38 protein-coding genes (1 of these 38 only partly in view) are annotated in these 41,615 nt (G+C 59.1%); 14 read left to right on the top strand and 24 right to left on the bottom strand.

The genetic code is table 11. The annotated features are described in order from the left end of the window. Window positions 1-307: 307 nt before the first annotated feature. Window positions 308-1,525 carry a glucose-1-phosphate adenylyltransferase gene (gene glgC, locus HMPREF1206_RS05725; protein WP_042388575.1) on the bottom strand — a complete coding sequence of 406 codons (1,218 nt, stop codon included), beginning with the start codon at window positions 1,523-1,525 and terminating at the stop codon, window positions 308-310. Window positions 1,526-1,637: 112 nt separating this feature from the next. Between glgC and glgA the strand changes: the two genes are divergently transcribed. The 3 genes from glgA to budA all read left to right on the top strand — a co-directional run bounded on the left by glgA (window position 1,638) and on the right by budA (window position 5,441). Further along, on the top strand, window positions 1,638-2,834 hold the full coding sequence (gene glgA, locus HMPREF1206_RS05720; protein WP_042388572.1) for a glycogen synthase: 1,197 nt from the start codon (window positions 1,638-1,640) through the stop codon (window positions 2,832-2,834). A gap of 202 nt (window positions 2,835-3,036) precedes the next feature. Next, a complete protein-coding gene (locus HMPREF1206_RS05715) occupies window positions 3,037-4,560 on the top strand; it encodes a cellulase family glycosylhydrolase (protein WP_016422404.1) in 1,524 nt (507 codons plus the stop codon). Between the two features lie 131 nt (window positions 4,561-4,691). Continuing rightward, entirely contained in the window at window positions 4,692-5,441 is a 750-nt protein-coding gene (gene budA, locus HMPREF1206_RS05710) for an acetolactate decarboxylase (RefSeq protein WP_016422403.1), read from the top strand. A 3-nt stretch (window positions 5,442-5,444) separates the two neighbouring features. Here the strand turns inward: budA and HMPREF1206_RS05705 are convergent, their stop codons facing one another. The 6 genes from HMPREF1206_RS05705 to HMPREF1206_RS05685 all read right to left on the bottom strand — a co-directional run bounded on the left by HMPREF1206_RS05705 (window position 5,445) and on the right by HMPREF1206_RS05685 (window position 10,812). Next, window positions 5,445-6,320, bottom strand: a complete 876-nt coding sequence (locus HMPREF1206_RS05705) for a methyltransferase domain-containing protein (RefSeq protein ID WP_016422402.1) — start codon at window positions 6,318-6,320, stop codon at window positions 5,445-5,447. Window positions 6,321-6,633: 313 nt separating this feature from the next. Then, window positions 6,634-6,801: a DUF3117 domain-containing protein gene (locus HMPREF1206_RS10965; RefSeq protein ID WP_005509573.1), complete on the bottom strand. Its 168-nt coding sequence runs from the start codon at window positions 6,799-6,801 to the stop codon at window positions 6,634-6,636. A 223-nt stretch (window positions 6,802-7,024) separates the two neighbouring features. Then, window positions 7,025-7,837 carry a dihydropteroate synthase gene (folP, locus tag HMPREF1206_RS05700; RefSeq protein ID WP_042389233.1) on the bottom strand — a complete coding sequence of 271 codons (813 nt, stop codon included), beginning with the start codon at window positions 7,835-7,837 and terminating at the stop codon, window positions 7,025-7,027. A gap of 45 nt (window positions 7,838-7,882) precedes the next feature. Further along, window positions 7,883-8,710 carry a TIGR00730 family Rossman fold protein gene (locus HMPREF1206_RS05695; RefSeq protein WP_016422400.1) on the bottom strand — a complete coding sequence of 276 codons (828 nt, stop codon included), beginning with the start codon at window positions 8,708-8,710 and terminating at the stop codon, window positions 7,883-7,885. 69 nt (window positions 8,711-8,779) lie between these two features. Next, on the bottom strand, window positions 8,780-9,916 hold the full coding sequence (gene dapE / locus HMPREF1206_RS05690) for a succinyl-diaminopimelate desuccinylase (RefSeq protein ID WP_016422399.1): 1,137 nt from the start codon (window positions 9,914-9,916) through the stop codon (window positions 8,780-8,782). 5 nt (window positions 9,917-9,921) lie between these two features. Further along, complete coding sequence (locus HMPREF1206_RS05685; protein WP_224784005.1) at window positions 9,922-10,812, bottom strand: hypothetical protein; 891 nt, start codon at window positions 10,810-10,812, stop codon at window positions 9,922-9,924. An 83-nt stretch (window positions 10,813-10,895) separates the two neighbouring features. Between HMPREF1206_RS05685 and HMPREF1206_RS05680 the strand changes: the two genes are divergently transcribed. The 3 genes from HMPREF1206_RS05680 (at window position 10,896) to dapD (ending at window position 14,504) form a co-directional block, all read left to right on the top strand. After that, complete coding sequence (locus HMPREF1206_RS05680; protein ID WP_016422397.1) at window positions 10,896-11,888, top strand: hypothetical protein; 993 nt, start codon at window positions 10,896-10,898, stop codon at window positions 11,886-11,888. Between the two features lie 124 nt (window positions 11,889-12,012). Beyond that, window positions 12,013-13,416, top strand: coding sequence for an amino acid permease (locus HMPREF1206_RS05675; protein WP_172620259.1), 1,404 nt, complete (start codon window positions 12,013-12,015; stop codon window positions 13,414-13,416). Between the two features lie 116 nt (window positions 13,417-13,532). Beyond that, on the top strand, window positions 13,533-14,504 hold the full coding sequence (dapD, locus tag HMPREF1206_RS05670; RefSeq protein WP_016422395.1) for a 2,3,4,5-tetrahydropyridine-2,6-dicarboxylate N-succinyltransferase: 972 nt from the start codon (window positions 13,533-13,535) through the stop codon (window positions 14,502-14,504). Here dapD and HMPREF1206_RS05665 read toward each other — a convergent pair. The 7 genes from HMPREF1206_RS05665 to typA form a co-directional block, all read right to left on the bottom strand. Further along, window positions 14,497-15,441, bottom strand: a complete 945-nt coding sequence (locus tag HMPREF1206_RS05665; RefSeq protein ID WP_016422394.1) for a pseudouridine synthase — start codon at window positions 15,439-15,441, stop codon at window positions 14,497-14,499. The genes dapD and HMPREF1206_RS05665 overlap by 8 nt on opposite strands. A 90-nt stretch (window positions 15,442-15,531) precedes the next feature. After that, window positions 15,532-16,659: a succinyldiaminopimelate transaminase gene (dapC, locus tag HMPREF1206_RS05660; RefSeq protein WP_016422393.1), complete on the bottom strand. Its 1,128-nt coding sequence runs from the start codon at window positions 16,657-16,659 to the stop codon at window positions 15,532-15,534. Window positions 16,660-16,712: 53 nt separating this feature from the next. Beyond that, the gene (fdxA, locus tag HMPREF1206_RS05655; protein ID WP_005509435.1) at window positions 16,713-17,036 is read right to left on the bottom strand and encodes a ferredoxin; all 324 of its coding nucleotides are present in this window, start codon (window positions 17,034-17,036) and stop codon (window positions 16,713-16,715) included. Window positions 17,037-17,268: 232 nt separating this feature from the next. Beyond that, on the bottom strand, window positions 17,269-17,790 hold the full coding sequence (locus HMPREF1206_RS05650; protein ID WP_016422392.1) for a hypothetical protein: 522 nt from the start codon (window positions 17,788-17,790) through the stop codon (window positions 17,269-17,271). Continuing rightward, window positions 17,783-18,736, bottom strand: a complete 954-nt coding sequence (gene mshB, locus HMPREF1206_RS05645; protein WP_016422391.1) for an N-acetyl-1-D-myo-inositol-2-amino-2-deoxy-alpha-D-glucopyranoside deacetylase — start codon at window positions 18,734-18,736, stop codon at window positions 17,783-17,785. The genes HMPREF1206_RS05650 and mshB overlap by 8 nt, the downstream gene beginning before the upstream one ends. Before the next feature lie 8 nt (window positions 18,737-18,744). After that, the gene (locus HMPREF1206_RS05640) at window positions 18,745-20,895 is read right to left on the bottom strand and encodes an ABC transporter family substrate-binding protein (RefSeq protein WP_042389230.1); all 2,151 of its coding nucleotides are present in this window, start codon (window positions 20,893-20,895) and stop codon (window positions 18,745-18,747) included. Window positions 20,896-20,977: 82 nt separating this feature from the next. Then, window positions 20,978-22,891 carry a translational GTPase TypA gene (typA, locus tag HMPREF1206_RS05635; RefSeq protein ID WP_016422389.1) on the bottom strand — a complete coding sequence of 638 codons (1,914 nt, stop codon included), beginning with the start codon at window positions 22,889-22,891 and terminating at the stop codon, window positions 20,978-20,980. 636 nt (window positions 22,892-23,527) lie between these two features. Here typA and HMPREF1206_RS05630 point away from each other — a divergent pair. From HMPREF1206_RS05630 to HMPREF1206_RS05610, 5 genes are all read left to right on the top strand, one after another. After that, window positions 23,528-24,220, top strand: a complete 693-nt coding sequence (locus HMPREF1206_RS05630) for a hypothetical protein (RefSeq protein WP_016422388.1) — start codon at window positions 23,528-23,530, stop codon at window positions 24,218-24,220. A gap of 96 nt (window positions 24,221-24,316) precedes the next feature. Then, window positions 24,317-24,961 carry a DUF402 domain-containing protein gene (locus HMPREF1206_RS05625; RefSeq protein WP_016422387.1) on the top strand — a complete coding sequence of 215 codons (645 nt, stop codon included), beginning with the start codon at window positions 24,317-24,319 and terminating at the stop codon, window positions 24,959-24,961. Window positions 24,962-24,991: 30 nt separating this feature from the next. Beyond that, complete coding sequence (locus HMPREF1206_RS05620) at window positions 24,992-25,603, top strand: suppressor of fused domain protein (RefSeq protein WP_016422386.1); 612 nt, start codon at window positions 24,992-24,994, stop codon at window positions 25,601-25,603. Window positions 25,604-25,710: 107 nt separating this feature from the next. Beyond that, on the top strand, window positions 25,711-26,208 hold the full coding sequence (locus HMPREF1206_RS05615; RefSeq protein ID WP_016422385.1) for a hypothetical protein: 498 nt from the start codon (window positions 25,711-25,713) through the stop codon (window positions 26,206-26,208). A gap of 82 nt (window positions 26,209-26,290) precedes the next feature. After that, window positions 26,291-27,523 carry an amidohydrolase gene (locus HMPREF1206_RS05610; protein ID WP_042388568.1) on the top strand — a complete coding sequence of 411 codons (1,233 nt, stop codon included), beginning with the start codon at window positions 26,291-26,293 and terminating at the stop codon, window positions 27,521-27,523. A gap of 455 nt (window positions 27,524-27,978) precedes the next feature. Here HMPREF1206_RS05610 and HMPREF1206_RS05605 read toward each other — a convergent pair whose 3' ends face one another. The 6 genes from HMPREF1206_RS05605 to HMPREF1206_RS05580 all read right to left on the bottom strand — a co-directional run bounded on the left by HMPREF1206_RS05605 (window position 27,979) and on the right by HMPREF1206_RS05580 (window position 33,699). Continuing rightward, window positions 27,979-29,163, bottom strand: coding sequence for an acyl-CoA dehydrogenase family protein (locus HMPREF1206_RS05605; protein ID WP_016422383.1), 1,185 nt, complete (start codon window positions 29,161-29,163; stop codon window positions 27,979-27,981). A 107-nt stretch (window positions 29,164-29,270) separates the two neighbouring features. After that, window positions 29,271-30,116 (bottom strand): YdcF family protein, encoded by an 846-nt coding sequence (locus HMPREF1206_RS05600; protein ID WP_016422382.1) that lies wholly within the window; start codon window positions 30,114-30,116, stop codon window positions 29,271-29,273. Continuing rightward, window positions 30,116-30,631 (bottom strand): hypothetical protein, encoded by a 516-nt coding sequence (locus tag HMPREF1206_RS05595; protein ID WP_016422381.1) that lies wholly within the window; start codon window positions 30,629-30,631, stop codon window positions 30,116-30,118. Before HMPREF1206_RS05595 ends, HMPREF1206_RS05600 begins: the two co-directional genes overlap by 1 nt. Before the next feature lie 19 nt (window positions 30,632-30,650). After that, window positions 30,651-31,421: an energy-coupling factor transporter transmembrane protein EcfT gene (locus tag HMPREF1206_RS05590; RefSeq protein ID WP_042389227.1), complete on the bottom strand. Its 771-nt coding sequence runs from the start codon at window positions 31,419-31,421 to the stop codon at window positions 30,651-30,653. Between the two features lie 44 nt (window positions 31,422-31,465). Beyond that, the gene (locus HMPREF1206_RS05585; protein WP_016422379.1) at window positions 31,466-33,082 is read right to left on the bottom strand and encodes an ABC transporter ATP-binding protein; all 1,617 of its coding nucleotides are present in this window, start codon (window positions 33,080-33,082) and stop codon (window positions 31,466-31,468) included. Between the two features lie 8 nt (window positions 33,083-33,090). Then, window positions 33,091-33,699 (bottom strand): ECF transporter S component, encoded by a 609-nt coding sequence (locus tag HMPREF1206_RS05580; RefSeq protein ID WP_005509517.1) that lies wholly within the window; start codon window positions 33,697-33,699, stop codon window positions 33,091-33,093. Between the two features lie 156 nt (window positions 33,700-33,855). Here HMPREF1206_RS05580 and HMPREF1206_RS05575 point away from each other — a divergent pair, with 156 nt between their 5' ends. Continuing rightward, on the top strand, window positions 33,856-35,907 hold the full coding sequence (locus HMPREF1206_RS05575; protein ID WP_016422378.1) for a hypothetical protein: 2,052 nt from the start codon (window positions 33,856-33,858) through the stop codon (window positions 35,905-35,907). Window positions 35,908-35,996: 89 nt separating this feature from the next. Next, window positions 35,997-36,194 carry a hypothetical protein gene (locus HMPREF1206_RS05570; RefSeq protein ID WP_016422377.1) on the top strand — a complete coding sequence of 66 codons (198 nt, stop codon included), beginning with the start codon at window positions 35,997-35,999 and terminating at the stop codon, window positions 36,192-36,194. 155 nt (window positions 36,195-36,349) lie between these two features. Here HMPREF1206_RS05570 and HMPREF1206_RS05565 read toward each other — a convergent pair whose 3' ends face one another. The 3 genes from HMPREF1206_RS05565 to HMPREF1206_RS05555 form a co-directional block, all read right to left on the bottom strand. After that, complete coding sequence (locus HMPREF1206_RS05565) at window positions 36,350-37,693, bottom strand: alpha-amylase family protein (RefSeq protein WP_016422376.1); 1,344 nt, start codon at window positions 37,691-37,693, stop codon at window positions 36,350-36,352. Window positions 37,694-37,697: 4 nt separating this feature from the next. After that, a complete protein-coding gene (locus tag HMPREF1206_RS05560) occupies window positions 37,698-39,110 on the bottom strand; it encodes a M20 family metallopeptidase (protein ID WP_016422375.1) in 1,413 nt (470 codons plus the stop codon). Window positions 39,111-39,244: 134 nt separating this feature from the next. Next, window positions 39,245-40,627 carry a M18 family aminopeptidase gene (locus HMPREF1206_RS05555; protein WP_016422374.1) on the bottom strand — a complete coding sequence of 461 codons (1,383 nt, stop codon included), beginning with the start codon at window positions 40,625-40,627 and terminating at the stop codon, window positions 39,245-39,247. A gap of 266 nt (window positions 40,628-40,893) precedes the next feature. On the opposite strand from HMPREF1206_RS05555, the gene HMPREF1206_RS05550 reads away from it, so the two are divergent. After that, complete coding sequence (locus HMPREF1206_RS05550; protein WP_005509390.1) at window positions 40,894-41,091, top strand: hypothetical protein; 198 nt, start codon at window positions 40,894-40,896, stop codon at window positions 41,089-41,091. 2 nt (window positions 41,092-41,093) lie between these two features. On the opposite strand, the gene HMPREF1206_RS05545 is transcribed toward HMPREF1206_RS05550, so the two are convergent. After that, window positions 41,094-41,615, bottom strand: partial view of a glycosyltransferase family 87 protein gene (locus tag HMPREF1206_RS05545; RefSeq protein ID WP_042388561.1) — the final stretch only. The gene runs 954 nt beyond the window's last position; 522 of the gene's 1,476 nt are visible here — the last part of the coding sequence; its start codon lies off the right edge, out of view; the stop codon is at window positions 41,094-41,096.

The following is a 41,615-nucleotide window of genomic DNA, read 5'->3' as shown; positions in this document are numbered from 1 at the left end:
GGTTTGATGGCACTGTATTTCGTTCGGCGGGTTTGCTTCACTACTTCTCCTGGTCGAAAGTGGTGATGCATTCACCGCCTGAACCTACCCCCGAAAAATGGCGTGAAAGTGTCATAAACTCGCACAGTTTCACATTTGCAGCCCATGCCCGTATTCACATGCGAAGCCCTTAGCCACACGTGCAGCCCGCAATTTTTAGGGCTGCCAGTTTTTGGACTAGGTAGCAACTAGGTAGCAAAAAGGGTTAGAAGAAAAAGGCACGTACCCCACGGTACGTGCCTTTTGCAGCCGGTCGAACTCAGACAGTCTAGATAACCTGGTTCTTACCAACGGCCACAACGCCACCAGCGCTGACCTTGAAGCGCTCTGCGTCCTTCTCCGGATCGACACCGATAATGGCGCCGTCGGAAACTACAACGTTCTTGTCCAAAATCGCATGGCGAACCACTGCTCCGCGGCCGACGCGAACGCCTGGGAAGAGAACCGAGCCCTCCACCGTCGCGCCATCCTCGACCACAACGTTGGTGCTAATCACCGAGTTGCGGACCGTACCACCGGAGACAATCGAACCAGCACCGACCATCGAAGCCTGAGCAATACCGCCCTGGACAAACTTGGCCGGAGGCAGGTTCTCCTCCGAGAAGGTGTGGATTGGCCACTTCTTGTTGTAGAGGTTAAACACCGGGTGGACGGAAATCAGGTCCATGTTGGCCTCGTAGAAGGCATCGATGGTACCGACATCACGCCAGTAGCCCTTGTCACGTTCGGTCTCACCCGGAACGTAGCTGTCCTTGAAGTCCCAGACGAAAGCTTCACCCTCCTCTACCAGCATCGGAATGATGTTTCCGCCCATGTCATGGTCGGAGTTTTCATCTTCCGAGTCACGCTTAATAGCGTCGATAAGCGCGGAGGTAGTGAAGATGTAGTTACCCATCGACGCGAACGTCGAGTTCGGGTCATCCGGGGTGCCGGGCGGATCTGCCGGCTTCTCCAGGAACTCGGTGATTCGGTTGTTGTCATCGGCATCGATGACACCGAATGCGCTGGCCTCAGAACGCGGGACGCGGATACCAGCGACGGTCACGCCAGCGCCAGACTCGATGTGGGCCTCCAGCATCTGCTGCGGATCCATGCGATAGACGTGGTCGGCACCGAAGACGATGACGTACTCCGGATCCTCGTCGTAAACCAAGTTCAGCGACTGCAGGATCGCGTCCGCCGAACCGGTGAACCAGCGCTTACCCAGACGCTGCTGAGCCGGCACCGGGGTGACGTACTGGCCGGTGATGCCGGACAGCTGCCACGCCTGCGAAATGTGACGGTCGAGCGAGTGGGACTTGTACTGGGTCAGCACACAGATCTTCAGGAAACCTGCGTTGACCAGGTTCGACAGCACGAAGTCGATAAGCCGATAGCTACCGCCGAAAGGCACGGCGGGCTTAGCGCGATCTTCCGTCAGCGGGAAGAGACGCTTGCCTTCGCCACCGGCAAGGACAATGGACAAAACATGTGGTTGACTCCTCACACCAACCAACCTATATGCGATTTACGTTCCTCGCTGCCAGTCTCCCCTCCCCACTACCCACACCCAGACATATCAAGCGACGGAAATTGTCAAATCTGGTTACGCTGGAACTATGCGTGTTGCCATGATGACCAAGGAATACCCTCCGGAGATTTACGGCGGAGCAGGTGTTCACGTAACTGAACTGACTCGTTTCATGCGCGGCCTCGACGGCGTTGACGTCGATGTGCACTGCATGGGTGCTCCTCGCGATGAGGCGGATGTATATGTCCACGGCGTTGACCCGGAGCTGAAGGATGCCAACGCCTCGATTAAGACGCTGTCCACGGGGTTGCGCATGGCAAATGCCGCCGCGGCAACCGACATTGATGTCGTCCACTCTCACACCTGGTACTCAGGCCTGGGCGGTCACCTCACTGGTCTGCTCAAGGGCATTCCGCATGTGGCCACCGCGCACTCACTGGAGCCGCACCGCCCGTGGAAGCGCGAGCAGCTCGGCGGCGGTTACGACGTTTCCAGCTGGTCCGAGCGCAATGCTATGGAGTACGCAGACGCTGTCATTGCTGTTTCCGCACGCATGAAGGACGCCATCCTGGACGCCTACCCGCGTATTTCCCCCGACAAGGTTCACGTTGTCCTGAACGGTATCGACACCGAGCTGTGGCACCCGCGCCCGACGTGGGAAGAGTCCAAGGAACAGAACGGCTGGTCCGTCCTGGAGGAGCTCGGCGTTGACCCGTCTCGCCCAATGGTTGCGTTCGTCGGCCGCATCACCCGTCAGAAGGGTGTCGCTCACTTGGTCAAGGCCGCATCGCTTTTCGACGACGGTGTGCAGCTCGTTCTGTGCGCCGGCGCTCCGGACACCCCGGAAATCGCGAAGGAGACTGAGCAGCTCGTCCATGACCTCCAGGAGAAGCGCGATGGCATTTTCTGGGTGCAGGACATGCTGCCGAAGGAGAAGATCCAGGAGATCCTGACAGCCGCGGATTCGTTCGTCTGCCCGTCCATTTACGAGCCGCTGGGCATCGTTAACCTTGAGGCTATGGCCTGTGGCACCGCCGTTGTCGCCTCTGATGTCGGCGGCATTCCGGAGGTTGTCGTCGATGGCGAAACCGGCACTTTGGTTCACTACGACGAGTCTGATCCGGAGGGCTTCGAGCGTGGAATCGCTGCCGCGGTTAACAACATGGTCGCCGACCGCGACCGCGCTACCAAGATTGGCCAGGCGGGTAAGAAGCGTGCTGAAGATGTGTTTAGCTGGGAGAATATCGCTGAGCAGACCGTTGAGGTCTATAAGTCTTTGATGTAGCTGGCTGTCTGCAAGACGCCACGGCTGCGCGGTGGACGGAGTCTCCTCATAAGGCCCATCGCTTCCGAAGCGGAAGCGGTGGGCCTTTCTTAGCCTTTTTACTAACCCCGTTCAGGACATTTACTTATGCCCTTGCCCACTTTTCTAAACCTAATTTGAGTTTTGGCTGAATTTATCATTAAAGGTCAATAGCATAATTAGTATGAGATTCACTAAGAAGGTGGCAGCAGTTGGTGCCGCCATTGCCATAGCGCTAGCGGGTGCAGTACCGCATCAGGCGCTCGCTACAGAAGTAGCACCATTCCCTAGTACCGCTACCATCACCGAGCGTGGTCCCCTAGGGCAGTCCGGTCGCTGGTTTACCGACGGTGATGGCCGAGCTTTCCTCACTCAGGGGTCGAACATCGTCTACAAGCACGATCCCTACACCCCAGAGGCCGGGGGCTTTAACGAGGACGATGCTGACTGGCTCGTGCAGCAGGGCTTCGACTCCATGCGAGTCGGCATTATCTGGAAAGCAGTAGAGCCAGAGCCCGGCGAGTACGACGACGAATACCTGGATTCCATTGCCCGCACCATCTCTATGCTCGCTGAGCGTGGAATCGCGGTCTTGGTCGATGCCCACCAGGACATGTACAACGAAAAGTTTGAGGGCGAATTTGCCCCGGATTGGGCTGTCATTGACGACGGCGTTCCCAGCCTCCTGAAGGTTGGCTTCCCGACTAACCAGGCCCTCAATATCGGCCTCATTAGGGCATACGACAACTTCCTGAATAACCGTGAAGGGCCAGGCGGCGTTGGGCTACAGGAGCGTTACGCAGCCATGTGGGGCCATGTCGCCGAACGCCTCGGTGATATGCCGGGACTGATGGGCTACGACATCATAAATGAACCGTGGCCAGGCTCGGCATACCCACTGTGTTACCTGGCTCTCGGTGACTGCGGCCCGGCTAAGGCAAAGCTCGATGAACTGCACCAGAAGGCTGCCGATCAGATCGTTGCCAAGGACCGGGACGCTATTGTCCACTACGAGCCCTACTCCATGTGGAACACCGGATTGAACACCAATCCGGCAGCCCCGAAGGTTCCTGAAACCGCTGGTACGGCCCTCAGCTGGCATGTCTACTGCACCACGAATGCCCTGTTCAACACCTATACGGGCTGTGACTTCTTCGATGGTCGTACCTTCGACAATGCGGAAATCGTCGCGTCCGGTAACGGCTCGGCCACACTGCTGTCCGAGTTCGGTGCCACCGACGATGCAGATACCCTCAATGGCGTAATTTCGCTTGCCCGCCGCCACATGGTCGGCTGGCAGTACTGGTCCTACTGCGGATGCAACGATCCGACGACACAGAACCAGAAGGAACAGGGCATGGTCTTCGATCCGACGGTTCCAGGACCTGTAGGTGCCGATGCCTTCAACCGCGACAAGATGACCATCCTCGCCGCTCCACACCTGCGGGCGGTCGCTGGCACTCCACAGGCTACTGACTGGAACCGCGACACCCGGGTCTACCAGGCCAGCTGGAACAATAGCCGCGTCGATGGCACCGGAGTTTTCGCACCTGGTTCCACCAGCGAGCTCGTTGTGCCCTCAATCAACTTCCCGAATGGGTTCACAGTGAATGTCGAGGGTGGCCACGCCACTGTCGCTGCCGATGGCCAGACGGTTCATATCGTCTCCACTGCTGACCACGTGTCAGTCACCATCCAGCCGAAGTAGAACCAACCGCTCGATTCACCAAATCACGCCCTGTGGATTTTTCCGCAGGGCGTTCTTCGTGCCGCAGGGTCCTCCAAAACCCCTCCGACCGACAATTCGCCCAAGCTTGGGCTACAAATATCGGGAATATAATGGCTTCCATGACCACTCACGAGAATTTTCCAACGGTCCGACACACAATCTTCCAAAACTCCCTGATGTCCGCACTGCTCGATGGCATCTACGACGGCGAGATGACCATTGGCGAAATCCTTGGTCATGGAAACTTCGGCATCGGCACCTTCGACGGCCTCGATGGCGAAATGGTAATCCTCGACGGTGTCTGCTGGCAGGTGCGTCACGACGGCTCCGCGACCCGGGCCACTATGGATCAGTGCAGCCCCTACACGGTGGTGACCAACTTCGTTCCCCACACGGTGATGGATGCGCCGGAAAACCTGACTCGCAAGGAAATTAGCCCCATCATCGATTCCCTGGTACCGAGCCAAAACTTTATGTACGCACTGCGGATTACCGGCGAATTTGAGTGGGTGAAGACCCGAACCGTCGTAAAGCAGGAAAAGCCGTACCAGAAGATGGTTGATGCGACGGAAGAAGACGCGTCGGTTGATTTTGAGAACCTGCGGGGCACGATTGCGGGCTTCCGCACGCCGGTCTATGAGAAAGGAATTTCGGTGCCCGGCTGTCACGTGCACTTCCTCGCGGAAGGCGGCACCGGCGGCGGGCATGTGCTGGACTTTAAGCTGCGGTCGGGCACTATCGAGTTGTGCCCGGGCACTGACCTGCAGCTTCGCCTTCCGCTAACGGCGGAATTCTCGGATGCTGACTTGGATCCGGAAGACCTGGATGAACAGATTCACAAAACCGAGGTCAAGGAGTAGGCACTAGTCTCCCGGGCGACCAAGACGGGTGACGTAGGCACGGGCGGTGACGTGCATCTCTGCAGGTAGCGCCGCAATGCGTTCCTGCAGCACCTCTGGGTGAATATGGCGTGCCGACGGGCTCATGCCGATCTGCGCGGCAATTGCACTCTGGTTGAGGTTCATACCGAACTCCACCAGCTCCGGGTCGCCAACAGGCACGAGGTGTCCCTCTGCCTGGGAAATCATGCGCTCGACCTTGCCGCGCTCGACATCGATGATGCCCAGCGGCTCACGCAGTTCGCCCAGGTGGCCGGTGGTGGCCGTCAGCACCACAACCTGGCCGCCCGGCTTGAGCACGCGAGCGAACTCCTCTGCGTTGCGAGGTGCGAAGACAACCGTGAGCGCATCGATGGAACTATCACGCAGCGGCAACCGTGCCCACGCATCGGCCACGACCGCACCGAGTCGTGGATGGCTCTTGGCCAGGTGCTTGGCGGCCGGAACAGACACATCAATGCCTACGCCACGGGAATTGGGAATACTGTCCAGCGTGTGTGCGAGGTAGTAACCAGTGCCCGCACCGACTTCGCAGATGACTGGGCTGGCGGCCTCGGACACGTTGGCGTCGTCAAGCACGTCCTGGACGTTGCCTGTAACTGCCTCAACGAATGGAGCATAGTGGCCACCAGAGAGGAACTCCTCGCGGGCGGTAATCATCTTGGCGTCATCGCCGGTGTAGCGCAGGCCAGCCCCACCGGCGAGCGTAACGTAACCCTGGCGGGCGACATCATAGCTATGTCCGGATTCGGACTTCAGAGTCATTCGTTCGGCATCACCAAACTTCAAATCAGTGCCATCGATGGGGTCAGCAAGCACATCAATGATGTCAGCTAGCACGTCGGTCACTCCTCAAACTGAGCTAGAAAAATAATTTTCACTATCTTAGCCCGTGTCGAGCTCAGCCAAGTAACTCCAATGCGAGTTACTGACTACGTTTATGACAAAAATTGCCCGAAAACTGGATTGAAAGTGTCATAAACTCGCACAGTTTCACATTTGCAGCCCGTACTTTTTGTTCATAAACCCTCATTCGAGCCGTTATCACCTGAAGAAGAAAAGGCGACCTACACCACCTGTGTAGGTCGCCGCTGGGTCAAAACCGGACAGGCCCGGCCACTACCCGGCCTCTACCCGATACCCCACTACTCTGCTACTCCACTACTGCCACGAGCTCTGCGCCGAGCTCCTTGGCTTCCTCCGGGGACAGTTCCACCACCAGGCGCCCACCACCATCTGCGGGGACGCGCATTACAATCTTCTTGCCCTCTTTAACTGCCTCCAGCGGACCATCACCGGTACGCGGCTTCATTGCTGCCATGTGAACTCCTTCGTTCTAAGACAATGTCGATGCAGGAGACGACCAGCCACCCCAGCTCGGCTGTGGTAGCCAGGAGATTGACAATCCCGGTTCAAGACCTCGGTCTAAGACCCCGGCTCAAGATCCCGGTTTAGAATCCCTGTCGGCATTTTCGACTACTTCTCTTCATCATAGTCCTTTGTTTCACGCAGCGGCATGGGTGAAGCGCCTCAAACTACGCCCCTTACACCAGCCCACGCACCGGATGCAGTGGCGCAAAATCACCGGAAATAGCCAGAGTCATACGGCAAACATCAAGAGTTTCGGACACCTGATGCGAACGGAACACCGCAACACCGGCAGCTGCCGCATGGGCGGTCGCAGCCAAGGTGCCGGGCACACGCTGCTCGACCGGGCGGTCCAAAGTCTCACCGACGAAGTCCTTATTCGACAGCGCCATGAGCACCGGCCAGCCTGTAGCCACGAGCTCATTGCAGCGCCGCAGAAGCTCGAGGCCGTGGTAGGTGTTCTTGCCAAAGTCGTGGGTGGGATCGATGAGGATGCGGTCCTCCGGCACGCCAGCGTCCACTGCCCTCTGGGCGAGCTTGCCGGTTTCTGAGATGACATCGTCCACGACGTCGTCGTAACGCACGCGAACCGGATTGGTGCGTGGCAGTGCTCCACCGGTGTGCGAGCAGACGTAACCCATCCCGTGGGCGCCAGCGACTTCCAGCAGCTCCGGGTCATGGCCTGCCCAAGTGTCGTTGATGAGGTTGGCGCCAGCTTTGATGGCGGCTTCCCCGACTTCGGCGCGCCAGGTGTCGACGCTTATGTGCAGGTCAGGATAGCGCTCGCGAACCTTCGCGATGGTCGGCACCACGCGCTCAATTTCCTCAGCAACAGTTACTTCCGCACCGATACCGGCCTTGACGCCGCCGATGTCAACAATGCCCGCGCCTACCGCAACAACTTCGTCGACGCGAGCAAGCGCGGCCTCCTCCGCAGCCGTTGCGCCACGGTCATAGAAGGAATCCGGGGTGCGATTGACGATGGCCATCACCGTCGGCACCGCGGAGTCCTGATAAAAACTCTGCACAGCGTCTTACCTCTCGCTGAAGCGACGGACTCGGCGGAGCTTTTCGGGAACGTCAGAGGTTGGCTCACACTCTTCCATCAATTTTTCGTGCGCGGCCTCGATGTACTCGACTGCTTCTTCAATGGAGTCGGTGACCAGAAAAAGGTCCATATCTGTCGGAGAAATCAGCTCCATGGCCACCAGTTTCTCGCGCATCCAATCAACCAGCCCCGACCAGAACTCAGTGCCCAGCAGCACGATTGGGTAATTTTCCACCTTCTCGGTCTGCACCATCACCAGTGACTCAAAGAGTTCATCGAGCGTGCCGAATCCACCCGGCAGACAAATAAACGCCTGCGAGTACTTCAGGAACATGGTCTTGCGCACGAAGAAGTAGCGGAAGTTCATGCCCAGGTCGACCCAGTCATTCAAGTGCTGCTCGTGCGGCAGCTCAATGCCCAGCCCAATGGACAGGCCGTCGGCGTCGTAGCAGCCGCGGTTGGCGGCTTCCATGATGCCCGGGCCGCCGCCAGTGATGGTCGCGTAACCCGCCTCCGCCAGCGCCTTGCCCAGGTCGAAGCCCCACTGGTAGTACGGGCTGTCCTCTGGCAAACGTGCCGAACCATACACCGTCACCGCCGGCGGAATCTCCGCCAACGCACCAAAGCCGTCAACGAACTCCGACTGAATGCGTAGCACACGCCAGGTGTCGTTGTGCAGCCAGTCCGTGTTCGGATTGTGTGACAACAGCCTGCGGTCGGTCGTAGACGCCTGCGGTTCGCCCGCCTGTCGAATCGCGATTGGGCCGCGGAGTGCACGGCGCTTAGCTGGGGACGGAGTACGTACAGGTTTCATAACCTCACAATGTATGCCAGCAATGACATACGCGCACCCGCTCAGCGAGGGCAGGGTGTGACTCTAGGCTCACTCAGCCACCGGCGCGGTGGTCAAGTACCGCCGCAGGTCCTCCCACAGTGCCGTAATGCACTCGACCGGAATCTGCTCGTCCTTCTTGTGGCAGTACGCCGGGTCACCCGGGCCAAAGTTCACCGCAGGAATGCCGAGCGCCGAAAAACGCGCCACATCGGTCCACCCAAACTTGGGCTTTACGACGTCGCCTGCGACTGCAACCAACTCCTTCGCAGCAGCCGCATGCAGTCCCGGCAGTGCCCCAGGGCTCGCATCCTCGACATCGACGGTGAGATCCTCGGCCGCAAACTCGTCGAGTCCCAGCACCTCGCGGAAGTGTGCCATGGCCTCATCGGCGCTGCGGTTGGGCGCGAATCGGAAGTTGACTCGCAGCACCGCCTCGTCGGGAAGCGTGTTGGTGGCAACCCCGGCCTCCAGCCAGACGACGTTGAGCCCTTCGCGGTAGGCCAAACCGTCGATATCCACAGTCTGCGGTTCATAGGCGGCAATGCGTGACAGCACCGGTGCTAACTTGTGCACGGCGTTGTCGCCTAGCCATGCCCTGGCCGAGTGTGCACGTGTGCCGTGCGCGGTCAGACGCAGGCGAATAGAGCCCTGGCAGCCGGCTTCGATGACATTGCCGCTGGGCTCGCCCAGCAAAGCGACATCGCCAGCCAGGAGCTCCGGATGCGACTCACTCAAGTGCCGCAACCCGTTGAACTCCGCGGCGATTTCTTCGCATTCGTACATGATGAGCGTCAGATCGCGCTGCAACTCCTGGCTTGCCGCCAGCGTCGCAAAAGCATGCAGGTAGACCGCGTCACCGCTTTTCATATCCACAGTTCCACACCCAAACAGTGTGTCTCGCCCCTGCGCGTCTACCCCACGCGTCGAGGGCACATTGTCCGCAGTTGGCACCGTATCCAGGTGCCCTGCCAAAATCACGCGCTGCGGTAACCCCCGATGGGTCCGCGCAATCACGTTGTTGTCAATGCGCAGGACCTCAATCGACTCATCTGCCTGCGCGACCTCACGCAATGCCGCCTCGACGGCATCCGCAATCGCGGTCTCATTGTGGGACACCGATTCGATGTCCACCAGTGCCGCCGTGAGGTCTACAGGATCTTGGAGCAGATTTAACTTCGATTTCACATCAATTAAGCGTACAAACCATTGTGCGCCAGCGAAACCAGAATTTTGTGATGAATATGCGCCGCACGACCATTGATCGCATCTCCATTGGCGGGCGCGCCACCGCCGAGGAACAGCGCCAGCTCATGCGGTTCGGCGGAGGTCACACCAATTCTCCCCTCCGCCGGGCGCTTGAGCCCATCAGCCACCTCAAAGACCAGGGTTTTCGCTCCTTCCGGGAGAGTTTGGGCAATGATTGCCTCCGGAGTTTCGCTTGCCGACGACCCCAGCGCCCGCTCCTCCCCCGCAGAATCGGTCGCCTCTCCGTTGCCACGTTCTTCCTCGACAACGCCCGCGCCGGGACCATAGACCACAGCCACACGGGAGCCATAGACCGCAATTACCGGACGCAGCTCATTCGTGCTGACAATAACCGTAGAACCGGCCAGCGGCTTACAGACGGCCGCGACAATCTTGGCCGTTGCATGTGGCAGCTGCACTGGGGTGGGATCGATGTCTCGTCGATAAGCAGGACGAAGCGTTTCGGCGACATCGCCCAGCTCATCGCGCTCCCACATCGGCAGGGCATCGATGCGTGCCTGCTGATCGCGGTTCTTGCGCTCCAGCAGAAGACGGGCGATCATGCCACCGCCGAGCCCCACTGCGATGGCAACTGCGATAACCAGCACAAGACGGTTCGGCGCGATGAGCGCAACCACTGCGGCAATAGCCACACCGACTGCGCCAATTGGCATTGCTCGCGGCGGCAAAACGAAACCAAAGAAGCTGGCTACGGCGAGAATCCAAGCACTCAGCAGTGCGAATCCGACATAGAAGACCACCGGCAGGGCCAGGACGAAGCCGAGTCCGAGCACACTAACAGCAATGATGAGGCTAACTAAGAACCACTGCTTCATTTTCTGTGTGCTTTCAAGGCCAGCTAGGGGCATAGTTCATCCTTCCGCGAAGATTCCTCTAAGGGATACTAATATTAAGAATCATGATTACATCTGGTGCTGTCGCTACGGGAATCGCCAACATCGCAATGGACGGTACAGTTCTCGATACTTGGTTTCCCGCACCTCAGTTAAGCGATGAGGTCGTAGAGTCGAGCACTCACCGGCTCGGCGCCGCTGATTTGACCCCACAGCTGCTTCGTCAGGTGATTTTGGACGAGGATCGCCGCGTGGAGCAGGTGGCAGTGCGCACGTCCATTGAGGATTTGTCCAAGCCGGCTGTCGACCCGCACGATGCCTACCTGCGCCTGCATCTGCTCTCCCACCGCCTGGTCAAGCCGCATCAGCTCAACACCAAGGGGCTCTACGAGCTGCTCCATGTCGTGGCGTGGACCAACAAGGGGCCATGTCTGCCGGACAACTTCGAGCAACTGCGTACCCACTTGCGCGTCCGCGGTCTGATTCACGTCTACGCCATCGACCGTATGCCGCGCATGGTCGATTATGTGCTGCCCGCCGGTGTGCGCATTGCAGAGGCCGAGCGCGTGCGGTTGGGCGCTTACTTGGCACCGGGTACGTCCGTACTGCGCGAGGGATTTGTCTCGCTGAATTCGGGCACTCTGGGCCCATGCAAGATTGAGGGACGTCTATCCTCCGGTGTCGTCATTGGCGCGCACACAAAGGTGGGACTGTCGGCCTCCATCATTGCCGCTCATGACGATTCCGGTCAGCGTAAGCCGCTCACGGTTGGCGAGCGCTGCCACATCGATATCGCGGCCGGCACCGTCGGCGTCAGCCTCGGTAATGACTGCATTATTGACCGAAGCATCCTCATTGCCCCCGATACGCCCATCGATGTCCCCGCGGAGAACCGCCGTATTCAGGCATGGGAAATTTCGGGCCGCGACAACATGCACTTCTACCATCACCCGGACCACTCGGCGGTGTGCGTCCGCCGCACGGAACGCCCGGGCAATGACGAAGGTGCCGCTGCTTTCACTCAGCTTGCCGACGTGCCGGATGAGCTGGCCGGATAACCTACTTTCGGTGCTCTTGAAGACACATTAATTGGCCCCGAAACGGTGAATGGGGGTAAACCCGTAATACGGTTATTGCCCCTGTTATCAGCGAGGTAATGTTTGCGACATGACCGAATCGCAAATTACCTCCACCTCCGGCGAGACAGCTCAGCTGGGCAAGGGGCTGCAGGTTCGACACCTGACCATGATGGGTCTTGGCTCCGCAATCGGTGCCGGTCTTTTCCTTGGTACGGGCGTCGGCATTAAGGCAGCTGGCCCGGGTGTTCTAGTTTCCTATGTCATCGCTGGCTTCATTGTCGTCCTCGTCATGCAGATGCTCGGCGAGATGGCCGCTGCCCGCCCGACACCGGGTAGCTTCTCCACCTATGCCGAGATGGCCTTTGGTTCCTCGGCTGGCTTTGTCCTCGGCTGGCTCTACTGGTTCATGCTCATCATGGTGCTCGGTGCTGAGATCACCGGCGCCGGTGCCATCATGGGTGCGTGGTTCGGTATTCCGGGCTGGATTCCAGGCCTGATCTGTGTTGTCTTCTTCGCTGTAGTGAATTTGGCGAATGTGCGCGGTTTCGGCGAGTTCGAGTTCTGGTTCGCGTTCATCAAGGTCGCGGTGATTATCGCGTTCCTGGTCATTGGCGTTCTTCTTTTCTTCGGTCTGCTGCCAGGCACCAGCTTCGTCGGTACGACGCATATTGCCGAGTCCGGATTCCTCCCGAATGGAGTGTCCGGCATTGCCGCTGGTCTGTTGGCTGTGGCCTTCGCCTTCGGCGGTATCGAGATTGTCACAATCGCCGCTGCTGAGGCTGAAGATCCGCAACGCTCCATCGCTGCTGCTGTCCGCTCGGTGATCTTCCGCATCTCTGTGTTCTACCTGGGCTGCGTGACCGTCATCATCCTGCTGTTGCCGTACTCCCAGATTGACGGCGCTGACTCCGCAGCTGAGTCGCCGTTCACCCAGGTTCTGAAGCAGGCAAACATTCCGGGTGCCGTTGGCTTCATGGAGGCCATTATCGTTCTGGCGCTGCTGTCCGCGTTCAACGCTCAGATTTACGCAACCTCTCGCCTGGTCTACTCGATGTCCACCCGCGGTGAGGCACCGCGCTTCTTCGCCCACACCAATGAGGGCGCAGTTCCGAACCGTGCGGTCATCATGTCGATGGTCTTCGCCTTCGTCTCCGTTGGCCTGCAGGTTGTCTTCGACGGCTCGAGTGTCCTGGTCTTCCTGCTGAACGCTGTCGGCGGCTGCTTGCTGGTGATCTGGCTGGTCATCGCCCTGTCCGAGATTAAGCTGCGCCCGCAGATGGAGGCGAACAACGAGCTTTCCGTTCGCATGTGGGCCTACCCGGCACTGTCCTGGGTAGCGGTCATCCTGATCCTGGGCCTCGCTGTTGGCATGCTCACCGATTCTGGTGCTCGCCAGCAGGTTATCGCCGTTGTGTGTGTCACTGCGTTCCTCGCGGTGCTCGCTGCACTGACTAAGAAGAGCCGCACCGCGGCCCGCGAGGCTCTCGAGTCCAGCGATAGCAACTAGCCGTTAGCAACTGACTGCAGGGCCTAACCACCCTGCTACCCCTATCCGAACATTTCCTTGCTACACATTTGCGGAACACTTTTCATAGATAGGGATATGCCGGTAGCCTGTTTTCCATGAAATTTGGAGCACAAGCTACCGGCATTGCCACTTTTAACAACGATACTGTTCTCGACGTCTGGTTCCCCGCCCCCAAGCTCATCGAGGAGGGCACAGCAACCTCCACCACGACCGGAACCATCGACGCCGACGCACTGCCCGAAGATTTCACCTACCTCGCAGATCTGGCCGTAGCCGATGCGGACCGCGGCACCACCCGCCGTCTGGTCACAGCTACCATCGCTTCACTCGATGACGCACCAGTCGACACCATCGATGCCTACCTGCGCCTCCATCTGCTGTCCCACCGCCTGGCCACCCCCAACAGCATCAACCTGGACGGCATCTTCGGCAAGCTCAACAATGTGGTGTGGACGAATTTTGGCCCCTGTGCTGTCGAAGGCTTCGAGGTAACCCGAGCCAAGCTGTCACGCCGCGGGCCTGTCACCGTCTACTCCATCGATAAATTCCCCCGCATGGTCGACTACGTCACTCCCACCGGAGTTCGCATCGGTGACGCTGACCGCGTGCGCCTTGGAGCCCATCTCGCAGAGGGCACCACAGTCATGCACGAGGGCTTCGTCAACTTCAACGCAGGCACGCTTGGACACTCCATGGTGGAAGGCCGTATCTCTCAGGGGGTCGTCGTCGACGACGGCTCCGATATCGGCGGTGGTGCGTCCATCATGGGCACACTATCCGGTGGAGGTAAGGAAGTTGTGTCCGTCGGCAAGCGATGCCTACTCGGTGCGAACGCTGGACTCGGAATCTCGCTCGGCGATGACTGCGTACTCGAAGCCGGGCTCTACATCACTGCCGGCACCAAGTGCCACGTTGCCCTGGACGGCGTGAAGAAGACGCTCAAGGCCCGCGAGCTCTCGGGCGGATCGAATATGCTCTTCCGCCGCAACTCGCTCTCTGGTGCAGTCGAGGTTGTGCCGTGGGCTGCCGAAAAGGTGAAGCTCAGCGCGGAGCTGCACGCTAACTAAGGGTGCTCGGCGCGTCTGCCGGGGCCGCGATATTCCGCGCGCTCCGGTAGGTACGTCGCTCACCAGTGACGGGGTCGACAAAGGCCAGCGCGGTTGCCGTCAATCGCAGCTGCGGCGTGTACTTTGGCGCGCTGCCCGCGCTTGCCGACGGCCCCTGCGCCCCCGCTTTCCGGCCATAGGTGTCCTCACCGAGAATGGGATAGCCTAGCCAGTCCATCGTCGCCCGCAGCTGATGCGTGCGGCCCGTATGGGGCTGTAGCCGCCAGCGCCCCACCTGCATGCGACTCCCGCAATGCCCACAACCACAGCCGACTGCGTGCAGCGGAATGCTGGTGCTGGTCGCACCACCGCCATGGCTGTTCGCCAGCACATCGCCGATGTCCGCGGCTACTCGGCCGAGGAAGGTCACGGTTGTGCGTGCGAGCTTGAACTTGGGATTCTTCGCGGCAGCGCGAGCGAAATCGTCGGTCTCCACGACTTTTACTCCGCGCCCCGCCGGGTTGGGATCGAGCAGAAGCGTGACATCCCTGGTTTCCCCCACATGCCAATCATCGGGCATCACGGTGAGGCATTCGTATTCTTTGGTGATTTCCTGGTTTTGGAAAAGCTGCTGGTAGCGCGCACGGGTAGCCGGATTCCGGGAAAGCAACAGCAGCCCACTGGTCAGAAAATCCAGGCGGTGAACGGCCACTATCTCCGGTTCCTCGAGACTACGTCGCAGTCGCTCCTGCACGGTATTGGCCACGATGCGGCCGTTGGGAGTCGCCGGCAGAAAAGGTGGCTTGTCTACGACCAGAAACTCATCGGTGTCGGCCACAATTGCCGGCTCAAAGGGGATGTACTCCTCGCACTCGTGAGCGGCGGCATCGACTTGCGCAGTCTTACGGTTCTTCTCGAGGCCCCACCACGCATCTCGGTTGCCTGCGGCACGTCCCACGGCACACTCCCTTTTTTATGATTTGGTCTATGCCGATGTCGGCACCGTTTGCAGCATTCGGCCTGCTAGAGCCAGCACATCTGGCCGGGGCTAGCCGCGAATACGCGCCGCCGCCACTTCGATGTCGCTGAGCGTCGCTGTGAGCCCCACCCGTACGTGCTGCGCACCCTTGGGCCCGTAGAAGCTACCCGGTGCGACCAGGATGCCGCGTTCAGCCAGCCAATCGACCGTCTGCCAGCAGTCTTCCCCGCGAGTAGCCCACAGATAGAGCCCGCCCTCGGAGTCATCGATACGAAAACCTGCGGCTACCAGTGCATCATGCAGAATCTCACGGCGGTCACTGTAGCGCTGCTTTTGTTCAGCCTCGTGGGAGTCGTCGTTAAGCGCGGCGATCGTGGCGTGCTGGATGGGTCCCGGCATCATCAGCCCCATGTGACGGCGCACGGAAACCAGCTCGGCGATGAGGTCCGCGTCGCCAGCGAACCAGCCGGTGCGGTACGACGCCATGTTCGACGTCTTGGACAGCGAGTGAATAGCCAGCAGGTTGGTGAAATCACCGTCGCACACTCGCGGGTCGAGAATACTGACTGGCTGTTCAGTCCAACCGAGCCCCAGGTAGCACTCGTCAGAGGCGACAATGACTTCCCGAGCACGCGCCCACTCAACCACCTTGCGCAGGTGTTCAACACCGAGGACCTTGCCGTTGGGGTTGCCCGGGGAATTGATGAACATCAGCGTCGGCGAGGCGGGGCCGATTTGCGTCAGCGAGTCCGCACGCAGCAGCTCAGCGCCTGCGATGCGAACGCCGACCTCGTAGGTGGGATATGCCAGCTCGGGGATGACGACGGTATGCCCCGCGCCTACGCCGAGGAGGAAGGGAAGCCAGCCAATCGCTTCCTTGGTGCCGATGACCGGAAGCACATTGCCGCCATTGACCGCTGACTCCAGTCCCGTCACGCCGTAGCGCCGCGCCATCGCTGCAACAATCGCCGCGCGTAGCTCAGGCGTGCCGACGGTCTGTGGGTAACCCGGTGCGGCAGCACCTTCGGTAAGGCCCTTCCGGATTATCGGAGCGACTTCATCGACTGGTGTGCCGACCGAGAGATTCACCATGCCCTCTTCATGCGCAGCCGCAGTGGCTTTCGCCTGCGTGAGAGAATCCCACGGAAACTGAGGTAAAAGAGAACCGGGAGTTACGCGCTTGCGGGCAGCTGACATGGGCGGTGATGAAGTCCTTCCCGGGAAAGAAATAGCTTTAGTCCTCTGTGGTTTTAGTCTTCTGCCTGCGGCGGCAGAGCTGCCACGAATGGCACATCGAAGTCCTGGGGGCCGAGCTTGGCGGCACCGCCCGGGGAACCCAGCTCATCGAACCAGTCGACATTGGCATCGATGAATTCAACCCACTCATCCGGAACATCGTCCTCGTAGAAGATGGCCTCGACTGGGCAGACCGGTTCACAAGCGCCGCAGTCCACGCACTCATCAGGGTGAATGTAAAGCATGCGCTTGCCCTCGTAAATGCAGTCAACCGGGCACTCTTCAACACAGGCACGGTCGAGGACGTCAACACATGGCTGGGCAATGATGTAAGTCATGGTTTTAGGTTTAAGAACCTTTCTCACAAGATATGGGATGAGGCTTTCGCTATCTGTCGATTATGCCGTTCCGACGAGAAACAGAGCAAAATAGACAGAGCGGTATATTCAGATTGGAGTCTACACCCAACGTGGGTGTTGTTTTCAACTGGCTCCAGAAAGAGCCACATTGATGCGGGCCTGCCCTGTATCAATTCCTCACCGTCTCCTGCAGTATCCGCTGCGGTTTTCGCTAGAGTGCCCGCAGATGGCGCAGTGGCCAGGCACCGCCCAGCACACCGCAAACAAGCAGCAGCACTGTTCGCAACCACTGCCCCATTGCCAAGTCCCCACCGAAGGGCAGCACTGCCCACAGCAGAATGCCTGCAAAGCCCAGCACCCAGATGACAGTCGGAATTGCAGCTTTGGAGCGATCGCGTGTCCACAGCAACGCTGTGTTGGTGATAATCAGATTGGCAATATAGGCCAGCGGAATGGTCCACGGCAACGGAATAGCAACCGAGCCGATGGTAATCCACGCTCCGAGGAAAACTACTTCAATCACCAACGCTGCCAACGCAGCCAGCGACAGCCAGACTAGCGCTACTGTGACCTCCCCCTGATGGAAGTTCTCGCGTGGCTGCGAACGTTCCGGGTCACCCCAATAGCGCTCATCCCCGAATGTGCGCTTTTCAATACTCAAGCGCTCGTTCTTCAACTTTCCGCCAGCAGCGTTAATCAAGTCTTCGCTTTCGTGAGGCTGAGGGTTACTCATCGTCCGCACTCCCCTCCGCTTCCAGATCCACGCTCGGTACAGAGTCGACGCTCGCTACCGGCTCTGGCAGTAATTGGATATTCACCAGCTCCCCCAGCTCTTCCAGGGACGCAGCGGTCGCCGTACCAAAACGGTATGCCTCAGTCGGTGTCACCGGCTGACACAGCAAATTGGAAAACGCCCAGACGGCTCGCGCACGACCAGAGCCGTCGGTCTGCCCATAGACAGCATCAGGATTGACCTCGCTAACGGAACCATCGGCGAACCACACTTGTGTCGCATGCGCGCGCATGGCCTCAACCTTGGCAGCCACAGCGGCATCATCCAGCTGAACCTCGAAACGGCCGGTCACGGTAGCGAAGTCGTCGACATCGCATGCCTGCCAGCTCTCCGGCACCACGGTAATGGCATCCAGCCCCGCCACCATTGCCTCACGATCGGTGACCGCCCACAGCGTCGGAAAGCGATTTCCGCACGCCGCGACAGTGATATCGTGTGCGCGAATGTGGTCCGGGTGCCCATAGCCACCATCGGCATCGTAGGTAATGACCAGGTCTGGCTGCAGCTCATCGAGGATGGTGCGAAGCTGGGCGACCGCCTCATCACCTGAGTTCATGAACGCACGGGGATGCTCATTGCCCTTGTCCCCTGCCATACCGGAATCACGCCAACGCCCGGCACCACCGAGGAAACGTGGCGCATTGTCTGGGCCATTGGCCCCCAGCGCACGCAGCGCCGAGCGCAACTCGGCGACGCGGAAACCGCCCAACTGGTCAGCTTCATCAGCAACTAGCCCCTGGTACGGCGCGCCGATGACCTCTCCCAGCTCGCCCATCGTGCAGGTCACTACGCTTACCGACGCTCCGGAGCGCGCGGCAGCCGCAATCAAACCACCTGTCCAAATGGACTCGTCATCTGGATGTGCGTGAACAAAAAGTAACTTCACGGGCTTTCTTACTTCCCCTTGTTCTCCTGGTCGGCGTTATCGCGGACTTCTTGGTTCTGACCCGAACCGTCCTGCTCAGTATCTTCGCGTGGACTATCTCCGGGTTGAGAATTCTCCGACGATTCTCGAGTCCCGCTTTGCGTCGCGACTCGGCGAACCTCGCCCAGAACACCGAGGCGGCCCAACACTGGGTCATCAGTCCACTGGGAAGAGTCCTTCCGCCCGGTAATTGTAATTTCCGGGCTGACGACCGTCAGCAGGCCGTCTTTCACCAAAGTCAGCTCGATACTGTGGCCAGCAATGATATCGGCGAGTTCAGCGGGCAACGCAGAACTGTCGGGAGCGAGCAGCTCATCAACCTGCGGGTCACAAAGGCCGGAGAGATTCTCGCTCCGAGCAGCCGATTTCGGAGCGACAGGTACTCCATTTAGGTCAGCTGGCTCCGCTGAGGTAGAAGATTTGGACCGTTCAGACGGTGTTGTCCCGTCCAGCGAGCTCTCCTCTTCAGCACTCTTTTCCCGATCTCCACTTGGCGCGGGCTTTGTCGAACTGTCAACGCCCTCAGACTCAGACTCGGATTCTGACTCAGACTCGGTAGCCGACTCTGCGTCTACTTCATCCAGGTCCTTCGGCGGTAGCGAACTGATCGAGCCTTCCGTACACGCATAGCGTTCCCGGGCCGCCTGGACGGAATTGGGCTGCTCTGCCCATGCCACCACGGCATCGACGGTTCCGTAGGGCAACGAAGACCGCAGCATGTCCGCCGGAGAATACGAAACAACGGTGGCGGGGATACCAGCTGCAGTCAACTGGTCAGCGACCGCAAAAGCCGCAGCGCGTGCCGCTATACCGTCGCTAATGATGCCGATTCGTAGCGGATTGTCCTCGGTAAATCCGGCCTGAGGTGCCTCGGATTTCTCCTGTTCACCACCGTCACCAGAACCACCCGCGATTCGGCGTCCGGTGGCCACCTCTGAGACCTGTGCAACGTTGATGGTGCGCAGAATAGCCCGGCGGACGGACTCGTCGGCAAGCCTGCTCGACGCGAGGTTGGTACTGAAAACCAGTTCCCGGTTGGGCTCATGGAAGAACTCAGCAACACCGGGGACCAGACCGTACGTCAGCTCAGAGGTCTCCGTCGGACGGACCTGCACGGCCTGGATCTGCCTCGACCGCAGTTGCTCCGCACCATCGATGGCACTACGCATGGCACGCAGCGTAATAACCTCCGAGGCTGCTGGCTGCTCACCCCAGTAGCGGTCATTTCGAACCAGTCGAATGATGTTGCGGCCGACATCCATCGACTCGACGGTGTACTGCCCACCGGAGGCCGGGAAACGGCTGGCCAGCCCCTCGGAAAAACCATCAGTGTTCGACCGCATCAAATGCGCTGGCAAGAGATGTGCAAACAGGCGCTGCCAATGCGTAATCGGCTGAGTGAACGTCACATCAATCTGACGACCTCCGTCGGAGACATCAATGGATTTAATCAGCTCATAAGTCGCCGTATCCAGCGATCCTGGCGTGGACGTGACTTGGGAAAATAGGTAGCGGAAGTCCTCGCCACTGATTGGCGTACCATCGCTCCACTGCGCCCCTTTTCGAATGCGGTAGCGGACATGCTCTGCCACTACCGTCGGATCCGTGATGTCAACATCGGCCGCTTTCCCGTTTCCAGCTCCGTTTCTGGCGTCACCGTCTTTGCTGTCATCACTCTCGATGACCTGCACGGAATCCAGCAAGTCGGAGTTGAGCAGCCACTGGGGAGCTCCTGCCGAGCGAGCATTGGCAGCGTTATCCACCACTCCGGGAGCTTGCGCGGAGGCACTAGCGTCACCAGCCTCGCCCTCTACCGGCGCAGGGGTGAAAACACTAGGCAGTGTCAGTCGCGCTACCAGGCTGGTCACCGGGGAGACGTCGGCAAGCAAATGCGGATTGAAGCCTTCGACAAACTCGTCGACACCGACCGTGACTTCACGCATCTTTTTGGCCTGGTCAGCGGTGTCTTCCTGTTGCACCGGCGCTTCCTGCTGCCCGGGCACAGTCGGAGCGTCCGACGGGCGAGCCATGCACGAAGACGCCAAAGCCGCCGTCACGCAGAGTGTCGATGCTACGAAAAATCGACGAGAAGCTGCGTGACGACGGCTGCGAATAAACATATCCACGAGATTACTCGACACCTGGCCGAGTCAGTTACCCCGAGACTGGTTTTCAGGTGGCCCAGTCCCCTAGCAACCCGAATTACTTCTTATTCATGGCCTTCGCGCGGGAACGAGCGCGAGCGCGATCGGTGGCGCTGAGGATCTGCTTGCGTACGCGAATGCCCTCCGGGGTGACCTCAACACACTCGTCAGCGCCACAGAACTCCATAGCCTCATCGAGGGAAAGCTTGTGCGCCTTCTCCAGAGTCACGGTCGCATCAGCCGAGGCTGCGCGCATATTGGTCAGCTTCTTTTCCTTGGTGATGTTGATGTCCATGTCCTCATCACGCGGATTCTGGCCAACGACCATGCCCTCGTAAGCCTGGTCACCCGGCTCGACGAAGAAGGTACCGCGGTCAGAAAGCTGGATTAGCGCGTAAGCGGTGATCTGGCCAGTACGGTCAGCGACCAACGATCCCGTCGGACGGTCCTTAATCTCGCCTGCCCACTCGCCGTAACCGGCCGAGTAGTGATTGGCGATACCGGTGCCCTTGGTCTCCGTCATGAAAGTAGTGCGGAAGCCAATCAGACCGCGGGACGGAATGAGGAACTCCATGCGCACCCAACCGGTGCCCTGGTTACCCATCTGCTCCATGCGCCCCTTACGAGCCGCCATCAGCTGAGTGACAGCGCCCAGGTGCTCTTCAGGAACATCGATGGTCAGGTGCTCGTACGGCTCCTGAACCTTGCCGTCGACGGTCTTGGTAACAACCTGCGGCTTACCGACGGTCAGCTCAAAGCCCTCACGACGCATAGTTTCAACCAGAACGGACAGCGCCATTTCACCACGGCCCTGCACCTCCCAGGCATCCGGGCGCTCGGTCGGCAGCACGCGCAGTGAGACGTTACCAATCAGCTCCTGGTCCAGGCGGGCCTTGACCATACGAGCGGTCAGCTTATCGCCACCACCCTGGCCTGCCAGTGGCGAGGTGTTCACGCCGATCGTCATAGAAATAGCCGGCTCATCGACCAGGATGCGCGGCAGCGGGTCCGGATGCTCGGCATCACAGAGAGAGTCACCGATCATGACCTCGTCGATACCGGAGATAGCGGCGATGTCACCTGCAATGGCCTCTTCAGCAGGAACGCGGGTCACGCCGACGGTACGCAGCAGCTCCGCGACCTTCGCGTTCTTGACATGCTCATTGCCCTCGGAGTCGTAGTGAATCCACGAGATCTGCTGTCCCTTGCGGATACGGCCCTTGTGAATACGAATCAGACCAATTCGACCGAGGAAGGAGCTGGAGTCCAGGTTGGTAACCTGCGCCTGCAGCGGGGCATCAATCTCAGCGGACGGCTCCGGGAGCACCTCGGTGATGACGTCGAACAGCGGCTGCAGGTTCTCGGACTCCGGCAGGTTGCCGTTACCCGGGTTCTCGGTCGAAGCCTTACCGGCACGACCAGAGGCATAGAGTACCGGCAGCTCAAGGTTACGCTCAGCGACCTCAGCAGCTTCCGGGTCTTCCAGGGTGGAGGCTAGCTCGAGCAGCAGATCCTGTGCTTCCTCGACAACCTCGTCGATACGTGCATCTGGCCGGTCAGTCTTATTGACCACAATGATCACCGGCATGCAGGCAGCAAGCGCCTTGCCCAGGACGAAGCGGGTCTGCGGCAGCGGACCTTCAGAGGAGTCGATCAACAGCACGACACCGTCAACCATGGACAGTGCGCGCTCCACCTCGCCACCAAAGTCGGCGTGACCAGGGGTGTCAATGACGTTGATGATGAGGTCTTCGCCGTTCTTGCCCTCACCTTTTCGGCGAATAGCGGTGTTCTTCGCCAAGATGGTGATGCCCTTTTCCTTTTCAAGGTCACCAGAGTCCATCACTCGGTCTGCAACTTCTTCGTGGTCGCTGAAAACGCCGGACTGCTCCAGCATGGCGTTCACGAGAGTGGTCTTGCCATGGTCGACGTGTGCGACAATGGCGACATTACGGAACTCGGTATCGCTCACAGGCGGATAGCTCCTAACAAGCTAAGAGGACTAAAAGAAAAAAGATACGGCCTTGCTCTAAAGAACTGTCTTTACGACTGCCTTTAACGCCCCGCATCAACGCGTCATAAAGCGTTCTACAGTGTACTCCTTCTTAATGGCCCTGCACATCTGGCAGAGATTCTCACAACCCCGAGCACCTATCCGTCATGCAAAGTGGCACTGCCGCGCCACCCTTAGGGATAAATTACCCCCTTACTGCACCCCCGCTTTACCGACAGTCATAACGGCATATCCGCCAACACCACAACGCTTCACGACGGCAATCTCTCAGCCCGCCATGTGACACATGTGACCAAATGCCATAGTTGTAACCCCACGGGATGAGACTTGACTTCACCCACTTACACGCTGCGAAACACCATTAACCCCATGCGTACGCATTGCGCCTCAATATTCACAATCATCTCGTTCTACACCAAAAATCACTCTAATTAACTTGCGACACGCGGGAATCCGTGCGTTAATCTCCTGAGAAGATTCTGAACATTTCTTTTTCAAATCTTTCCAATTCACGTTGGAGTCGTTCTAAGATGAGCAACGATTCCGAAAATTTGATTCCGACTCCAATAGCCCACGAATGAGAGGTTCTTCACCGTGGTTTCGACTGGACGCTCCTTCCTGCGCCGTGCCGCAGCGACCTTGGGTGCAGCTGCAATTCTCACTGCGGGCATGACTCCCGCCGCTTCTGCTTCCCCGTCGCTGGACTCCCTGAACATCGCTTCGCCGAATCTCTACGGCAACGCGCGCGACATCATTAACTCCCCAGGCGTTCCTGAGGAAATTTCCAGCGCACTGAACAAGGGAATTGACTTCCTGACTGGTGAGGGCGAGGGCGAGCCAGGCTTCAAGGTTCCGGAAGGTGCCCCGAAGACCAACCAGTTCCTGCTGCCTACTGTTGCCGACAAGTGCATCGGCGGCGAAGGTCGTTCCTTCGGCCTGGCCACTACCGTTCCAGGCCCGGCTGACCTGCCGCTGCCTGGCGTTCCGGAGAACCAGCTTGGCTTCATTTTCACTGGCCTGGGCACCAAGCAGCTGGCTAAGCAGCAGGACACTGAGATGAATGTCTACTGGGTCAACGTTGCTAACGGCAAGTACGGCAAGACCACCCTGGAGAACAACGGCATCAACGCCGAGGAGGGCCCGGGCGCTGTCAACGGCACCGCTGACACGGGCAAGGGCGTGGTCATCGCTGTCATGCAGGGCGGTATCACCACTCAGGAAGAGCCTGGTCCGACCAACTGCAGCTACACCCCGACCGCCGGTGTCTTCCCGGTCGGCCTGAACTAAGTTTTTCTAGTTCTCCCCTAGCCCTTTTTGCATCACGTATGCAGAAAGGGCTTTTCTATGCCCAAAAAGGCAACCCCTACACGTTAAGGTATTCGCATGTCCACTTCACCGGCCACTTCGGCTTCGACCGCGGCAGCTCCTGCACTCTCCCCAATTCGCTCGAGTCAGGACACACATCCTCCGAAAGTCGAGACCTTTGACCTACGTGAAATGGTCAACACCGACCCCAAGGGCTTTCGGCGCAATGTCGATGAGTTCCGATCTCTCACACCCAGCCGCCTTTATATGCGCCGTGGGATGGATCATCCAAAGTTTGGATATCTTGAGTCATTCCTGCTTGCCGACGAAGGGTTGCGCATCAGCATTTATCACTTCCGCCCGGGCGTGAAGGTGGAACACCAACGCTACGTCGATATTGTCAGCATCGACCGAACTGATCCGCAGTGCTGGCGTATGACCGATTTGTATCTCGACATTCTGCAGGCACCGACCGACCCTGAGGCCATAGCTCCCCTACCCGTCGATGCGGCCACACAGATTCGAGTTGAAGATGTCGACGAGCTCGTCGCGGCCCACACTCAAGGGCTGATTAGCGATGAACTCACCGAATTCGCTATCGAGACCACGCTGACTGCACGCGCCGCAATCGCTGCACACGGTGACAACATTGATGCGTGGATGCAGACTTTGAACCTCGATGCGACGTGGGCTGATGCTGTTGAGCTTTCGCCTGCGGCCTAGAACGACCACCTCAACAAAGGAGTACCGCCCGTGTTCGATAACTTAACCGGCCCCATTCCTCCCGCCGGCCCTGATAGCAATTCGATTATCAAAGCAGTCCGAGCAGCATTTTCCTCCTACTTTGAAGAGTCCAACCCCGGCGAAGCTCAGCTGACCTTTCTTGGCTCTGCGCCGCTGAAGATGCTGCGCTTCGGCCCTGACACAGACCGGATTGTCACCTACGCAACACTCGGTTGCAGTGCCGAAGCGATGCAAGATCCGTCCGCAATGGTGGTGGACACCAACTCTGGCCCGCGTGCCGAACTCGTCTTGCCTATTCGTGGTGGACTGGACGAAGTCATCCGCCCGCTGGGTATTCTTGCCGCTTCGCCAAGCATCGAAGGCCTCATCCTCACCGAGGGGGCACTTATCGACTTCGGCCAGCCACTGTGGGATCAGTCGCGCTTCACCGGTTTTGTGCTGTTCAAGGCAGAAATCCCGCCGGTCGCGGTGGAGGAAACCGAAGTCACAATCTTCCAGCCGGTCCCCGCCACGACCAATGAATTTGCCCTTGCTCGCGCTAAGGGCGTTGACGAACTGCGTCGCGTGTGGGAAACCCAAGGTGTCGACTTCACCGACCCGCACCGCACCAGCGCTGTATAGAAGTTAGCTTTTGTAGTGGTTGCCGGTTATCTGCTCGTCGGCAAGCGATAAGTGCAACCTAGCAGTGACGTTTCGCGCCGCGACAGCGTGGTTTAGAGTGTGGAGTTATGGCAGTCAATTCGGCTAAAGACGTTCCTTTCCATGCAGCGCAGTCCTTTCGGTGGTGGCGGCTGGCGGTATATGTTTACGTCCCAGCGCTAATCCTCACCGTGGTCAGTTCCCTATTGAAATGGGACGCGACTGTTACGGAAGCGGCAAAGGCCAACAACATCGAGATTTCTGCTGCTCAGACCAGCTTGGCCGTGAGCTTCGCGTTCGCGATTATCGCGCAGACGGCAACGGCGATTGCGTGCTGGTGGCTTGCCGGCAAACTCCTTGAAGGATCGACTGCAGCGCGCACGGTGCTGTCCGTGGCGGCGGCAGTTTTTGTCATTAATGCATCAATGACTCTGGTCGGAACGATTTCCCAGATACGCTCCGGAGACTCGTCGGTGCTCGGTTTGATTACAGCTGGCCTGCTGATCGTTGCCTCTATCATCGCCGCAACTGCAACCGCCCAGTCCTACCGCGGCGAGCGAAACCAGAAGTTCTTTGTGACGACGTAGGCAGCTCTTAGAGATTTGGGGCGGGGCGGGGATGCCTTCCAGGGCCTCCACCATCCGCTTTAGGTCGGCGTACATTTTAGGTATGCCCACTAATACTGAGAGCGCCAGAAACATTTTGAATGGTCTCGCGTCCACCCAATCCCAGCGCGAGGAACTGTACAAATATTTCCACCAGCACCCTGAGCTTTCCATGCAGGAGCACAGCACTGCAGACCGGATTATTCAGGAGCTCGAAGCTTCAGGTATTTCCACACATCGCATCGGAGACACCGGCATCGTTGCCATTATTGAGAACGGTGCCGGGCCGATTGTAGCTATGCGCGCAGACATTGATGCGCTACCGGTGAAGGAGACTTCCGGCAAAGACTACGCCTCCACAGCAACGCAGATTGATGAAAAGACCGGCACAGAGGTCCCCGTCGCCCACGCTTGTGGGCACGACTTCCACCTGATGTCTTTGCTCACAGCGCTGCAGGCTTTCAACGAAAACCTTGATCAGTGGTCTGGCACATTCATCGGTATCTTCCAACCCGCTGAAGAAACCGCCGAAGGTGCACGCGCAATGCTGGCGGCAGATCTGGAGAAGGCTATTCCGCGTCCCCATGTTTATCTCGGTCAACACGTACTAGCTAGCTTGCCCGGCGGCTATGTGGGCACTCGCCGCGGGCCAGTTCTCTCCTCTGCATTCTCGGTCAAAGTCACTGTGTACGGTAATGGCTCCCATGGATCCATGCCGGAGCTCAGTGTCGATCCCGTTGTCTTGGCATCCACCATTGTGATGCGTCTTCAGACGATTGTCTCGCGTGAGGTAGCAGCCACCGAGACCGCAGTGGTGACCGTTGGCGCGATTCAGGCGGGAACTAAGTCCAACATCATCCCTGACTCCGCAGAGCTGCTCATCAACACTCGTGCCTACAACAGCGCAGTGACCGAACACCTCAAAGAGGCAATCGAGCGCATTGTACGAGCAGAATGCGTTGCTGCCCGCAGCCCTCAAGACCCGGAGTTCACTTACTACGACCGCTATCCCCTCACGAATAATGACGGGGATGCCACGAATACTGTGCGTGAGGCATTCGACGCGTACTTCGGTGAAGAAGTCTCCGACTTGGACGCAGTGCCCGCCTCTGAAGATTTCTCAATCATCCCCGATGCGCTTGGAGTGCCATATACATACTGGGGGCTCGGCGGCTTCGCGGATGAGAGCAGCGCCGTTGGCAACCATAACCCAGCTTTCGCCCCGGACCTCCAACCCACTCTTGACCGGGGCGCAGAAGCAATCGTTGTAGCTGCCTGTGCTTGGTTGGCGAAATGAGGGTGTGATTAGCGAGGCTGATGCGTGCGGCTGCTGGCGAGCTGGTGGATGGTGTAGTGCCGGACTCGTGCGGGGCTCGTGCGGGACTCGTGCGGGGCTCGTGCGGGACGGCCGAAAACCGGGGGTTAAGAGAAAAGTAGACCCCGGCGCACGCCGATTGGACACGCTTCTTGCTACTTAACGCAAAATTTACGGGCTGCAAATGTGAAACTGTGTGAGTTTATGACACTTTGAAGCCGTTTTTCGGGCCATTTCTGTCATAAACGCAGTCAGTAACTCGCATTGGCTCGCGGTCGCCAGTCATAAACGCAGTCAGTAACTCGCATCGCCCCACCGCCGCCGACCATAAACGCAGTCACTAGCGCGCGTTGGGGTTAAGAGACGAATTCTGAGTGACGCGGCGACATGAAAAAGCCCCCGCCTTGGTAGCGAGGGCTTAGCGTTTGCACTGCTGATTAGCGCTTCTGTGCGTCTGCGAGGATCTGGCGACCTGCGACCATGCGGCAAATCTGGTTGGTGCCCTCGTAGATCTGGGTGATCTTGGCGTCACGCATCATGCGCTCAACCGGGAAGTCACGGGTGAAGCCGTAACCGCCGAGCAGCTGCACGGCATCAGTGGTGACCTGCATAGCAACGTCAGAGGCGAAGGTCTTGGCGTTTGCGGCCATCAGACCCAGGCGAGCGCCGCCCTCAGCGGTGCCACGCTCAGCGTTAGCGGCTGCGGTGTAGACCATGAGACGAGCAGCGTCGATCTTCATACGCATGTCAGCCAGCATGAACTGGGTGTTCTGGAAAGCAGCAATCGGCTTGCCGAACTGCTGACGCTCCTGCACGTAACCAACGGCGTAGTCGTACGCACCCTGCGCGATGCCCAGTGCCTGTGCACCAATAGTCGGGCGGGTGTGGTCCAGGGTCTCCAGGGCAGTCTTGAAACCGGTGCCCTCTTCGCCGATGATGCGGTCAGCCGGGATGCGGCAGTTTTCGAAGTACAGCTCCGCAGTCGGGGAACCCTTGATACCCAGCTTGTGCTCCAGGCCACCGACGCGGAAGCCCTCGTCGTCCTTGTGGACCATGAATGCAGAGATGCCGTTGGCACCCTTCTCCGGGTCGGTAACAGCCATGACGGTGTACCAAGTGGATCGGCCACCGTTAGTGATGAAGCACTTGGAGCCGTTGAGGACCCACTCATCGCCCTCACGGACCGCGCGGGTCTTCATGGAACCGGCATCCGAACCAGCCTCACGTTCAGTCAGTGCGTAGGAAGCCATTTCACCGTTGGCGATGTCCGGCAGGACCTTGCTCTTCAGCTCGTCGGAGCCCTTGAGGATCAAGCCCATGGTGCCGAGCTTGTTCACAGCCGGGATAAGAGAAGCCGAGCCACAGACACGAGCAACTTCCTCAATGACAATGCAGGCCGCAACCGAGTCCGCACCCTGGCCACCGAACTGCTCCGGCACGTGGACGGCGTTGAAGCCGGCCTCGTTGAGAGCCTTCAGGGCCTCCTCCGGGAAACGCTCGTTCTCATCGACGTCCGCTGCGTACGGAGCAATCTGCTTCTCCGCCAGATCACGGATAACGGCGCGGAGCTCCTGGTGCTCCTCTGGCAGCTGGAACAGGTCGAATCCTGGGGTCAAAGCCATGTGGGTGTTCCTCCCGATTTAATGATTCCGATGTCGTGTTCGATATCGCGCTCTACGCATTTCTACGCAGCACTATCACCGCACGACGTATTTATCTTCGTTCGATACTAGTGGCTAACGCTTCGCTCTACCCGCGAAATTCGTAAAATTCTCGCATTGCAGCTCGGCGCCCACAGAATAAACTGCGCGAGGAATTCCCGCAGCAGCGATGTCGCCCAGTACCTCAACGGCGTATAGGCCCCGACGACACACCAGGATTCCAGCCCCCGTTCGCGCATAAGCTTCGCTACCCGTGGCGCATGGAAATCACTGGTCACAACAACCGTTCCAGCACTCAACGCACTGTCCATGCCGCGCATCAACTCGCACGCATAGTCAATGTTTTCCGACGTATTCGTCGATTGGTCCTCGGGAATCAACTCGATGTCGCCACGCTTTACGACGTCCCCAGCGTTCGCCTCCAACCACTCCACCATGGCGTCCGCTTCGGAGCAGGTGGCATCTGTCACCGCTTCACTGCCGACCCCACCGGAGCAGATGATTCGCTCGGTACGCTCATCACACGCTGAGACTGCTCGCTGTAATCTTCTGGCCAGCAGGGCCGAGGGCCGATTGTTCTTCAATCCGCATCCCAGTACAACCACGGTGTGTGGCGGCAGAGTTGGTTTTTGGGCTGCACATCGAAGGCGAACGGCCTCGAAAACGATCGCTGCGGCTCCTGGTACTGCGAGGCCGGCGAGCAGGGGCGTCGTCAAGCGATGCGATGCGCGAGCGTAGTAGGCGCGGCAGCTGGCCAGTATCCACGCGGCACCTACTGTGGGAAGAACCCACCTCGGAGGTCTGCGATTGGGCAGGCGTGGTGGTCGTAGCTCCGAATTAGCGGCGACGCCTAGTCCGCCGACGAGGAGCATGGAACCGAAGCCTGCACCGAGGCACGCGAGTGTTTTTCTCATCAGAGCTTCCACGTTAACTGTTCTGGGACGTTGATGGTCCAGTCGACGAGCTGTTGCGGATTGTGCTTGGCCATATGCTGGGATTCCTGCTCGGCCCACATGTCCCAGTGTTCCTCGAAGTGGTCGTCGCGAGCCATGGCGCGGGCAAATCGAGTCTGCGTGTCCAGCTCTACCCAGACTCCCCAGGCGTTGCCGTCGCCGATGGCGCGGGCAGCGGCAAGGTTAGCTTCAGTGACAGCGCCACAGCCTTCGACGATGAGCGAGGAGTCCGGTGGCGTGGGGACCCACTCGGCGAATTCACTGGCGTACCAGTCCCAACGGCGATACCCGCGCTTGTCGGCCGGTAGAGCGGGGTTCAAAATGGTCTCCGCGACTTCGGCCGATGCTTTCTGCAGGCCGGACCAGCCCGGATAGACATCCTCCAAGTGGATAACTGGCCAACCGAGGATACTGTGCAACTTTGCCGAAAAGGTGGTTTTGCCACTGCCGGAACGGCCATCGATAAGCAGAATCATCGTAATCGAAATGCCTTTGCTACGCCACGCCCAGGAAGCGGAACTCCCCGGCCCACACGGAAATACCGATTGCTGCGACGGCGATGGCAAGGCAGGCGGCCATGGTGACATAGTCACGCGCGGCCAATGTCGAGGTGTGCCACCACGTACGCTTAATCGGTGCACCAAAGCCGCGGGCTTCCATGGCTGTAGCCAGTTTGGTGCCGCGGCGCAGCGCGAACACCAGCAGAGCGAACACCTGAGAAGTAGTGCGGCGGATTGCACCGTGGTCACCCAAACCGCGTGCGCGACGGGCTCGGGTCAGCGCCTGCCAATCGCTGATGAACAGGCCGACGAGCCGCAGACTCGCCACCGTTGCCAGCACAAAGCGGCTGGGCAGCTTGAGAATCTGCGCCAGCCCATTGCCCAGATCGGTGGGGTCGATATTGGCTGTCAACACGACAACTGGAGTACCGATAGCCAGCACACGCAACATAATCGCGATGGCCAGGGAAATAGAATTATCCGTCACATGCGCAAGCAGGAAGGAGAAATACTCTTTGCCCTCCGGGTTGCCGTAGAGCGCCATCGAGATTCCAGAGATGGGCGCGGCGATAAGAAGTGGCAGGCTGCGTCCTAGAAAACGACGAAAACCCAAACCCGACAGCGGCACCAAGAAAAGCGTGCAGACAAGCGCAACCACTGCGGAGACCCAGTCGATGGAAATCAGCAGCGGTGTGGTGAGCAAGAATAGGCCCAGTACTCTCGCCACCGGGTTGACCGTCGCGAGGAAAGGCTGCTTACTCGAAATAGCGCTCTGCGTACCTTCAGCCGTACCGGCGGAACCGACTTCAGTCACGATTTCCCTCCTGCTTCGCCCTGGCCGCGCGCACCGCTAGTGCGGCTCGGACCGGCCTGCTCCCCTGAACCACGCTGTCCCGGCGCCGCACGGCCTGACCGCTCCGGATGAAACGAATCCATGTCGATGACGTAGTCCCCCATCGCTTGTACCACCAATGGATCGTGGGTAATCGAGATAACAGTTCGGCCGTCGTCAGCAAGTTGGCGAAGCAAAGTGAGCAGCTCGGTGAATGTCCGGCGGTCTTGGCCGAACGTCGGTTCGTCGAGAAGCACAATATCCGGCGCTGTCGCCAGAATGGTCGCCACCGACAGACGTCGCTTCTCACCGCCCGAGAGTGAGAACGGATTCGCCTTGGTCAGAGCCGTTAGCCGCAGCCGCTCAAGTAATTCCTCGATGCGCTTATCAGCGTTGACACCGACAAGCTTCGGTCCAAGCTGCAACTCTTCCAGCACTGTGCCGGTGACAAATTGATGCTCGGGGTCTTGGAAGACCGTGCCAATCCGAGTAGCCAACTTCTTCGACGGCCATTTCCACGGCGCACTACCGCTGCCGGCCACTTGGACCGTGCCCGCCATCGGCTCAAGCAGGCCGCCGAGCGTCAGCGCTAACGTGGACTTCCCGCTGCCATTGTGACCAACAATGCAGGTGGAAGCTTCAGATGGGATAGAAACGGATACATCGCGAGCGATCGGCTCAACAGTTTCGCCACCGCTGAACCACGACTTCTTCGCGCCATAGCCGATGTCCAACTCGCGGGTTTCGATCGCGATGTCTCCGCTAGGGCGCCCGTCCTGGTCGCAGGCAACTGAACGCGCGTCCGGCAGCGCGGGCGGAGCACCCGGAATCCACACCCCAGCATCCGTCAGAGCTTGCCCGTAGTCTTCCAAGACCCGATGAGGCGCACCATCGGCAATCACGCCTCCGTGGCCCAGCACGATGATGCGGTCGACCACATCGACCCACGCATCCACTCGATGCTCGACCACAATCAGTGCCGCACCGGTTCTCTCCGCCGCGGCAATCGCAGCATCGCGTAGTACCGGCACACCGGCCGGGTCGATGTTGGCCGTCGGCTCGTCCAAACAAATGACCCGTGCGCCCATTGCCAGCACACCCGCCAATGCGAGGCGCTGCTTCTGCCCACCGGAAAGCCTGTGCGTAGGATGATCCAGCGGCAAATCCAGCCCCACCAAATCCAGGCTGGCGCGCACTCGGTTGCCGATCTCAGCCGGGGCAACGCCAAGGTTTTCCGCACCAAAGGCAACATCGTCGCCAACACGAGCACTAATCGTCTGCGAGTCAGGGTCTTGCAGCACTAAGCCCACCGCGCCCCGTGCGGAAGCGGGAGTACGACCTTCAATCAGGAGCTTTCCGGTGGCTTCGCCATCGGAGTCGTCGCCAAGCACGCCAGCAATAGCGGCGAGCAGCGTCGACTTCCCCATCCCCGACGCGCCGAGCAACAGCACCTTTTCACCGCGCTCGATGTCCAGCGTGATGTCGTTCAGTACCGCAGCTTTGCGCCCCGCGTGCCGATATCCGAATCCCCGCGCGCTCACCGCAGGGACATTTCCGCTTGACGACGGCCCCCGCGTCAACGCCTCATCTGTCATCGATTTTCCTAGACGTCGTCGTGCCGCTCTCGCCCGATGGCAAAACGATCCAGCGCTCCAGTTGCCGCCAGTGCCTTAGCCAGAAAGTAAGCCAGCAGACCGGCGAGGACGGCACCAGACAGCGCCGAGGAGATCAGGTAGATGACGTTGAATTCGAAAGTCTTGGCCAGATTGCCGGTGAAAAGCTCAAAAGTCCATGCGCCGACACCTGCCATGAGACCTGAGATAACCACGGTGGCAAGGTTGTAGCTCTTATACGCCAGAATGAGGAACACCAGTTCCGCGCCGAGCCCCTGCGCCAAACCTGAGTACAGGGTGGTGATACCCCACTGGTTACCGATCAGTGCTGAAACCGTCGCCGCGATTACCTCGACGAAGATAGCTGCGCCCGGCTTGCGAATGATGTACGCGCCGAGCGGACCACCGAGGAACCACATACCAGCGACCAAACCGCCAAGACCAGGAGTAAGCGCATTGACTGCTTCATAGCCCGCACCGCCGATGATGTTCCAGATAACAAAAATCAGGCCAACGGCCACGCCGATAACAGCTGCGATGATGATGTCAATATTGCGCCACGAGAAGTTAGCGCGCGCTGCACTCGCCGATTGCGTCATCCCACTTGCTCCTATTTTTCTTTAACTCGAGCGGTATTGCTCAAACATTATTGATGTATTCATTATCGGCATCTGGGGCTTTGCCGACACGCCCTAAGCACTAACTTTTGCCTACCCTACCGCGCCCAGCAGATGGCCTAGATAACATAAGGAACCATGACTAAAGCCGAGCGGTCATCTACAGGAGATACCCCAACTGCCCAAACCCCTCATACGCCGACAGTCGGCGATGAGGGGACAGCCGCGGATTCCGCAGTGAAAACTGCCGAGGCCCCTGGTGCTGACAACACCGCTGAGCAGGAAAGTTCTCGCCCATACTACATGCCCACATTGACGTGGGGCGAGAGACTTGACCTGTCTGCGAAGCAGTGGTGGCCACTCATCGGAGTTGTTATTGCGATACAGCTTGTCGCTCGCATTCTGGTGCTGACTAGCCATGGTTTTTACTGGGATGACTTCATCATTGTTGGCCACCTTTACGACACCCCACTGCTGAGCAAGGACTACCTGCTTCAGGATCACGACGGGCACCTTGCCCCACTGGCCTTCTTGGCGCAAGGCCTCTATCACCTCATCGCGCCGTGGAACTGGTGGCTACCGGCTACCACCATGGCCGTGATGTCGGTAGTGCTGACATACGCCACAGCGAAACTCTTTGAGCTTCTCACTGGCCGCACGCTGGTGTCGCTCTTCCTCATCACGGTCGTCGCCTGGACACCGCTGATGCTTCCGGGAGATACCTGGTGGTCGGCCGCGGCCAATTCCCAGCCGTTCCACCTGGCATTCGTGATCTTCATGATTGTCGCCATTCGCACCACTATGCGCCGTTCTTTCGGCCCCCGCCCGTGGGAAGCCGTAGGCCTGTTCGCGCTGCTGGCAGTGGCGCTCGGGTTCTTTGAGAAGTCCCTGGCTATCGCACCGATTTCCATGCTGGTTGTCATCACGTTGGCTTACATGGAGCGCAGAAATATCCTGCAGGTTCTCCGCCGTGGCCTCGTCATCTGGATCCCATCGATGCTGCTGACCGGCGCCTGGGCACTGTGGTACTACTTCGGCCCCGCCGAAACCACCGGATTCATTTCCGACAAGCTACAGCCCGAACTGTTCTTCAACGGCCTCGGCCAGATTTTTGCCGGCATCATCGGCGGACCAACAAGCTGGGAACGCTGGGCTCCGGGACAGCCGTTTGCCTCCGCTTCGTCTCAGCTGATTACTCTCGGCGGCATTATCCTGTTGATTCTGTCTGCCACCCTCATCGGCCGCGATTACCGTGGCTGGGCTCCGTGGACGCTATCGGTGGCGTACATGTTCACCACCTTGTTCGCCATCACTCTGTTCCGCTCGGGAGAGAACACCTCTGGCGTGCTGGCGCACACTTTGCACTACTACTCTGATGTCGCGCTCGTAATCGTAATCTGCGTCGCGATCTCCCTGGCTGGACTCCCACCGAAGGACGAGGCACCAGCGCTGCTACCGGCTCGTACGCACATTCTGATTTGGTCGCTGGGCATCGCGCTGGCTGTCACCTCCACGATTTCCGTGGTCACTTACCGCAATGCCTGGTCTGATGACATCGCAATGGAGTGGATCGGCAACACCAAGGCGTCGCTGTCCGCGCTGCGCGAGGAGGCCGATGCCGCTGGCCCTGACAAGGCGATCGACTACAACCTCATCGACCAGCCCGTCCCCTTCGAAATCCTCGTGCCCGTCGCCGCTCCGATGAACATGTACTCGCGGGTGTTTGATGCGGTCTCCGATCGCCCTCCGTTTGAGCGCGTCACCGGACACCCGCGCATGTTCAATACAGACGGTTCGCTTATCGACGCCAAGGTCTCCGAGATCACCCGTGTCACCGATGGCCCTGTCGAGCAGTGTGGCCATCGCATCACAGTTGGCGAGGACGGCACTGCCTCGGAGGACATCAAGTTGGAGAACATCATCAAACTCGGTGACTGGGTGCTTGAGTTCCCGGCCACCGCCTCTGAGGACATGGATGTGCGCCTGTCACTCCCCAATCCTTTCGAGACCGAAGAGCAAACCCGCGGTGGTTCCACAGTCGTGAAGATGAACAATGATCTGCGACCGCGCTATGTGTACCTCAACGGTGGCGGAAATACTCTCCATGTCGATGTGGAAAAGGCGACTCCGGGGGCAACGCTATGCATCGGCGCGGGGGCGATTGGCCCCTTGGTTCCCGCAAGCCGTTAAGATTCCTCTAAGATATTGCTTTAAGATAATGTGAGAAAAGTTCATTAGCCCCTAGTAGCTATTGTTTTTCCGACAGAGGAGCCACATCCATGCGTAACCGCATCGCCGGCGCTATCGCCGCATCCGCCATTGCCGCAGCAGCCCTGGTCGCTTGCTCTCCCCCGAATCAGGTTGACTCGGACGTGAAGGTCGGTGACCAGGCCACCCCGTCGGAGACCTTCGAGCAGAAGGCCACCACTCCGGCATCCTCCGACGAGATGACTCCTGCTGAGACCGCAGAGATGTAATCACTGCATCTGCGAAAACAGGGTTAGCTAGCAAACATAAGCGCAGTCACTACCCCTTGTGCCCACTCACCGATGGGACACGAAAGAATTACCGCCCGGACATGGTGTCCGGGCGGTTTTGGTTCTCCGGGGCAGCCTAGAGCCGCGATGAGAGCCTAGGAAAACTCAAATTCCACGTGTTCACCATCACGGATCACCGCGCTGGTTGCGCCGTTTTCCAGGTTCAGTTCGACAACGAGCGAGGGCATCTCGCCGGAAGCTCCAACCTCACCCGAGGCTCCGGCAGCATCGTCCACGAGCGCCGCGTCGGTCGCGGTCACGCGGTAGCGAAGAAAACCATTACGCAATTCATCAGTCTCCACGAGAGCGGAGTGCAGCCATGGGAAGCGGCGTCGCACCGCAACGAGCTGCTGGTAAGCGCGATACAGATCCGCGCCAAGCGTAGAGAGTTCGTCCGGGCAATCCGGGAACACTGGACGAATCTGGTCGTCACCACCGATGCGTTCCTCTTTGAGACCGGTATAGCCCTGTTCGTCGCCGTAGTAGACCAGCGGCACACCGGCCACGGTAAACAGCACAGTTGCCGCCAGCACGGCCTTGTCGGCCCCTACCTGCGTCGCAATGCGTGAAACATCGTGGTTTCCCACAAACGTCACCGGCACAAAAGACTCCGCGAAGGTGTTATGGCGCTTCAGAGTCCAGTCCAACTCGAAGAAGTTTTCCTCCTTCAGCGCAGACCAGGTCGCTTTCCACAGCTCGTACTCCGTCACCGAATCCATGCCAGACACCGACACAATCTCCGCATAGTCACCGTGGATGACCTCGCCGTAGATAAAGGCGTGCGGGTGCTCAGCACGCACTCGTGGCAAAACCTTGTGCCAGAAGTGTGGGGCCACTGCGTAGGCCGCATCCAGTCGCCAGCCATCAATCCCCCGCGCCAGCCAGTAGTTCATCACGTTCACGACAAAATCAACAGTCGCGTCACTGGTGTGATCGAATTCGACCAAACTCTCATGGCCCTCAAACACCGGCGCGGCCATGTCGCCATCTGAGTGCGTAAACGCAAAGAGCTGCGCTTCTTCAGAGTCAGGGTTTTCCTTCGCAGTCTTCAGCGCGGGCGCCTCTGATCCGATGTGGTTGAAGACGCCGTCGAAAAGCACTTTGATGCCGCGCTCATGGGCAGCTTCGATGACAGCCTTCATGTCCTCTTCGGTACCCAGGCGCGAGTCAATACGGTAGTAGTCCTCGGTATCGTAGCCGTGGCTAGTCGACTCGAATACTGGCGCCAGCTGCAGGACATTGAGCCCGAGCTCCTGGACGTACGGAAGCCAGCCAATCAGTTTGCGAATTCGATTGACTGGCTCGGCACCTCGATCCTTTTCACGGATGGGCGCTCCCACAAACCCCAGTGGATAGACGTGCCATCCAATCGCCCACTTCGACCACTCAGGTGCGGCGGCAGCGAGCGTCTTACCAGGGGCGTTGGGGGTAGTGGACATTGTCCTATGCATCCTCTCTAGGTGCCTGAGGCTGATTGGAATTATCTGATGCCGCCGCCTCAGGACTCGGTGAGGTCTCCCTCGCCGATTCGCTTGACGACGCCCGCGCCTGGCCCGCATGCGACTGCGGCGTGCCAAGGCCTGCCTTCCGCGGCCGTGGAGGCACGGAACCTGCTGCGGGCATGGTCGGAGATGTAGCAGGGCGCTCCGGCGGATGATTCTTCGACGGGTTCAGTGCGTCGAGCGCGATTTGGATTTCCGTGCGCATGCCATTGACCATGGCTCTCTCCACAATTTTAAACTTGGAATTGTGGAGAAAGAAGGGATTACCCGCTTCCGGGCCACCGGTGCCGAGGAACATGTAACAGCCCGGCGCTTCACGGGAAAAATAGGAGAAATCATCCGAAGGAGCCCACGGATCGGCGGCGAACACCTTGGAGTTGCCCACCGCCTTCGTCGCCGCATGCCAAGCACGATTAACTGCAATGTCGGCGTTGACCACCATCGGGTACGGAATCTGCCAGTCGAAAGTCGCCTGCGCGCCGTGAGCTTGGCAGACGCCGTTGATGACGGCCTCGATACGCTGGCAGACAATCTCCCAGTCGGCCTCATCCACCGAGCGGATGGACACTTCCAGGTTGGCCGTATCCGGGATCACATTGCCGGCCTCACCTGAGTGCAGTGAGCCGACGTTGACGATGTTCATGTGCTTCGGATCCACATCACGGGAGACAATCGTGTTCAGCATGAGAGTCACCTCGCTGGCGATGAGCACCGGGTCAATCGACAGCTGCGGGTTCGAGGAATGACCGCCACGGCCACGAATCGCGATTGAGACGATGCCCGACATGGTTGTCACTCGCCCAGCACAGATCCCCACATGCCCCACCGGATGCGGCGCGACGTGGAAGGCATAGACCTCATCCAAGTCATCGGCGGCCCCCTTGTCGACCAGCTCACGAGCACCGCCCGGCAGCATTTCTTCGGCGTGCTGGAAGATGCACAGCACCTTGCCGTGCAGCTGATCGCGCATTCCAGAGAGTACCTTCGCCGTGCCTAGCAGCATCGCCGTGTGCACATCATGACCACAGGCGTGCATCACACCCGGCGTGCGCGAGGCGTACGGCAGTCCCGTTTCCTCCTGAATTGGCAGCGCGTCAATATCCGCGCGGTAGCCGATCACACGGCCAGTGCTGGGGTCGCCTGCTGTTCCCTCGATGACGCCAATTACGGACGTCGGGGTCAACCGGTACGTCGGGATGTCCCATTGATTAAGCAGATCCTCAATCATGTCCGAGGTCTTGTACTCCCGGAAGCTCAGCTCCGGATTCTGGTGCAGTTGGCGACGCCATGCCACCGCCTCTTCGATAGGTACTTCAAGGCGGTGCGACGGCAGGGTGTCGTTAGCATCAGTCATGGTTCATAGCATGACAGAAAATAGGCTCCACGACGAGCAGCTACGGAAATTCCCTCACCAATTTTGCTTCACGACGGCCCCAGCGTCCCGACATCTCCCCTGCTAGAGGTGACTTAAGCGCTGCCAGCGAGCTGCTAGTTTCCGGCACCCCAGAAATCCACGGTGAGTTCGGCCAACCACCATGGGTCAATCGTGCCACACATCTCACGCGCCGAGTGCATGGAGACCATCGCGGCTCCGATATCGATGGTGTCGATGCCCAGTCGCGTTGCAGTGATCGGGCCGATAGTGGAGCCGCATGGTTTATGGTTCGCAGAGACAAAATACTGCACTGGCACTTCCTGACCAATGCGCTTGGAGGTTTCCGCTGCGATCCGGACAACCTCGGCTTGACCGGCCGCCGTGGTGGCGTAGCGCTGGTTGGCATTGATCTTCACCACCGGGCCGGCATTGAGTTCCGGCTGGTGCCCCGGCTCGTGTTCGCCTGCATAGTTCGGGTGCACACCGTGTGCGCCGTCGGCAGAGAGACAGATGGAACCGCGGTAGAGCTGCTGGGTGCGTTCCAGGTCAGCGCCTGTGGCCGCTGCGATGCGGGACAGAACGTCGGCAAGCAGTGGCCCTGCAGCGCCCGTGGTGGAGGCGGACCCGACTTCCTCGTGGTCGAAAGCGACCATGACGGGGATGGTGGCTGACGTGCTCCAGTTTTGACGGAGCAAGGTCTCGAAGGCGACCAGGGAGGAGTGGACACTGAGCAGGTTGTCGAGTCGACCAGAAGCCAGGAACTCATCGTGAGCACCGAAGGTGCGCGGCTGCTGGGTGTCGAAGGAAATGAGGTCCCAGGCGACGATGTCGTCGATAGACAGGCCCGCAGCATCGGCGATGACCTGGTGCACATCGGTGCCGAAGGCATCTAGTCCGATGATCGGTGCAGTGTGATTCTGTCTGTGGAGCTTCAACCCCTCTTCGTTAACCGCACGATTGAGGTGGATAGCCAACTGCGGGATGCGCGCGACCGGGCCGGTGCGAGCAAGGTGCTCATTGCCGCTTTTATCAATTACCCGACCCGCGAACTCGATTTCGCGGTCGGTCCAGCTTCCCAACAACGCGCCGCCGTAGACTTCAACGGCGACCTGCGCATAGCCTGCGGCCGAGGCGCGCGCGTTGGGCTTCACACGAAAACCGGGCGAATCCGTGTGGGAACCCACAATACGGAAACCGGTGAAATCGGCAGCCGGCGTCTCCGGGACGATCCAAGCAACGGCAGCGCCATCGCGACGCAGGACGTAAGCGCCGGGTTCGCTTGGCCACTGCTCGTGTTCGTCGATGACCGTGGCACCGGCTGCGCTCAGACGGTCAACGACCTGTTGTGCCGCATGAAATGAGCTTGGCGACGCAGCCACAAAATCAATTAAATCTTCAACGTGACTGAGCGCTGCCGCCGGAACGCTGCGCGATGCCGCTTCCGAGGTATCCGCCGAATCCGGGGACTCAGGGGTGGGTGTCGAAGAAATAGCCATAACCAAACTCCTACTTCACATTTGATTCCGCATTTCATTGTATTGGAGCCCCCACAACTGACCGTGACCGAGCATTAAGCCGGGCCATTGTGTGATGCAGCTTTCATGTTGGGAACGGTATCCACTTAGTCACTTTTGCCCGTTTTAACTCGATATCGGGCATATTCAGACATATAGTGGCTACCGCATCAAAGAAAACCATTTGAATACAGAAACTCTCAAACCGGAGTCCCGACCGGATTCCGACCACAGAAAGGGTTTATACCGTGAGCCTTGAAAACCTGTTCCCCCGTTCTTTCACTACCAAGCGCGCCTTTTTCTCTCAGCCGCTGCGCGAAGCTCTTACCCGCGACACCAGCAGTGACGCTAACGCAGTCCACTTCGGCCACCAGGTTAAGCGCGCCCGGAATGAGATCTACAGCGACATGTCTGCCCGTGACATCGTCTCCATGCTGAGCCGCTAAATCTAGCGCTTCCTCAAGTCAAACAGAACCATTGGCTCTGGCTGAGGAAGTTTCAACGTCTCCGCGGCAGCTAAATCACTGCCCAATCCAGCTCCAACCTCGCCTGCATCACCATCGCCGTACCGATGTACCGCAAACGCGTGGCAGCCACCAACAACTAGCATCAATGCCAGCGTCAAGAGCATCGCAGTAATCCCCGAGTACACAAATCCGCCGGTATACGGCGTAGCAGCAACCGGGTTTGTCACAGGGAACGACAGCAGGATCACTAGCATCGCAATACCGATATACGGCCACTGTCTGGTCAATCGGGTCCGCGCCATGGCGGCCAAACCGGACACAGACGTGACCAGCATCAACATGTAGTGGGTCCAAAGAATCGATGAGAATGTGGCTGCAATAAGCCACGCGCCCGTGATCAGAAATTCAAACCGGTAGACCGGATTCCACCACGCAACTGCCGTGACCATCAACACCACACCAAGCGCAATACACAGTGGAATCGTTTTCACGTGACTCGGATA

The sequence above is a fragment of the Corynebacterium sp. HFH0082 genome (genome assembly GCF_000411235.1).
GTDB lineage: Bacteria > Actinomycetota > Actinomycetes > Mycobacteriales > Mycobacteriaceae > Corynebacterium > Corynebacterium jeikeium_D.
This window is presented reverse-complemented; position numbering and strand designations above follow the sequence as displayed.

What these genes read in the sequence shown, in the direction of transcription:
- glgA (WP_042388572.1), top strand. Translation starts at nt 1,638, where the DNA reads ATGCGTGTTGCCATGATGACCAAGGAATACCCTCCGGAGATTTACGGC.
- HMPREF1206_RS05715 (WP_016422404.1), top strand. Translation starts at nt 3,037, where the DNA reads ATGAGATTCACTAAGAAGGTGGCAGCAGTTGGTGCCGCCATTGCCATA.
- budA (WP_016422403.1), top strand. Translation starts at nt 4,692, where the DNA reads ATGGCTTCCATGACCACTCACGAGAATTTTCCAACGGTCCGACACACA.
- HMPREF1206_RS10965 (WP_005509573.1), bottom strand. Translation starts at nt 6,801, where the DNA reads ATGGCAGCAATGAAGCCGCGTACCGGTGATGGTCCGCTGGAGGCAGTT.
- folP (WP_042389233.1), bottom strand. Translation starts at nt 7,837, where the DNA reads ATGGCCATCGTCAATCGCACCCCGGATTCCTTCTATGACCGTGGCGCA.
- HMPREF1206_RS05695 (WP_016422400.1), bottom strand. Translation starts at nt 8,710, where the DNA reads ATGAAACCTGTACGTACTCCGTCCCCAGCTAAGCGCCGTGCACTCCGC.
- HMPREF1206_RS05685 (WP_224784005.1), bottom strand. Translation starts at nt 10,812, where the DNA reads ATGAAGCAGTGGTTCTTAGTTAGCCTCATCATTGCTGTTAGTGTGCTC.
- HMPREF1206_RS05680 (WP_016422397.1), top strand. Translation starts at nt 10,896, where the DNA reads ATGATTACATCTGGTGCTGTCGCTACGGGAATCGCCAACATCGCAATG.
- dapD (WP_016422395.1), top strand. Translation starts at nt 13,533, where the DNA reads ATGAAATTTGGAGCACAAGCTACCGGCATTGCCACTTTTAACAACGAT.
- dapC (WP_016422393.1), bottom strand. Translation starts at nt 16,659, where the DNA reads ATGTCAGCTGCCCGCAAGCGCGTAACTCCCGGTTCTCTTTTACCTCAG.
- fdxA (WP_005509435.1), bottom strand. Translation starts at nt 17,036, where the DNA reads ATGACTTACATCATTGCCCAGCCATGTGTTGACGTCCTCGACCGTGCC.
- HMPREF1206_RS05650 (WP_016422392.1), bottom strand. Translation starts at nt 17,790, where the DNA reads ATGAGTAACCCTCAGCCTCACGAAAGCGAAGACTTGATTAACGCTGCT.
- HMPREF1206_RS05640 (WP_042389230.1), bottom strand. Translation starts at nt 20,895, where the DNA reads ATGTTTATTCGCAGCCGTCGTCACGCAGCTTCTCGTCGATTTTTCGTA.
- HMPREF1206_RS05625 (WP_016422387.1), top strand. Translation starts at nt 24,317, where the DNA reads ATGTCCACTTCACCGGCCACTTCGGCTTCGACCGCGGCAGCTCCTGCA.
- HMPREF1206_RS05615 (WP_016422385.1), top strand. Translation starts at nt 25,711, where the DNA reads ATGGCAGTCAATTCGGCTAAAGACGTTCCTTTCCATGCAGCGCAGTCC.
- HMPREF1206_RS05610 (WP_042388568.1), top strand. Translation starts at nt 26,291, where the DNA reads ATGCCCACTAATACTGAGAGCGCCAGAAACATTTTGAATGGTCTCGCG.
- HMPREF1206_RS05605 (WP_016422383.1), bottom strand. Translation starts at nt 29,163, where the DNA reads ATGGCTTTGACCCCAGGATTCGACCTGTTCCAGCTGCCAGAGGAGCAC.
- HMPREF1206_RS05600 (WP_016422382.1), bottom strand. Translation starts at nt 30,116, where the DNA reads ATGAGAAAAACACTCGCGTGCCTCGGTGCAGGCTTCGGTTCCATGCTC.
- HMPREF1206_RS05595 (WP_016422381.1), bottom strand. Translation starts at nt 30,631, where the DNA reads ATGATTCTGCTTATCGATGGCCGTTCCGGCAGTGGCAAAACCACCTTT.
- HMPREF1206_RS05585 (WP_016422379.1), bottom strand. Translation starts at nt 33,082, where the DNA reads ATGACAGATGAGGCGTTGACGCGGGGGCCGTCGTCAAGCGGAAATGTC.
- HMPREF1206_RS05580 (WP_005509517.1), bottom strand. Translation starts at nt 33,699, where the DNA reads ATGACGCAATCGGCGAGTGCAGCGCGCGCTAACTTCTCGTGGCGCAAT.
- HMPREF1206_RS05575 (WP_016422378.1), top strand. Translation starts at nt 33,856, where the DNA reads ATGACTAAAGCCGAGCGGTCATCTACAGGAGATACCCCAACTGCCCAA.
- HMPREF1206_RS05570 (WP_016422377.1), top strand. Translation starts at nt 35,997, where the DNA reads ATGCGTAACCGCATCGCCGGCGCTATCGCCGCATCCGCCATTGCCGCA.
- HMPREF1206_RS05565 (WP_016422376.1), bottom strand. Translation starts at nt 37,693, where the DNA reads ATGTCCACTACCCCCAACGCCCCTGGTAAGACGCTCGCTGCCGCCGCA.
- HMPREF1206_RS05560 (WP_016422375.1), bottom strand. Translation starts at nt 39,110, where the DNA reads ATGACTGATGCTAACGACACCCTGCCGTCGCACCGCCTTGAAGTACCT.
- HMPREF1206_RS05555 (WP_016422374.1), bottom strand. Translation starts at nt 40,627, where the DNA reads ATGGCTATTTCTTCGACACCCACCCCTGAGTCCCCGGATTCGGCGGAT.